Below are 56496 nucleotides of genomic sequence, written 5' to 3'. Positions count from 1 at the left end.
CGCCGTCGACAAGTCGCGCAGCGCCTTCGTAGTAGGTGACGTTGTTGTATTCGGGCAGCAAATCGACGTACTTCGCCTGCCGCAAACCGGAAACAAGGGCGTCCTTCTGCGCTGCCACCCTTGACCAATTCGATACGCGGCCGTGGCTTTCGACGCCGGCAAAGCGCTCGGATGCAATACTCGCCTGGTGCACCGCTTCTGTTGCTCGAATGAGCGCCTTCGACGGTATGCAACCGACATTGACGCATGTTCCGCCGATCGTGCCATGCCCAACGAGTGCGACTTGCGCGCCCTCTTCAGCGGCAGCGATCGCCGCCGAGAACCCGGCCGAGCCAGCGCCTACGACGACGAGGTCGTAGCGGCCATTCGCATTCTTGAGCGGTGGCGCGCAGCAGTCGCTCATGTCGTCGCCTTCCTCATCCTACTGTTCGACGCGCGAAGGATAGCCCGCGTTGGTGGTCGCCGCGATGAGCGCCGCCGTGTCGGCACGGCTGTCGTCGAAGCGCACCCTGGCAATGGCTGCGTCTTCCTTTTGCGTGATCTGGACATCGAGCACGCCGGGCACGCGATTGAGGGCGCGCTTGACGATCGGACCACACAGTTCGCAGGTGGCATTGGCGACGTTGAGCGTGACGGTTCGCTCGGCGGCTGCGGCCATGTTGGTCGACAGCAGGGCTGCGGCGAGCGCGGCAAGCGGTAGAATCTTCATTGACGATCTCCGTGGTTGGTTAGCTATCGAGAAAGAAGCGAGCGGCGTAGGGAAAGCCCACAGCAACGACGACAACGATTGTCGCGATCCATAGGCCGATCCTGGTCAGTCGACGGGAGGACGGCCGAGCGCAGTAGGAGCCCTCGACGCATTTGGCCGTTCTGGGCTTGCGATAGACGAAGTAGAAGCCCGTCCCGAGACAGCCGGCCGCAAGCACGATAAACAGAGGCTGATAAGGCTTGAGCGCCGTGAGGTTGCCGATCCAGGCACCGCTGACGCCAGCGAAGAACAGACCAAACGGCACGACACAGCACGTGGCGGCTCCCAGCGCGGCCAGAATGCCGCCAACCGACAACAGTGTTGTCTTGTCGCCGAATTGCGAGCGCGACGACGTCAGATCGGCGCTTCGCAATTCCCGCTCCTCGGTCTGGATGGCCATTGAACCCTTGTCCTCTTCTGACTAAGTGTGAAGATAGGGTCTGTAGCCACTACAGGCTCAAGGAGGGTACTTTGCACGAAACCGTGAGGCCACCATGAAGGTCGCGGAAGGTCTGTCGATCGGATCGCTGTCGCAGCAGATCGGCGTGAACATCGAGACGATCAGGTACTACGAGAAGATCGGGGTCATGCCAAGACCTGGACGGAGCGCGGGAGGATACCGCGTCTATGGCCCGGAGCATGTGAAGAGACTGCATTTCATACGTCGCGGCCGGGAGCTGGGCTTCAGCCTGGACGAGTTGCGCGGCTTGCTCCGCCTGGTCGACGGCCATTCCTATACCTGCGCAGAAGTGCATGCGCTCACCGTCGAGCATCTCGAGGACATCCGGCAAAAGATCGCGGATCTCAAGAGCTTAAAGCGCGTGATGTCGAATATGGCCGCAAGCTGCACGCGCGATCAGATCCCCGAATGCCCTGTGATCGATGCGCTCTACAAAATGCCGCCCGTTCGACCTCCAGGCTCGCCCGCTCCTGCGCGCCGCGCCCCTTCCGGCTAGCTGCCGCCACGAAGGCCCGCCATCATGGCGCATCCAAGTCACGCCTATTTGACAATTCCTGACCGCTTTGCCGGGGTGCGTCTCTTGAACCTGTAGCTACTCCAGTCACTACGTCATCGGCCTAGTCGCCGGCTTCACGAAATCTTCCCAGGCCCAAGCTAAACTACGCGCCCAAACCTCCCGCGGCTTCAACCCCGCTGCCAGACGTGGCACCGCCGCTTGCGACCGACGACCAGACCAATCCATGCTCCGACCCGGACCATGCCCATTTCCGGTGCTGAGCGACGCCGGAAGGCCGAATATGTTGCGACCACAGGGCTACCACTTCGCAGCGTCGAATTCGTCGATCCGCAAGGCAGCGCGCAAATCGGCGGTCTGCGCCGCCTTCGGCGGCTCGAGCGGAATTCCCGTGGCGTCGGCGATCCTCGTGATCCCGTCAAAGCCGGCAATCACAGCTGCGGCGTCTACCACGGCCTTCTCGCCAAGCGACCGGACGAGCGCTACCCGTGCCGCATTGAGAGGCTTCGTCTCCCGTTCGATCGCGGCTTCGGCAAATGCGACGAGCTCGTGCGCATGCGGAACACCAACGTCGGTCGTTCCATCCATGATTCCGGCGAAGTCATATTGTTGGCTGTTGTGCTCGCCGCTCGCACGGAGCAGGGCCGCATGGCTGGCCGTTCAATAGACGCACTGGTTGAGAGCGGCCACGCGAGCAGCGAGCATCTCCATCTGGGCGTGGGATATGGCTCGATACTCATGGCCAAAGTCGCGCATCGCTGGCGCTGGCAGGTACATGATCTCAAACATGTCCCACCAGTGAATCATGGCGTTGGGAACCAGGCTGAGCGCTCTGTGAACGTTGCCGCCACCGCGTTCGCGCGGCCCCGGGTGCTCGCGATAGAGATCGGGATCCTCTGCGGTGCGGTCCTCGGGGGCCAGCGTCGGCATCCAGGCGAGCCCAGGCTTGACTCCTTGCGGCCTACGGCGCGGCGGCTTTCCTGGCCGCGCTCGCGGCAGCGAAAGAGGCGAAAGACCAACGGCTCGGCGGAAAGTGTCCGTCGCGATGGCGACGGCTACGACTGACAACAGCTCCACATATTGCTCGTCGGAAAGTCCGGCCGCGACCAGCGACCGGTACCAGCCGGCACCCAGGCGACCGGAGTCTGTTCGGATGCGGTGAATCGCCTCGACGACCGGTGGCGGCAGGTCGACGGCATTGTCATGTCGGCCGGACACCATGGCTGGGGAAACCGCATGCTTGCGTGCGCGACAAAGCTCACAATGAATCGCTTGTCGCGTCTCGGCAGCGATCGCGATGCGCTCTTCTCCGGTCCACCAAGTGCCGGCTCCACCGATGTTGTGCCAGGCGGTATCGAGCGCTCGAGCCAGGTCGGGGCGAATCTGAGGACCGATAGCCGTACTCTGCGTCGTTGTCGCCACAATCATTCTCCCTGATCCTGTCGCCGTAAGCTTTTGTTCTCAACAACACCAAGCGCACACTTCCCCGCCATCCTTCGTTCGGCGAAGACCAAAGGTTACAGCGGGTGAGCCTTCTTGAAGTTTTATGCTCACGCTCGCCGTCGGGCTTCAATCACGACTTGAATACTTACGCCGCTCCCGTCAACGATGTCGCCTGACGCTATCCTTTAGGTTCATTGGATAGGTATGCGTTGCGTGACTGTCCGACGAGTTCGGAAACACGACTATCGGCGAGACCGACTTGGGAGCACGACATGGCAAATCGACTGAATGCCGGCGACATCTTTCCGGAGCTCTCTTTGACGCTTGTCGGCGGAAAGTCGATTCGCTTTCCCAGTGAACTGGACGGGCGGTACCGCATTGCCTTGTTCTATCGAGGACATTGGTGACCCTATTGTCGCCGGCAGTTGGCCGACCTGCAACGCAACCTCGATAAGCTGAAGGAACTGGACGCGAGCGTCATAGCTGCCAGCGTGGATTCCGAAGACAAGACACACGAGCTGGCGGCATCGTTGTCCTTGACCTACCCGCTGGCTTGGGGCGTTACGCGGCAGACGGCCGATGCGATCGGTGCCTGGTGGGAACCCACGCGCAACTTCGTCCAGCCGGCGGAATTCATCGTGGGGCCTGACGGCAAGGTGGTTTCCTCGACCTACAGTTCTGGGCCGATCGGCAGAGTTGAGCCCGCGGACATGGTGTCTCTGATCGGCTTCTACGAGCAACGCAGAACGTCCGGCTCTTGACCAGAGTAAGGTCCTCGCTCCCGACGTAATAGGGTCAGGCGTGCCATCGGATCGTGCGTTGGCGCGATCTCTTCAGCCATCTGCAAGGTTCACGTTACATGGGTGAACCTTGCAGAAGCCGCCACCGTGGCCGATTTCGGCGTTCGACTCTTCTACACGACAGACGCAAGGTCGCTGATCGTCGTACGGCAGGTCGGGAGCGTTACGTGCTTATCGCACTGAACGCCATGCCAGGTCGGTGGCTAATGCGATGGCGTCCCTTCGCCGGCTTCATAGGACGGTATGAGAACCGTTCTCGGTCGAAGCGCCTGGCAAGGGCGCGACTTTGGACCGGAGCCTCGGCGTCGCCAGCAGCACAAAGGAACAAGCGCATCGGAGGTAGGCGGACGAGCGAAAAAGATCTTGGTTCGCGTCTGTAACCTTTGCGGACGCTTCGGACGAATAAGGAAAAGGCAGGTGCAATGCTCGTCGGGGAGGAGGCCTTTTGTGAACAAGCGCATACTCGTCGCGCACGGCCAACGGCGGCAAGGCGCTGTAAACGACAACCTCCGCGTTCGCGGTCTGTCTGAGCATCGTCAAAAAGGGCTCTACCCAATGAACATTTTGATAACAATCTTCTATGACTGGTCGAGGCTCGTGGCGAGCTACCTCACGTGGTTAGCACCTCTCGCAGTCCGCATCGTGGTCGGCTGGGTATTCCTGTGGAGCGGCTGGGCGAAGCTGCACATGCTGCCGCGCATGATCGAGAACTTCAGAGGATGGGGCATTCCTCTGCCTGAGGTGCTCACGCCATTCGTCTCCGGGATGGAATTCCTGGGCGGCCTGTTCTTGCTGATTGGGCTACTCACCCGATTCATGTCGGTGCCGATGATGGTGATCATGGTGGTGGCCATCATTTCCGCAAAATGGGCCGACGTCGATTCGCTCGAAACTCTGCTCGGCTTCGAGGAAGTGTCCTACTTCGTGATGTTTGCCTGGCTTGGCATCGCCGGTCCTGGCCCGGTTTCGCTCGACCATCTGATCCTGAAGAAGTTCCGCAGCGATCATCCGCCCTCGAACTATGGCGCGTGAGCACCGCGGCGCGAGAGGTGACGTTACAAAATCGAACAGTGCATAGAAGCCATAGCGTTTAGAGCGGCCCAGAACGTCCCCCCGACCCCACTGGGCCGCCGGCGCCGTCGCGATGGCCCCCCAACCACCTCGACGGCGCCTCCTTTTGGGACACAAGCCGTATGTCCGGTGAGAGGAAGCATCCGCTTAATCTCGACCAGCGATGGGACTCGGAATCGCGTTCCGCCGCCGGCGTTCACTTGCTCGGCAGGGACAATTACCCGTGCCCGAAAAGGGGGCGCGGCGATTATCCGCTCCCTCCCGGAGCGCCTTGCGAACGGCAGCTCGTGCCAGTCTCAGGGAGCTGCCGCGACTCGCTCCGCATATTCCCGCTGACGTGCTCCTTGCGACGCCGGCCCTATTCCGGCCGCGCAATGAGCTGATGATGGGCGTCCACACCGATGCGGCCACGCTCAACTCCATGAGCCTGACTGTCGCTGTGATAGACCAGCAGTACGGCGTTTGCGTGCGTGGGGACATGCGGCGGCATCAGGCTGACTCTGGCGCTGCCGTCGGGTTGAGCAACGAATGAATTGGATTGGCCGGTGCCATCCATTGGTGTGAAGCCTACCGGCTTCTGGTCGAAATGATTCTCGAACAGGCTGTAGGTGCCACCCGGCTTCAGACCGGTGAACGACGCGTCTAGCCGAACCTTTCCGGTCTGTTCGGAAATCGTCACAACGCCCTTCGCAGCAAGCCACGTCTTCAGATCAAAGCCAAGCGGCTTGTTCTCCGCCGTGAATAGAGCAGACGTCGGAGTATCCTGATCGATGAAGGGCGGGCGGACACCGGCGACATGCTTGATCCCTTGCGGACCGACTCCTTCCGGCGCGGCTGAATCACGAACGAAGACATGCGGATCGAGCACCTTGGGCAGCTTCATCTCGCCCGAGAAGAACGTGGCGTGCGTGACGAAGTCCATTTTGAGCGGGGATGCCGCACGCGCGAAGGTGGTTGCACCGGCAAGCGCAGTAGCGAGCGACCAGCCGAGGATCGCCCGACGGGAGGTGAGAGTGCTCATCGTTCTTCCTTTCCAGGTTTGTTCGCGTGCCACAGGCATCAGGCCTAGAAGCGCGTTGTCAGCGCGGTGAGCCATGCGGGCGAAAGATCGACCGCCAGAGCTTCGAGACGCTTGTCGAAGCCGGTAAGTATGAGCGTTCCCAAGGTCGCCAGAACAGCGCCCAGAACGAATTTGGCGCCGGCGCCCGTGGTCATCAGACGGCCACGAACGCGCAACATGGTCTCACGTGAGAGTGTTCCTAGCACCATAAGTGGCAGCGACGCGCCGATGCCGAATACCAGCATAGTGACGGCGACCTGGTCGAGCCTTTCACCTTGGGCGGCCAAAACCGACGCCGCCCCTAATGTCGGCCCGGCACAAGGAGCCCAAACGACACCGAGCAACAGCCCGACGGCGAATTGTCCGGACAGACCGGCTCTGGCCCCGCCGCCGAAATGGCTCTCGGCCCAACTGCCGATGGGTCCTGTCGCCGACGCCAACCTCAACTGGAAGTGCGGCACGAGGAGGATGAGGCCCATACCCAGCATGAGCGCAGCGCATACGCCGCGGAATACGCCACCGTCGAGGCCGATGGCATACCCAACAGTGGCCACGAACAGGCCGATCGCGGTGAACGAGAGGGCAAGGCCTGCTGAAAGGGCGGCCGGCCCCAACCTGTGCTGCGAAAGTGCCGCCCCCAAGACCAGCGGGATCAGGGGCAGAACGCAGGGCGACAAGGTCGAGAGGAGCCCTGCCAGCAGCGCGAGTCCGATAGTCGCCAACACTGGAGCTCCTAGAGAGACTTGTCGAGCTGGGCCTCAATGGCCGCGGTATTTGTGTTGCCGGTCGATCGTTCGACTTCCTTAGCGCCCTTGAATGAGATCAAGGTGCTCTGCATCGAAACACCGAACTTCCTTAGCAAGTCCTTCTGACTGTCGAAGTCGATCTTGAAAACGACCAGATCCTTGAACTTGGGCTTTGCCAAAAGCTCGCCAAGGATCGGCGCCTGAGCCTTACAGGTTGGGCACCACGGTGCCATCACCTCGACGAGGATCGACTTTCCGGCGCCTTGCGCTCCCTCGAACTCCTTGAGGTCGAAGCCTTTTGCGTCGAAGGCTGCTACGGCACTCGACGCCGCCGTCCCCATGAACACGATTGCCGCCCTCAGCAGCCAACGCCGGTCGACCATGCTCCGCTCCCAAATTCGATAGGGCACCATCGCAGGTGCCACAGACGGAAGTTCGGACAGATGTGCGGGAAAGTTACACGGCGCACTGAAAATTCTGTATTTCGATGCACGAGCCCTCCTGCAGCCTGCGAGATGCCATCACAAGGTTGCTGGGAACTCGAAAGTGAATCCGGGATCTTCAGCCTTCCACGGCAAGGCGAGCTATCAGGACTTCGCTCGGGAGTCGTCCGACGAAGTACGGTCGAAAGATTTCGCAATCCTCATCCGAAACGAAACCGCGCCATAGGTCGCGACACAGTAGGGGACGGCGAAGGTCAAAAGCACTTTCGTAAAATCGACTCGGCCCGCCCCGAAGAGCACATCTCCCTGATTGATCAGGTTGAGAATGCTGCCGACAATCGCAGCCACCGCCATCGAGCGGCGCGGAACACCGTCGCTGATACAGCAATGCCAAATCATGGCGACCCGAGACACCCACGAATCGCCTGCGCGCACCGTGCTCAATACGAAAGGCGATGGCGCCAACGCACCAGTCGCCGCCCCAATATGGCGCTGAAGGTGGTCAGCAGGACGACAGTCCCGACCTGCCATACAATTACCATCAGACTTGCATCCTGCTGGTGCGACAGGCGAAGGCCGAAGTCAGCGAGCGCGCTGGCGGCCAGCCCACCCAATCCGACCGAGAGGACCGGCGCCATCGGCGCTCCTCGGCGCAGCATGAGAGCCATCGCAACCCCGGGAACCAAGCCAATCATCACGATGCCTGGCAGGCACGCCCAGTCCGTCTGGAATGCCAAACCTTGTGGGCCTGCCGAAAGAAATTCCTGAAGGCATCCCACGCTGAGCGTTCCAAGCCAGACCAACAAGGGCAGTACCGGCGCGGCACGCTCCCACATCGGTCGCCCAGGCACGCCGGCGCAGAATGCCGCCATCGCCGCGCTCAGCGCCACTGCCAGCGCTGCGCCTTGCTCGACGATCCAGCCTTGCTCCTGGAACTTGGTAGCCAAGTCAGGCCGCAGACCCATCAGTGCCACGACGAGGGCGATCCACGGCAGCGACACCGCGATCCAGACGACCAAACGAACAACTGGCGGCCTGAGGCGCCGGGTCGGCGTTTCGGAGTCCGCAGCCAACGTGCTTATCAGGTTTTCCGTCTTCATGATCATCGTCTGGTCAGTACAGCGCGTAGTGTCCTCATTGCCCGGTGCATCGAAACCTTCAATGCCGCGACCGACATGCCACTGACGTCCGACGCCTCCTTGAGTGACATTTCCTTGATCCGCAATAATTCGACGGCCTTCCGCTGACCGGCCGGCAGTCGCGCCAGCGCCTCGGTCAGGGCTTCCGCGTCCGCCATTCGATCTACCAGTTCCTTCGTTTCCTCCCCGGAAAAGGTTTCAGGAAGAACCTCAACGGCGACCTCGCCTCGCGCGCGCCGCACCTGCCGCCGCTGGACGTCAGCGAGCCTGTTTCGGGTGATTGCCATCAGCCAGGGCAGGAACGGCCGGAGCGGATCGTAAGTGTGGCGCACCTGATGCAGCGACAACAGGACGTCCTGGACTACGTCTTCGGCGTCGTCGGAGCCCGTCCATCGACGGGCAACCACACGCCGGACAAGGGGTGTCACGGCCCGAAGGAGCTGCCCATAGGCGGCAGAATCGCCCTCCTGGGCTGCCCGCATCAGCGCAGCCAATTCCGCTTCGTTTACCTGAACGTCGGCCACAGCCAACGTTTAATGATCGTCGTCAGCTGGCGCCACTCGGAAGAAGAGCCTTGGTGCGGGGAGGCCAGCGAAGCCCCAAAGCGATCACGCGAAATCTGCCGTGCGCGCTGTAACCTTCGGACGGGTCCACCCGAAGAACAGGAAGCGAGCTCGCGCTCGCACAATGCGGAGGATCCTCATGAACAAGCGCACTTTCTTGATCACAGCGGCGTCTGTCTTCGCTGCCGGCACGCTCGCCACGGCGGCACATGCAGAGGGCGTGAAGTGTCTCGGCGCCAATGCCTGCAAAGGCCAGAGCGCGTGCAAGGGCGGCCAGTCGCCTGCCAAGGGCCAGAACGCCTGCAAGGGCCAGGGTTTTGCCGAAGTGAAGGACACCAAGGCCTGCACCGATGCGGGCGGCAAGGTGATGTAAGGACGATCGAGCAAAAAGCGGGCGGGCGTCCCGAGCGACCGGCGACGCCCGCCGGCTTTTGACAGTAGATGGTTGGCCATGAAGAGCGTCGTCGATTTCGGCCTGGGCCTGCGGACGGACCATTACGAGGACATCGTCGCCAATCCCGGCAAGGTGAGCTGGTTCGAGGCGCTCAGCGAGAACTACATGGTGCCGGGCGGCAGCCCGCTCTACTGGCTCGACCGTATCAGGCGTGACTATCCGATGGCGCTGCATGGCGTCTCCCTGTCGATCGGCTCGATCGATCCGCTTGACATGCGCTATCTCGACGATCTCAAGCAGCTGATCGACCGCGTTCAGCCGATGTGGGTGTCCGACCATCTCTGCTTCACCGGCCTGCGCGGGCTGAACATGCACGATCTCCTGCCGCTCCCCTACACCGAGGAAGCGCTCGCCCACGTCGCTGAGCGGGTGATGCGCGTGCAGGACTATCTTGGCCGGCGGCTCGTACTGGAGAACGTATCGAGCTACGTCACGTACGCCGCCTCCGAGTTGACGGAATGGGACTTTATCGCCGAGCTCACCCGGCGCGCCGACTGCGACATCCTGCTCGATGTCAACAACGTCTATGTCAGCGCCTTCAACCACGGGTTCGGTGCCCGCGCTTTCCTGCGTGCCATGCCGCGCGAGCGCGTGCGCCAGTTCCATCTCGCCGGGCACCTGAACAAGGGCACGCACATCATCGACACGCACGATCACCCAATCATCGACGACGTGTGGGATCTCTACGCCGAGGCGGTGCGGTTCTTCCTCGGTGTGCCGACCATGATCGAGCGCGACGCCGACATCCCGCCGTATCTCGAGCTGGTCGCCGAGCTCAACATCGCGCGCCGCATTGCCGCCGAGGCCACGAGGCAGGCCGCATGACCGCGAACGCTGGCTCCCTGGGCGACTTGCAGGGCGCCTTTCAGGACTACCTAGTCCTCGCCAGCGACGCGTTTTCCGGCGCCGTGCGTGATACGCGCAAGGCCGATCGCCTCACTCTGCTCGGCGTCTATCGCGACGCCTACTTCTGGCGCCTGATCGAAGTGCTGACCACCGACTATCCCGGCCTGATGGCAATGTGCGGGCCCGCCGATTTCGACCACATGGCCCGCGCCTATATCGCCGCCAATCCATCGCGCTATCGCTCCGTGCGCTGGTTCGGCCAGTATCTCGCCGATTTCCTGTCGGCCACGGCGCCCTACAAAAGCGTTCCAGCCGCTGCCGAGATGGCCTGCTTCGAATGGGCGCTGGGCGAGGCGTTCGATGCGCCGGATGCCCAGCCTGTCGCGGCGGCAGACGTGATGGCCCTACCGGCGGAGACATGGGGAACGCTTGCCTTCACGCCCCTGCCCTCGCTGCATCGCCTGTCGCTTTCGTTCGAGGTGCCGCAGGCCTGGCAGACGCGCAATGAGGTCGAGCCGGGCGACCTCGAGGTCGCGGCGGCAGCCGGCCCGGTATCCTGGGTGGTCTGGCGGCCCGACCGCACGACCCACTTCCGCTCAATGGAGCCGGACGAGGCGGCCATGGTCGAGGTCATGGTTGAAGGCCGGACGTTCCCTGAGATGTGCGAAGCGCTGTTGCCGTATGTCGGCGAGGGTCGAGCGGCTGCTCGCGCCGCCGGCCTCTTACGTGGCTGGGTCGAAGAGGGAATGATTGCTACGTTCGCATACTAGACGAGCCCTAGCCCAATCGCGTCTCAAGTGCCGGCCTCTCCAGCGTGTGCCAAGCAGTTTCGAGGCGTTTGCCCAGATCGGATCGAAACTCGAGTTCCACCAGCTCGGCCTACCCTGAGAACAGGAAATTCTAGCGGGCGATCGTGCAATGAATGATCGTCTTGCCAGGTGCTGAGAAAAGAGCGCCGCCGATGCGAAGTTCTTTCGCTCCGGCGGCGCAAATCATCGTCGCCTCTCAGAGGCCAACGATGATTGGGGACCCCCGCAGAGAGCGGCGACGTAGCGCCTAGAGCCCCGAGCGTTTAATCGGGGGCATAGCCAGCGTCTTTGAGGTAGTTCCAGCACTCCTGCTCGGAGTAGAGGGCGCAGATGTCACCGATCGCACTCCAGAGCGCGTCGATTATCTGTGCGCCGACGCGCCTGAGATGGGCCTTGAGCTTGGCGAAGGCCATTTCGATTGGATTGAGGTAAGGCGGCAGGAAGAGGAACCAGGCGCCGCGCTGCTTAAGGGCAGCCTCGGCCTTGGCGCTCTTCTGGCTGGGGAGGTTGTCGAGGATCACCACGTCGCCGTGCTGCAGCGTCGGGGCGAGCTGGTCACTGCCATGCGACGCGTCAATCCCGATATCACCCTGCGCGAGATCGGACGCCAGCTCGAGGCCATGGGAGTGCGCTCGCCGCGCGGGCATGCGCGGTGGCCGCCCTCAATGGTTGCGTCACTCTTGAAACCGGCGATCGCCGCTGAAATCCAACCTTGAAGGAAGGGCGTCCGCCCCTTTCGTTCGGTGCTTTCGTTCCACCATGCCGGTCAGCCGCGCGGCGGCAGGTTGAACTTGGCATCCTTCAGCGCCTTCTCGATCACCGGAATCGAGCTCGCGCTGTCGGTCTTGCACTTGATGATCGCGGCGGTGACCGTCGCGTTGCGCTGCACGCCGCGATCCCTCTGGGCATTGTCGCCGACATAGCGCTCGTATTTCTGCCCCAGCGCCGAGCAATAGGCCACGTCGCCCTGCTGCGCCCACGCTGCGGCGGGCAGCACCACGCCCGCGCAAACCATCAGGATCGTGATCGTCCTGGTCATGGCAGACCTCCGTTCGGGGTCGTTCGGCCAGCCAACCGAGGGCGAAGATCGACTTCGCCTTGCCGGCATGCTCTGCCTTCCGCCCGTGTTGTCCTTCGATTCGCAATTCGGTCCGGCGTCGACGCGGGTTACATCACTTGCGCGTGACTCCATCCGCTCGATTGCGTTTCCTCCGCAGGCTGGAACATCTGGGCGATTTCTCCGAGCGCATCGACGCTGGACGCGGCGATGGATCCTTCAGGCGGGAACTCATCGCGACCCTGTTGCTGGGAGCGCTAGTCTAGCGCTGCGGCGGCAAGGCTATCTTGGCGTCTGTCAGTGCCTTCTCGAGGATGGGCGTCGAGGCAGCGCTGTCACCCATATTGCAGCGCGTGATCGCGTAGCTAAGCTGCGGGGCACCCCGCGGCCGCCCCAGGTCGGCGCCGTCGGTGGCGACGTACCGTTGGTACTTCTCTGCAAGAGCCTGGCAATATGGGACTGTCGACGTCTGCGCCAATGCTGATGCCACGCCCATAAGTTCCACGGCTATCCCGGTGACAATCAAGGCCAAAGCTGATCTGGCAAGCATTTGTTCCTCCACTAGCACGGTGTTTCAACACGGCGCGCTGCATCGGAACTTGCGCGTTGTGTCTCGATTCGTACTTCGGCTAGCGGTCGCCTCCGGTTACTTCACTTGCGCGTGACTCCCCGCGCTCAATTTCGGGACGTCGGCTCGCCTTAAACAGAAGCGTGCTCTCGCCCACCTCGATTATAGAGCGCATTACGAGAAGCGCGCTCTGCCGACGCGGCGACGCAGCGGTTGCTTTAGCCTTTGTATCTGACGACGCCGACCCCCAAGGGCTTGCTTCCTCCGCAGGCTGGAACACCTGTACGACTTGTCCGAGCGCACTGACGACAGGCGCGACGGTCGACCCTTCAGCGGTGGCGCCGATGATGCGACGGACCGCGGCGAGACCGTGGACCAGCTCGGGGAGATCGCGACAACCCTTGTCCTGGACGTTCTGATTTCGCTACAGCACGCGTATTACCCCTGGGATCGCAAACGGCGTTCCATCCCCTTGGCTAATGACGAATCGCGTGGCACTCGACCGAACTGCCGTCGCGCCTGCGGCATGTGGTCGAGATGCTGCGAAGGAGATGTTGCTCAAGGAGGCGGCCCGGGCCATCAGCCTCTAACGTGGCGGGGGCGAAGACATGATCGCTACTTCCGCATGCTGAGCAAGCCTCGGCAGCCCGACGCGGCTCAAGCGATATGCTTCCCTGCATTCCAGCCAGTCGGAGCGAGAACCTTGCTGGCGTAATCCATCGGCGCCGCCTCGAGGTCGCTGGCGAAAGTGTCATTCCAGCGATTGAGCCAGCCGAACAGCGAGATGACCGAAACAATTTCGACTATACCCACCTCGGTGAAGTGCGGCCGCAAGTCATCGAAGTGCGCTCGCGTGGCCTCATTTGGCACCCGGCCCGCCGCCAGCGCGAGAGCGACAGCAGCGCGTTCCGCAGGCGAGTAGATCGAACTGGTTTGAAAGGTCATCAGCGCTTCGATCTTCTCCACCGGCAGGCCGACCTTCGCCGAATTCGCCGCGGTGTGCGCCTGGCAGTAGCGGCAGCCCGCCGTGGCGCTCACCGCGTGGGCGACCAGCCACTTGAGGGCCGGCGGCACCTCGCCGGGCTGGCGCATGACGACGGCAAGGAGCCCGCTGAATGCCCGCAGCAATTCGGGCTTACGGGCCATGATGCGCAGGCTTGTCGGTATGTAGCCGCTGAATTGACGCGAAAGACTCACGATGTCCTCGACATCACGGAGTTGATCATCCGTAAGCGGGACGAGGTGCGACGTGCGCGCATCGGTGCCTGTTTGTCTGATGCCGGATTGGGACATGGGGCGTCTCCGCAGTTAGGGTTGGCTGACCGATTGTCACAAGCCGAGGATCGGGATCAGATCCGCCAGCGTGCGCGCCTGCCGGTCGGGCTTTCCGGGCAGGCGCTCGGGCCGCTGCCCATATCGATTACACCACACGACACGCATGCCGAAGGCCGATGCGGCGTAGGCGTCCCAGGCGTTGGACGACTGAAACGCGATCTCCTGCCGCGCCACGCCCAGCCGGTCGACGGCCAGCTGATAGACTTTTGGATCGGTCTTGAAGACCCCGACAGCCTCGACTGAGATGACGTGATCGAAAAGTTCGCCCAGACCAGCATTTGATACAACGGCCTCGAGCATCTGCGGGGTTCCATTGGACAGGATCGCGGTTTTGAGACCGGCAGATTTGAGCCTGCGAAGCGCCTCCGGCACTTCGGGAAAGGCGTTCAGGTTCAGGTAGAGCGACATGAGCCTGTCCGCCAAGGCCGCGTCGCGCAGGTCGAGTGCGTCTAGGGCGTACTCCAGCGCGTCGCGCGTCACGCTCCAGAAGTCGGCATGGGCCCCTGAAGCGTGCGCAGCCAGGTGTACTGGAGTTGCTTGTCGCGCCACAGCACCGTCAGCGCACCCGTCTTCTCACCCAGGACATCTGCGCAACCGGCGGCGGCCGACGCGAAGTCGAAGAGGGTGCCATAGGCGTCGAATACACAGGCGCGGATTCCGGTGAACTTGTCGTTGTGCGTGTCGGTCATGCCAAGGAATCTCCTCTTCTTATGCTGCTAAGCCGGGCATCCAGAAGAAGTAGGCATTGAGCATGTAGAGCCCCATCAGCACGAGGATGATACCACCGGCTGTCTCGAAGGCCCGCCGATAGGCATCCAGGCCACGCATATTCTCAAGCCAACCGATGCTCACTGCGCCGACCGCTACCGGGACAGCCCGTCCCGCGGCGAAGGCGAGCAAGAGCGCGGCCCCAATCCATGGTGATGCGAGTCCCGCGGTCGCCCCAAGGAGTACGACCAGCGCCGGCGTACAGATGGGGCAAATCGCGACCGAAAACACCGCTCCCAGCACGAACGCGCTCCATGCCGCCGATGGTCGCCTCGCTTTCAGCGCAAACGCCGGCAGCGGCAAACGCACCCAACCGGCCCACATGAGGCCGAGCACAATGAGCAACGGCCCGAGTACGAGCCCCCACTCGCGCCCCACCAGGTCCGCCACCCATCCGCCGCCCAAGCCCGCGATAAAGCCCATGGCCGCATGTACGACAAGCATGCCGAGGATGAACATCGTCCCGAACAGGATCGCCTGTCGCTTCTCTCGGGCCTTCGTCACATAGGCGAGCGACACGGGAATGGAGGCCATGGCGACGGGATTGAAGCTAAACAGGAACCCCGCGAGAAATCCGACACCGATCGCCGCCCAGCCGGCATGGGCAACCGCCTGCTGAAGAGCCTCCGGTTCCATCTCAGCTCCTCGCAGTGCGTTGCCGCCGCAGGAGCGCGGCGCGCAACTGTTGCGGACTGGGCAACGCTGAAAATACCAGCTCGCCGTCGATCACAATGGCCGGCAAGAAGAGCACTCCCCGTTCGACGGCATAGTCCATCTCATCGAGCACATTGACCTCGCGCCATTCGACGTCTGCGCGCGCCGCCGTCGCGGCGGCCTTCAGGTCCTCTCGAGCCGCCGCGCATCGGCTGCAGCCTGGCGCATGGAACAGCTCGACCCTCATGGCTCAGTGCGCCGTCTTCGTTGTCTGCTCGAAAGCTGCCAGGATCGTACATTCGGCGACCGGCCGTCCCTTGCGCGTACAATCGGCGATGAGCTGGTCGAGCGCCTTGGACATTGATTTCATGGCCTTGATCTTCTGTTCGAGCTGAAGCTTCTTCTCGATCGCCTGATTGCGCACGTCATCGCAGCAGGCGCGATCGCTGCCGCGCAGCGTCAGGAGGTCCCGGATCTCGGCCAGGGTGAATCCGCAATGCTGCGCCTGTTTGATAAAGCGAATGCGTTTCACGGAGTCCTGGTCGTACAGGCGATAGCCGCTCGCACTCCGGTCGGCAGGCGAGATGAGGCCTTCGTCTTCATAGAACCGCAACGCATCGGCGCTGATTTCCGCCAGCGTCGCGAGCTTGCCAATCGTCAACATTATCGACCTCCGGCGCGAGCCTAGACCTTGGAGCATACACCAAGGTCAAAGGCTCGCTGGTCTCGCCTCGATTCACGCTCCCTGCGGCGAGGCTGCAACAACGGGTCTGCCAACGCTGCGGATCGCATCGAAAAAGAGGCGCGGATTGCCCCAGAGCGAGTTGATGAAGATCGCAGTGACGCTCACCGCCATCGCGACCATGGCCCATATCGGGTGAATGAGGCCGGTTGCGGCGAGCGGGATGCCGCCGCCGTTGAACAGGAAGGCCAGGACGACGTTCTGCACCATCTTGCGATAGCTCCGGCCGCTGATATCCCGCGCCACGGCGAGGGCATTCAGTCGGTTGGACAGAATGATGATGTCCGCCGACTCCAAAGCGATGTCGGTCCCACCGCCCATGGCGATGCCGATGTCGGCCTGCATCAAGGCGGGAGCGTCATTGATGCCGTCGCCGACCATCGCGACTCGGGCATCGGCTTGCAGAGTGCGCACGATCGCCGCCTTGTCCTGCGGCAGTACGTCTGCGTGCACCTCATCGAGGCCAACCTCACGGCCGATGCGCTGTGCCGCGCGCTCGTTGTCGCCCGTCACAAGCACCATCGAGAGCCCCGCCTTGCGCAGGGTCGCGACTGCGGAGACAGCATCCGGCCGAAGGGTGTCGCCCACGGCGACGATGCCCAGAAGACGCCCTTCTTTGGCGACGGCGATGACGGTGCGACCGGCCGCTTCGAGGATGTCGGTTCTTCGCTGAACCGCCCCGACATCGACGTTTCGCTCCGACATGAATCGCGGGCTGCCGACGATGACCTCGGCGTCGCCTGTGTGCGCGACGACGCCTCGCCCGGGAAATGCCTGGAAGGAGGTCACGTCCGGCGGCGTGATCGAGCGCTCAAACGCCGCTTCGACAAGAGCCTGAGCCACCGGATGCTCCGATCGCGCTTCTGCCGCCGCAGCTACCGCGAGGAGCTCGCGCTCCTGTCCTCCCACCGCTTCGATCTCGCGCACCGTGGGACGCCCCTCGGTCAAAGTGCCGGTCTTGTCGAGGACGATCTTCTTGACGAGACGAAAACCTTGGAAGGCCTCGCCGGTCCGCATGAGGATGCCGCGCTCTGCCGCCTGGCCTGCCCCTCGAACAATGGACAGCGGCGCCGAAATGCCGACGGCACACGGATAGCCCATGACCAGAACGCTCAGACCGGCAAAGACGGCGCGTTCTAGATCGGTGTGGCCGGTGCTGAGCCACGAGCCGAGCAGCCAGCCGACCACAGCCAACGCTGCAATGAGCAGAACCGTCGGCGTGTAGATCCGAAGCACGCGATCGACGAGATGGAGGATACCGGGCTTGAGGGCTCGCGCATCCTCGACATGGCGGATCACCTGTTGGAGGAAGCTGCCTTCACCCACGATCGTCGTCTCCACGAGCAGCGTGCCCGTGCCGTTGATCGATCCGCCGATGACCGAATCGCCCTCGCGCTTTTCGACGGGCAGAGACTCGCCCGTCACCAGCGACTGATCGACTCCAGAATGCCCGCTGAAGACGACGCCGTCGGTCGCGATGCGTTCGCCAGGCCGGATCCGAACGTGATCGCCGACCTTCACGTCCTCGATCGGCACTTCCAGTTCCTGGCCGTCGCGGACGACGCGGGCGGTCTCGGGCCGAAGATCGAGCAGGCGCTTCACCGCCTGCGAGCTGCGTGTCTTGACAATCAGCGACAGCCACTCCGAGAAGATGTGGTAGGTGCCGACCATCACCGACACCGAAAAGAACGCCGCAGTCGGATAGTCGGGCCGATCCAGGACCAGCCCAATGACACCGCCGGCGATGCCGGCGAAGGCGCCGATCTCGAGCAGCACATGCTGATTGAGGATGCCGCGTCGCAGCGCCTGGACGGCCATGCGCAGGATGTGACCGCCGACCCAGAAGACGAGAACCAGAGCGAGGGCGCCCGCGGCCCAGGGGGCGGCGGCAGCCAGGTATCCTGCGAGGTTGAGATAGAGCAGCGAGAGGGCCATGACGGTGAGGCCCACCGCGGCGCCCACGGCCGCCCACAGGCCGGTCGATCGCAGGACGATAAACACGAACGCGCCGAGACTGAGGCACACCAAAGCCGGCAGGAAGCCAATCCATCCTACTGTCGGGTCGGCGATGATCGGGATGGTCGCGACGGTGAGGACGACGGCCAGTACGAACCGACGCGCCTCGAGGACGAGATCGCGTTCCTCCTCCTCGAAGGCTCTGAGCTTGCGCGGATCGGAGATCGTATAGCCGATGTCCCTGAGGGTCTGGAGCAATCGTTCAGGGCGGGCGACGGCCGGATCGTACTCCACCAGCGCCTGCTCGTGCGTGAGACTCACAGCAACCTTATCGACACCAGGCATGCGGCCGAGCGCCTTCTCGACCGTGCCGGTACAGAGCGAACAATGAAGACCGCCAATGCGAGCACGGATCTTGCGCCGATCGGGCCGGGTTGCCGGCTCTTCGCTCCAAGGCCGGAATGACGCCGAGACGTTCTCTGCGATGCTCACGTCAGCCTCCTTCGGATGCGCGTCCCACGACGCGGAAACCGGGCTCTTGAACCACGGCAACCAAATGATCTTCGCGAGTAGCGTTCGGGTCATAGAGGACGCGGGCTCGACCGTCATCGAAGGAAACGGAAACGGCGTGTACGCCGGGCTGCTTCTCGACCAGGCCTTTAATAGTGTCGGCGCAGCCGCCGCAGCGCATGCCCTCGATCTTCAAGGTGACAGACTTCATGTGATCGCTCTCCATCCAAGGCCTGACGGCCACATACCGTAGAATGGACTTTAGGGCTTGGTGTTAACCCCAAGGTCAAGCGCGCGACATCCTGTCAGCCCCATCGATTCGACGCCTAGAACAAACTCCCAGCTACTCATTGAAGCTGCTGGGCTCTGGCAACGCGGCGATTCCCGTAAGGTCGTCACCCAAATACTCGCAGATGACCAGCTGGCCGAGCGCTATCTACGCATCCTCTTCTGGTCTGGAGTTTTTATGCTACGTCCCAAAGCGTGATGCCTCGATGGACTTGACGACGCGTAGGAAGGCACCGACCGCATCGAAGATGAAGCGCGCCTCCGCATGATCGATCAGGTCGTTATCGTACGCGAAGGAGCGGTTGTTTCTCGCGTCATTGAGCTGATCGAAAACGCTGATGGCGCTCTTGATGATCCGCCGCGTGATCTCGCGAACGTCGCGTTCGGCCTCCAGCGCCTTTACGTACTTAGCTGTCGCCCATCGCGAAGGCGTCATCGAAGACACGCACTTCAGAGCGTTCCAGGGCGACCATCGATCAATTCCCGTGCAGGCATCATTGTTTCCATACCTTCTACCAGGCTTCGAACTCTGAGGGCCTGATCTGGTAGCGCGCGAAATTGCCCTCGTGCAGACCGAGCAATTCGCCCTCCGCAGTTGCGCGAAACTGCTCGCGGTCCTGCGCGGGAATATGCTCTGTCGTCCATTTGCCGATGTGCCCGGTCGCCTTCTTCTTTTCCCATGCGCGAGCGCACGACACCGCCGACCACTTCGCGCATCTGGTTGCGATATTGCAGGCGAAAAGCGTCGGGCTCGCCGAGCGACTGCCTGACGGCGGCATAGCGCGCGGCAGAGCCGCTCATAGGCCCAGATGAAGACGTCGCGCAGCATCTCGGCGCGCCGCAGTTCATACACGCCGAGGATCGCGTGCAGGTAGGATCGCTGCGGAACATCGGTGAAGGACAGCGGCGCGAAGTTTCCCTTGATGAGGGGAATGTTCGCGGCAAGCCGTGAAACCCGTTTGTTTACATCATCGAAGGGCTGGAGGTAGGGAAGCTGCACCATGACGAAGAAGGCCTGCTCGAAGGGGTCCTTGATCGCGCTCGCCTTCTCAAGCAGTTCCTGAAAGCACTCCTCGATGAGCTGCGGCACCTCAAGCGGGTGGAAGGCGGACTGCTCGATGCCAACGGGAAGGGGCGCGTTACGGGATGCAAACAACCCGCGCCGGTCAGGTTCATGCGCGCCGTCTACGCGATAGAGGACGCGATGGGCTTCGCTTGCAGGTGCGGACTGATCCTCGTCCTGCTCTACGTCGGCATTACCTCTTCGCTAAGCGCAAAAAGGACCCGACGCCGTCGGTAGGGGGCGGACGCGCCCTGCCCGCCTGCATCAGACGCAAGTCGTTCGTGCTATAATAGAGTACTGATTCGCGCCGGGCGCTTTGAATAATCGGGGGACCGAACAGATCAACCTACGACTATGACCGACATTCTGGACATTGCATGCGACGAATCGGGTTTTACGGGCCCGGATCTTCTCGCCAAGGATCAGCGGTATTTTGCCTTCGCTTCTGTCGCGGTAGCCGATGCCGAGGCTGCCAGCCTGATCGCGAAGGCTCGCGCCGATCATTCGATCACCATGCCCGAACTGAAGGCGTCGAAGCTGCTGGGATCGTCACGCGGGCGGAAGGCTGTCGCCGCCCTGATGCAGGCTTGCAAGGGTCGCTACGTTCTGTCCATCCACGACAAGCTGATGTCGCTGTGCGCCAACCTGTTCGAGTTCATCTACGAACCGGTCTTCAAGCACAATCCGTGGCTACTGTATCAGAAGAACATGCACCGGTTCGTCTCGATGTTCACCTACGTGTGGCTGAGCGAGCACGAGAATGAAGCCCGCAGGGCCGTCACCGAATTTCAGAGATACATGCGGTCACTGGACCCGGCCGACGCGCCGTTCCTGTTTGACACACCCCGGCCGCCGCTATCGGACGCAGGAACCGAACATCCGTTTGAGTCAGTCCTGCGCTTTGCCTATGGCTATCGCGACATCATCATTAAGGATAACGCCAATCTCAGGACGATGGTCCCGGCATCAGTCCCCTGGACGCTTGATCTCTCGACTACATGCCTTTGGGCCCATCTCAATCATTGGGGCCGCACCGGCAAGCTACTCTCGGTCCTGTGCGACGACAGCAAGCCGCTCAGGGTCTCTGCGGACAGCATGACCGGCGATGCCGACGACCCTGGCATCAGGCGGGCACGCCAGCAGGGGCATAGGGGGCCGCTTGGCTGGAAACTGCTTCAGCCCGTCGCTTTCGTCGATTCCAAGCAACATCCGTCGATCCAGCTGGCCGATATCATCGCGGGATCAGCCGTAGCCTGCTTCAGCCGCCGGCTTCAGGCGGGCTCCGACGCAATCGTTGAAGGCATCGTCGAACACAGCATGGGCCAGTCTATCCTGCCCGATTATGACCACGTCAATCTCGCCAACCGCGAGGTCGCAGTGAATGCCGTGATTGCCTATGGCCTGGCGACGCGCGCGGAGAGGGGCAAAAATCCGGATGCATTCCTTGCCGAACTCTATCGTCAGGCGGAGATCAGCTGGGTGAAGGGTGAATACAATCCAGTGCGCGAAGCCAGCGATAAGAAACCCTGAAGGGCAATCGTGCCAAGCCTTCCCCAAGCCTGGTGAATGAACCTGCCCGTCGTCGAGCATGCCGTGGCCCAACGGATCACGCCCGAGAAAAGCCCGCCGCTACAGCAGGGGAACAGGCCTGGATCCAGTACCGGGACGCGAACTGTAAATACAGCCCAAGGCACAATCCGGTAGGGTCAGCCAAAGAGATTGTCGGCCTCGGCGGTTACGGCGACACGCTGACCGTCCTGAGCGGTGAAGATCTGCCGATCGATCCAGGCGATGAGGAAGACGAGGAGCGGGATCTCGAAGATCGCTGGACGCCAAGATTCGCCTGCGGACGCTGGCGGAGCGTCCGTCGCATGGGCGCGGCACGTATGCGGTCGTCGTTGCCCTACCAGAGGCTGTGACGATCCTTGGAGAGTGGAACGGCTCGATCGGATGGCTAGAGTTTCATCATCATGATCGACGTCATGGTCGGCGTCGTGTAGTGCGGAAAAGGAAACCTACGGCCGTAGAGGCCCAATTCAGGCCTTTCAGGCTATAGTGAGATCGCAATGGCTAAACGAGACCAGCAAAAGACCGCACGGAACAAAATGATTGAGGCGATGAAGGAGCAGCTGCGCGCGATGCTGCCGCAGGTCCTGAAGGAAACCGGCATTCCGTCCGAGGCGTCTCTCAATGCCAAGATCGGCGGGAAGAGCGATGAGTTTATCGACCTCAAGAACGAGATCATCAGCTCGCCAGAGCATTACGTCCTGCTCTGGATGGACGGTTTCAAACAACACCTGTCCACCACCGGCTATCAGACCGCTTATGATACTCTCTTCGATCAGATTAAGGCTTCATCGGCGTTCAGAGCCTACCTCGACATCTTCCTGCGACGCTCTTACCTGAAGCACTATGAGGAACTGTACCGCAAGAGACCGACGGTCGATGAAGCGGAAGTGTGGATCGGCCAGAACAACGCTGACTGGGGCCTCCTTGTCTCACCGCGTTTTGCCAACGGCCGCTGGGAGAATGACAAAAGCGAGATACGGCACTTCAAGCCCGTGTATTGGTCGATCGGCCATGTGCTGGAGACCGGGCTCGCCGTTCCCGACAAGAACAAGCGGATGCCGTTTGCGACCGTCGACGACTACCTGACATTCTTCGAGCATGTCCTGGTCCGGCAGACCGCGTCTCCGTATCAGAAGGCTATAGCGCTCAAATACTGCGAGCACGTCCGCGCCGCCAAAGACCCGCTCAGGGTGCCTCTTCTCATACCCGAGTATCGATATGAAGGCCGCATAGCCAAGCACAAGTACCGGCTGGATTTCACGATCATCACGCCGGAGACCATGGACACGGTAGGCTTCGAGCTATCGCCCTGGTCAACCCATGGCTTGCTGACGGGCACGAAGGGCAAGACACAAAAGCAGATCAACGCAGAGGCGTCGGGCAATTTTGACAAGGAGATGGCCAAGCACAAGGCCTTCTTCAAGAAACACGGCATCTTCTCTTTGATCTATACCGACGCCGACCTGGCCAATATCGATGCTGTCTTCGCGGATGTGGAGACGTACCTGACCCCACCCAAGCCGAAGAAGCAGCTCAGCTTTCACTACATCAACGATTTTTTCAAATAATCTCCCAAGCGTTCGCTGTCGGCGTTACTACATGAAGCTTCTGAAATCGAACACATCATCGACGATGTTCGGATTCTGCTGGATGATGTCCGCGAACGCCTTCGAGTACACAAGGGTCACGGGCAGCTTCTTGTAAAGAGTGTTGTTGTTCCAATCCATCTTGGTCAGGCCGATGATGCCCGCGCATGTATCGTGCCACCCGCCCTCGCCCGTGAAGCGCCGTATGCGCAGCGGCGACGGCGTCGGCTTCAGCCCGCCTTCCTTGTAGATGCTGTAAGACGGATTGCGCAAATGCACGCCCTCGACACTCCCCTGTGTCCATAACAGGGCCTCGTCCTTCTCGACGGGCAGGTAGGTCCCCCGCTCGACTGGAAACATGAAAGGCTCTGGTGGCTTCCGGCTGTTAAACCGGATGCCCTTCCAGTCAACACTCTTCACGATCTGGACAAGCTCCACTTCTGTTCCTTCCCGGAAGCTATCGAGGGCGCCGAGCGTTTCCTCTTCTGTGAACGCCGTGTTCTTGTGGATCGTAACCTTCTTCGGCAGTCGGCCGAAGTAACCCCGCTGATAGATCTGCAAGCTGCGCGATAGGACCGACTGCATGTCGTAGTACGAGAGGTACGGATTCTTGGCGTAATCCTGTGTGAACTCCCGTGCGTCGTAGGCGACGAAGCGAAATCCGGTGCCATCGGGATCAAAGACCTGGCTACAGCAGGTGCTGTACTCCGCTCCCGAGCGAAGCCTTTTCATCGCGTAGCTGATGCCAATGAAGGCTTCGTCGGCGTTCAGGCCGGTCAGCTTCCAGGGAACGCCTCCTGCCTTCGCATAGAGAGCAACGCTCAGCCCCCACATGACGTTCGACCGGCAGGTCCGTTCGAAGCTTATCCGCCTCAATAGCTGAATCGGGATGTTGGACGGAGCACAGAAGGCCTTTACGTAATCATGAAAATTGAAGCCCTCACCCTCAAAGCAGGCGGCCCATGACGGCGGAAGGTTGATAAGAGCCACATCGAACCGTGCTCGGATGGTCGATAGCTGCGCGATGGCGCCAAACAGACCGCGTGCCAGCTCGATCTTGTTCTGGGCTGTCGCATGGGCGTCAAGCTCTTCGGGAAGCGCGAAGACCAATGCTTCATCGATCGGCGCAATGGGAATGCGAAAGACCTTCTCGAAGCCAGGATAGTCCGGATAGTAGTCCGGCACCTCCCGCGTTTTTGCTGGCGCAGCGAGCTCGGCGACGATGCCGCGCAGCTGCTTTAGATGAGCTGCTGGCGCCAGCAAAGCCAGGCGGACGGCTGGGAGCGTTCCGTATTTAAGGCCGAACGGGCCATGTTCGATCAGGCCGCGAAGGGGATGCCTATCCAGCTTCCCGGAATGAAACATCAGGGACGGTTCGGGAACCCAGCTGTGCGCGGGAAGCCCTCTTGCCACTTCGGTCATGCCCGCCTCCTGGTGTAAGCGGTTCCCATTCCAATCTCGAATGCGGGACATTCGGTCGAGGAGCCGTCACTGAAGGCGCTAAAGCTCTGGCTGGGCTTTCGATCTCCACTGTCGAACAGGATGTCGAGCCACGCCTCAAGAATGGAGTTGTAGAGGCTGTTGTACCGGCCCGCCCGGCGGTCATCCATAAACCGGGTAGCGTCTTTCTTTGCCCTGGGCGGCCAAATCCAAAACTCGGGATCAATAAGCATCCATGACCGCCCGGCGGCGACCTCTATGGATACGCGAACTGCCTCTGCCCAGAAAACCCTTTGCGGTTGAGGATGGTCCTTGTCGATCGCCGTTGTCAGCCCGGCGATCTGCCCAAAGGGCTTTCCCACGGTCTCGTGAAGCTTGCTCAGTGCGCCCTGATCTCTGCTATGCGCATCGGCAATCAGAAAAGAGCCGTACTTCGTGGTCCGCACCAGGATCGGCTTGCCCCGCACCAGCGAACGACAGAGCGCTTCTTCAAGGAACCCCTTCAGATAAAGATGACGCGACATGTCAGCGATCAATGGCCTTATGTCGCGAGGAATGATCGATTCCACGTCCTGAAAATGGCTGCGAACGACAAACTCCCTGCCCCAGCAAAGAACGTTGTCTGCCTTCGTCAGGATCAGATGACCCTGGCTCGCATGGGCGGCCTCGCGCAATTCATTCCACTCCTTCTGCACCTTGAACGAAAGCGCTTGGCATTCACCGGGCAAGCTGACGATGGGAAGTGCATTCATCCTGATGATTGCCCCCTTCCCCGTGGCGGGCACCGGTATGCTGACACCCGCACGCCTAGCTACCTTCACCTTGGCGTCGATCTCAGGCTCCTTGCCCGGCATATTGCGCCATAGGCGGATCATGAACGCGTCGAAGGTCTCGACTTCGACGAATGCCGCCTCCACTCCGGCATTTCGGGCATCTTGAATCAGCTGGGTCACCGAGGGGAGTACCGGCGCTCCCTTCATGCCTGTCCAGAACAGGCCGTGGGGAAAAGGGTTATGGGTCTTCAGCGCCGAGCGCAAAAGCTTCATGACACTGTCATCGCGGCCACTGTAGCCCGCGACGATCAATCCAAATCTGTTGGAGGCATTGAGGAGCGCCTTGGACAGGTCTTCGTTCTGCTGGGTAAGGTCCGCAGACAGATTCTTGATGCTGTCGTAGCGAAAATCCCCGTGTACCTTGCAGTAGAGAGGAAATTCGTCGTTGTTGAGCGCTGCATTGGCCGATGTCGCGCCTTCAAGATGATGGGCCATGAGCGACTTGCCACTCACCTCCGCCACTGCGCGTTCGACCACGGTGTCGAAGTTCGTAGTGAATACGGCGCGACAGCGCCCCGTGGCCAGCAGAGCGCCCAGGACCCTGTTACCGATCGACAGCGTGACCTTGTCTTCAGAGAGGATCCCTTTCAGATACTGCCGCTGCCGTTCGCGATCCTTGCCGAAGATCAGCTCGAAATACGTGGTGTACTCGCCTGGATCGCCTTCCCGCGGAAAACCGCGGCCTGACATGTAGGACTGTATGCGGGCCCGGACGGCCTCGATCTGCACGTCCTGCCGGGAGATGTCTTGGTTCTCTTCCCGGCAGTAGTAGCGGCGCTTGAGATCCCACATGACATCCCAGGCGGTCGGCAGCCCTGCGACGGCTGAAGTACCGGCACCCAGAAGCCAAGCGAACTGACGCGGATTGGCACATATGGTCGTTAATAGCTGGTAATGGTCACGCATCTTGTTCTTGGCGCTTCACACTGCATGATGAGTTGCATAACGATTGCACTACACACGGCATCAGTTCAACACGAACGTTGGAGCCGCGGCGGCGCAACCCAGAACGGCGAATGCGTTGCCGGCCCATCCGGGGCCGGCTGGGGATCCAAGCACGATCCACGGCAACCCGGATCGGGGGCACCAGCATCTTCAACAATGAACTCTAGCCGGCCACCTGCTCTGGGACAGTCTGCGCTACATCAACGCCCCGGAGACAAAATGCGAAAAAGCCGCCCGTTGGGAGCAGCTTTACCGTTGCGCCTACAAAATTGGTTGCGGGGGCGCGATTTGACCCCATTTCGCATAGAGCCACGCCCAACTCACGATCAGTCAGCCGAGAACGACACAGCGCAAAAGAGTGATTTAGCACTGAGTTTCCGTTTCCGGTTTCTCGGCACGTCGTTTCCTCAAATTTTCGCCTCTATCACTAGCGATGCCAAGCGGTGGGCGTTACCCGTATGCTGGGGCCACCCAGGAAGGACCCGTGGCCGGCGACTTCGTCAGCCACAATGTTGGTCGATGCAGCCCGACTCCTGGCCGGTGCGGAAAGTGCCCGCCTCGTCGGCGCAATCTCGTGGGCGAGCAAATGACGCGCGCCAGCCTCGACATCGGTAGCCGGTTCAGAAGTCAGACGTGGGCGCGGACTCTCATGTGGCCCAAATCGGATCGCGCACCGCCTCGACCACTTCCTGGGTGCGGCACCGGCTCTCCACGCGGGGTCGCCCATCGCACGGCCGGGCTGGCGATTGTAACAGCTGGGATCGATTGTTACGCGAGCCGTTACTGGCTCTGTTTCGTCTCTTCCCCCTCTTTTTCTTCCTTATATTGGTTTTTGTAACGACGTAACAGATTGGCTGCGCCCACTCATATCGCGCGCGCGCATATGCGTACTTAAGCTATAGGGACGTTACGTCGTTACAAAGGGTCGATGGAGACCGATTTCGACAGGTCTTTCGCCGTAACGCGGGACGTAACGAGCGCGTAACAGCAACAGCCCGTTACACTACTGGTCAGTCACCCTATCATTGTCGTCCCGATCGTCCACGGTCGGAAGGAAAATCGGCGGCACGAGCCAAGCCCGAGACGGCACGCCACCGAACCGTAGCACTTTTTCGGCCCGCTTGGGCACGTGCGGCACCCCGTTGACCGTCTTCTTGAGCCCCGAAAGAATCTGCGCCCGCTTCGGCGCTCGATACGCTGCGTAGTCGGCGAACAACTTCTCGAGTTTGGCATGCTTGTTCGCAACCGCAAGCCACGCCTCAGACCAGGCCTCGAGCCGGCCGTCCACTTCGGACTGCAAGCGATTGAGGCGAAGGCCCAGGCCGCCCAGGGCGTTACGCATGCGAGCGCCAGTCTCGGGATCACGCGCCTCGGCGATGACTTGTCCGATCGTCATCTCACGCCCTTGCTCGAAGATGCCCGACGACAAGCCGAAGAGCGTGTGCAGGCATTCGCTGGGATCGTCGGTCCCGTCCGCTTCCTCGGCCAAGGTCATGATGTACGGCGTGAACCGCTTGAGCTGCTCTACCTCCACACTGGCGAGCGGTTCGTCCTTAGTCATGGTCGCCCAGCCGGCGATGAGATATCCGAGCTGGTCAGCGTCTCGAGGCGCGCCGCCAAGCTCGAGAATGCGAGCCCTGACCAACGCAAGGTTCTCGCGAAAGAGCGGAAAGCGGTCGAGGATGCGCGCTCGCACGCCAGCCGACATCTCAGTGGCCTCGGCGTAGACCTCGCGCTCAATTTCCTCCTGCGACTTGTCCTCATGCCCTTCGCGATCACGCAGGCGACCAAGCTCGATGTAGGCGATGCGGCTGCGGTCCTGCGGCCGCCAAGCTTCGGCGAGGGTGGCGACCATCGTCACGCTGCCGTGCAAGTTGATCGAACGCGCCTGGCCGCCGCTCGTGCCGCGGCCGCCAGTCGCGCCGTCGTCGGACATCAGTCGGACGAGTTCAAAAACACGGCGCAGCTTCTCGCCGTCCGTGTCCGATTCCATTTCGTCGAGCAGGAGAGCGCATGACGTATTTGAGAACCGCTGCTCAAGCATGGCGCGCGTGAAGTTTCGCTGCACGTCGTGCGCGGCCGAGCCGAGCAGGTAGCGCGTATATTTCAACAGTGTCGACTTGCCGGCACCAGGCATGGCCCGGATGAAACGGTGCGGCTTCCAGTGCAGCGCGTCGCCGTACACGTCGCAACAGATGCCGCCGATGAACAGATCGCGGCCCTCGGGATCGAGCCAGTTCCAACTGCCGATGCGCGCGACGACCTTCAGGCAGTCGGACAAGGGGCCGGGCTTGAGCCTAAAGCCCCTGTTACCGACCCAATCGAGCGATGGCGCCTCGCGGCGCGGACCTAGCACGTAGCGATAGTCGCCGATCGTCTCGCCCGGCTCGAAGACCTCGCCTCGATAGAGGATGGCGTCGCCGCAATGGATGACGGGGTCACCATCCGGGCCGCGCCAAGTGCCGACGCTGCGATGCGGCACCGCATTGTCGTAGTAGCCGACGCGATCGCACGCCTGGATCATCGCACCCATGAGCTGCTGCTTATTCAAGGCACCAGTCAGCTTGTTGTTGATGGGGTCCCAGCGCCGAAAATGGCGGCGGGCCCAATCCAGCTTGCCTCCGAAGAGATCGTTGGGTCCCCCCGTGCTGTGCAGGCCATTGGTCGTGAAGCGGCGCACCAACCGCAAAGCCGTTACAAACACATACTCGCCCGCGTCGGTAATGCCGAGCGCCTTGACGGGGCATGGATCCGGCTTGCGCTGCCAATACCAATCGCCGGTCACCCGGTTCTGCCAACTCGGCCACGGCCACTGGCTGGGTGGCCCGTCCTGACCGTCCTCCGGAGGGAGATACTCCAGAGTCTCCAACCAGTCGTCGTCGGTTCCGTTATGGCTAGGCACGAAGCACTGCCGTTGTCTGCAATCGCAACATCCAACAGCTTATCTCTCGGGCTAATTCCGGAGTCTTTTCCGGAGTCTAAGATTTGCTCCGGGGTTTCCGAGGCCGCTCAGACTCCGGATTCAGCTCGTAGTAAACGTCTGAAAGCTTCTGCCTGAGCCATCCGAGACTTGGTGGATTGGCAGCCTTCTTAGCTTCGTCGCGCTTGAACCTCTTTTCGGCCCACTTAAACAGATGATGGCTCTCAAGAGCCCAGGTTTTGAGACATTCTTTGGGGACGGCCGCCGCTCGTCGTCTCAACTCCTTCTCAATCTCGGGCATAACACTCCAAGGGCCAGGACGGGCGTCACGCAGAGGCTTGCTGTCGTCAGGCAGCACCACTTCGGCAATCGGCAGCCCCGAAACGGTGTCAGGTGCAGGCGCGACTGGTCGATCGGCCGCCAGGTCGATGTGCGACGTCCGCGCCGCCGTCGTGTGCGAGTGGCTTGGCCTTCCCTTTCCGCCTGTTGGCCTCGTATCGCTTGCCTCGGCCTCGCTCTCCAACTGACGGGCGATGATACTCAAGGCCGTTGCAATCTCGAGCCGATGGGACGGGACCATCAATCTAAGGGAGATTACTCGGACCTCCTGGTAGGACCACGAGTTACCCTCCGCGGTTCGTTTGTCCATGTCGAAGGCAACCAGATACCAAAGTCCGGGTGGAATCGGCGTCGGGACGGTCGATGGACGCAGTGGCAGCCGGACTCCGAATGCCAGCAAGTCACCGGCCCGCAGTCGACCGAGGACATGCATATCAAGCTTGAGCTCCAACGACTGGAGCTGGCGAAGCCAACGGTCATGCTCCGGGGTGGTGTCGGCTGGCCATCTCGGCGGCCGAAAAATGACCTCCTGTTCGCCGACGTGCTCCCAGAGATCATACAGGTTGAGATCCCGGGCAGCTGCGAACCGCGAGTTAACGAGGTCCACGGCTTCGCGGTTCAGCCCAGCGAGAAGCTTTACCTGAACGTCGGTCAGGACCGTTTGGTTGGAGCGGCTTTGACTGCCTGCGTCTTCAGCTGGCTTGTTCAAGTCTTCTGTCTCTTGATCGACACCATTTGCGCATGCGGCGGAGCCATACATGCGCCGGCTTAAAAATGAACGTCCCAGCACCGCGGAGCATCGGTTGCTTGAGGTCGCCGAACTCCTGGCCCTCGGCCTGAAGCGAGCCGAGCAGCGCAGTTCTACAAAGGAGCCAAGGCAAAGTTCAACTGGACTGAGCGGGCAAACGGAGCGTGTGTTGACCCCGGAGAACGGTTTGTGACGCACCGCGTGCTTGCTCAGATTGCTGCCTTGGCGAAGGCTTCCCTGCCCGACCTGAAGGCCCAGTACAACGACCTGTTCGGCGCCGAGGCGACCGGCATCAACCGGGCATTCCTGGAACGCCGGATAGCTTACAAGCTCCAGGAGTTGGCCTTTGGCGGTCTGTCCCAGCCGGTAGTGGCGCAGCTCGACGCCTTGGCCAGGGCCGCCGACAAGGGCAGCACGCCGCGTACCAGGATGCGCGCCCAGGACCGCCCCATTGCGGGCACCCGCCTGCTGCGGGTGTGGAACGGCGTCGAGCACAGCGTGACGGTGCTGCAGACCGGCTTCGAATATCAGGGCCGGCCGTTCACCAGCTTGTCGGCGATCGCCAAGCACATTACCGGCACGCCTTGGAACGGACCGGCCTTCTTCGGCCTGCGGGAGAAGCGGTCGTGACCGAGGCGGTGCTGAAGCGCCGCTGCGCGGTCTACACGCGCAAGTCGACCGACGAGGGCCTCGACATGGCCTTCAACTCGCTCGACGCCCAGCGCGAGGCCTGCGAGGCGTACGTGGCCAGCCAGCGCGGCGAGGGCTGGATGCTGGTAGCTGACCACTACGACGACGGCGGCTTCTCCGGCGGCACCCTCGAGCGGCCCGCCCTCAAGCGTCTGCTCGCCGACATCCAGGCCGGCAAGATCGACTGCGTCGTAGTCTATAAGATCGACCGCCTGACCCGCGCCCTGGTGGACTTCTCGAAGCTGGTCGATCTCTTCGAGAAGCACAGCGTGACCTTCGTGTCGGTCACCCAGAGCTTCAACACCACCACCTCGATGGGGCGGCTGACGCTCAACATGCTGCTGTCCTTCGCCCAGTTCGAGCGCGAGCTGGGCTCGGAGCGCGTGCGGGACAAGATTGCCGCCTCCAAGCGGCGCGGCCTGTGGACCGGCGGCGTCGTGCCGCTCGGCTACAAGGTAGAGAACAAGCAGCTCATCATAGAGCCGACCGAGGCCGCCATCGTGCAGCGCATCTTCCAGCGCTATGTGACGCTGCGCTCGATCACCAAGATCCTGCGCGAGCTGGACGGCGATGGTGTCCACCAGCGCTCCGGCCGGCCCTTCGACAAGATCGTGCTGCACAAGATTCTGAAGAACAGGACCTACCGCGGCCTCACCGTCCATAAGAAGGAAGCCTTCCCCGGCAAGCACGAGCCGATCATCGATGAGCACCTTTGGAACGAGGCGCAGTCGATCAGCCAGGAGCCGCCGCGCGCCAGGGCGCGGGCGGCCGCCGCGCGGGAGGTAGCGCTGCTGCGCGGGCTGATCTTCGGACCAGACGGACGGGCAATGACGCCGCAGCATGCCCGCAAGGAGGGCCGCTGCTACCGCTACTACGTCTCGATGGTCACGATTAAGCGCGGAGAGAATGATGGCCCCATTCGCCGCGTCCCGGCCGGCCCCGTCGACCAAGCGGTGATCGAGCAGGTTCGCCGCCTGGTCCGCGCGCCCGAGATCGTTGCCAGGACCATCCGCTCCGCCGGGCTGCCCACCGCCACCGTCCGTGACGCGCTGGCGGACTTCGACCGCATCTGGGACGAGCTGTTCCCCGGCGAGCAGGCCCGCCTCATCCGCCTCCTCGTTGAACGGGTCGACGTGAGTGAGGACGGCATTCGGGTTCGCCTCAAGACCGAAGGATTGCGGGACGTCATTCAGGACCTTCAGGGTCCGCCAGCTGTGGACCAGGCCGCATGACCGCTTCGATAACCCCGTCCTCCGACGGCAAGTACGTCGACGTCTTCGTGCCGATCACCTTCAAGCGGTTCGGGGGACGCAAGACAATCGTGGCGCCAGATGGCACTCAGTTCCTGCCCGGGCGCAGCAAGGCGACCGACAGCACGCTGATCAAGGCGCTGTCCCGCGCCTGGCGATGGCAGAAGCTGCTTGACGCTGGGGCGTACAGCAGCATCGCGGAGATGGCCGACAAGGAAGGCATCAACCGGTCCTACCTCTCGAGGACCATCCGGCTGGCGTTGCTGGCGCCCGACATCGTCGAGGCCATTCTGAACGGCACACAGCCCTCGACGCTCCAGCTTTCAGACCTCGAGCGGCCCTTCCCGATCGACTGGGAAGCACAGCGAACGGCGTTCGGGTTTCGAGCCCCGCCGGCGCGGTAGAGCGCCACTGGCGAGGCGCGGGCTTCGTCACGAGCCGGGGCTGTTGTGGGAGACCTTTCCCTTTGGCCCGCGGTCAGCGCTGCTACCAATCGTGAAGTAAAACGCAAGCATTCTGATGGGGTACCCTGGGCACGAGCCGCTGCAGCCGCCCATTGCCGCTAGCTTTGCTCGCCGATACCCTTTCAACGGCGGAGGGGATTCCATTGGCGCGAGAACAGCGCAGGCTCGTGGCGATTGTTGCAGCGGACGTAGTCGGCTACTCGCGTCTGATGGGACGCGATGAAGCCGGCACGGTTGCTCGTCTCCACCGCGTAAGGGAACAGCATCTCATTCCCCTCCTTGCCCGGCGCGGAGGCCGGATCGTCAAGCTGATGGGCGACGGCGCCATCCTCGAGTTCGGCAGCGCTGTGGAGGCGGTAGGCGCGGCCGTCGAGTTCCAGCAGGCAATGACCGCAGCTGATCCGGACCTGCCACCGGCTGACGCCCTGACGTACCGTCTTGGTGTTCATCTCGGCGACCTGATCGTCGATGGAGACGACCTCTACGGCGATGGCATAAACGTCGCGGCACGGCTGGAGGCCAAGGCGCCTACGGGCGGCATTCTGGTTTCCGGCGCGGTCCACGAGGCTGTCACTGGACGGCTCAAGGTCAGCTTCGAGGATCTCGGCCTTCTGGCGCTTAAAAATATCGATCGGCCGGTGCACGCTTTCTCAGTGAAGTGGGAGCAGGCTGACTGGCAGCAGCTATCTTGTCGATCGCCGGAGCCTTCCGTTCGGAGAGCCAGCGACTCCGCCCCAAGGCCGTCAGCTCCCAAAGAGGGAGCGGAGCAGGTCCATTCCATCCTTGTACTACCCTTCAGCAGTGTCGGTGGAGACCCGGAGCAACAGGACCTCGCGGAGGCGATTACAGATGACCTGACACACGACCTTTCCCGTATTCCCGGTACCTTGGTAATTGCGCAGGGAACGGCAGCTACGCTTAAGGGCCAATCGATCGACGCGCGAGCGGCGGCAAGAGAATTTGGGGTTCGATACGTGATTGATGGTCGCGTGCGAATTAGCGCCGACCGGATTCGAGTAAGTGTCCAACTTGTCGATGCCGAAACCGGTGGTCAGGTCTGGTCCGATCGTATCGACGCAGCCCGGATCGAACTTGCAGAGCTTCAGGACACCATAAGCGGCCGGATTGCTTGGGCACTCGAGCTCGAATTGCCTAGCGTCGAGAGCAAACGCAGTCAGAGCGGCGCCAGTCAGTCTCCAGATGCCTTCGAGCTCAGCATGCTGGGCTGGTCACTGATGAACCGGGCACCTTCGCGAGAGAATGTGCTCGCTGCTCAAGAACACTTCCAGCAGGCGCGCGACCTCGATCCCCGCTCCCTATCGGCAAGGATCGGGTTGAGCTTCGTGTTCGTACGCAAGGTCGTATCCTACTGGAGCGCCGAACCACAGGATGACCTTGCTCGATCGAAGGAGCTTATAGAGCCAGCTCTGATCGAAGCGCCGAAACATGATCGTGGCCATTTCATCAAGGGCCTTATACTTCGCACCGAGGTTCAACCTGAACTGTCGAGTGTCTTCTTCGAACGAGCGATTGAGATCAATCCTAACTATGCCCAGGCCATCGCGTTCCTCGGGTTCAATCAGATACTTGTCGGTCGCCCAGAGCAGACGTTTCGCCTTGTCGAACGCGCTATCAGACTGAGCCCCCGCGACCCGCAACTCGGGGTGTGGCTAGGCTTCGTCAGCACAGCCCACGTTCTACTGCAACAATTTGAACAGGCTGTTGAGGTTGCTGCCCGTGCTGTGGCAGCGAATCCAGAATACGGCATCGCTCATCTTCGGCTTGCAATGGCATGTGCGATGGCCGGACGGCTCGACGATGCCAAGGTCGCGCTCGCAGATGTGATGCGCCTTCTGCCGGACGCCTCGGTGGGCTCCCTGCGAGCACGCAGGATCGTGTCTCGGAATCTCGCATATGTGGCGAGCCAAGAGCGCGCATATGCTGTACTTCAGGCCATCGGCCTTCCGGAGTGAAGGGCGCTGTACGAGCGTCTTGCCCAAGGCATGCGCCTTGCGAGCTTGCCTTGGCCCATAGGGGTAATGCCTTCATCCACGCTCATGTCTGGTTTCAGGGGCCAAGAGGACAATGCCTTGTCCTGCATTAGGCGGGAGCCCGAACGGCGTTCGCGTATGTTGCCGCCGGCTAACAAAGGCGAAGTCCCCTCAGACTTTCGTGTGGAGGTAAACTTCGATCGCGCAAAGGCACCTGTCGGCAAACTCAGGGGTGCTGTTGCTAAGTCGTTGAAAATGACCGCTTTCGCTCAAGCGTACCGAAAGCCCCTCGGTCAACACGACCAGAGAGAAATTCGTTCTCTGCAGAGGAATCCGGCCGAACGACCGCCAACGCGGTCAACAGCGACGCCTGTAAAGTGTTGCCGTGACAGTACCTTTTAATGGCGCTCAACCAAGGCCGAGATTAGTTGAAAGCCAAGCATCTGGCGGAGAGGGTGGGATTCGAACCCACGGTACGCTTGCACGCACAACGGTTTTCGAGACCGTCCCGATCGACCACTCCGGCACCTCTCCTCGGGCGAGGCTTATAGAGGGGTGTCTGGACCCGGGCAACATGCTCTAGCCGGGGCAAAACAAGCACTGCGCCTGCCGTGCCGACCGTTTCGGTCGTCATGGCGACCTACAATCGATCCGAGCTGCTGCCCTATTCCATCGGTTCAATCATGCGACGACAAAGAGTCTCCCGGATTGGGAGTCGATCGTCGTCGGCGATGCCTGCACCGACGACACCGTCCGGGTCGTGGGCGACCTCGCGGCCGAACAATCATGGCGTCGAGTTGGCGCGCGCCGCTACGGCACGGTCCTCATCACGCGCTATGACGGTCGGGCGGATTCGCCTGCGCACGGCCGCAGCTCATCGCCATCCCGCCCGGCGTCTGGCATGCCATCGTGAATATCGGGGCGGCCAACGCCCTTCTGATCAATGCCGCCAGCCTGCCCTGCGATCATTCCCAGCCCGCCCCCTGGCGCCTCGCGCCGGGGAGCGGCGAAATTCCCGTCGAGCCCTAGAAATACGGGCGGTTACGGCGTTGACTTGGAAGGCTTCCTGCGTATATTCCGCGCTCCTTCGGCGGGTCCTCCAGGCCCGCCGTGCTCTTTCATGCCCCTCGGCATCTTGGGCCAGAACCTTGAAGTACCCCTAGGGGTAGTAGGGTGGTTCAGACCGGCGGGCTCTAGTCAGGTGCCGTCATGATCGCCGTTATCCGTACCGGTGGAAAGCAGTACACCGTCGCCCCCGAAGAGACCCACGAGATCGAGCGGATTCCGGGCGAGGCCGGCGCCACCGTCGAGTTCACCGACGTGCTGATGGTCGGCGACAAGGTCGGCAAGCCGACGGTCGAAGGCGCCAAGGTGGTGGCCTCGATCGTCAAGCAGGCCCGCGGCCCGCACCTGATCGTCTTCAAGAAGCGGCGCCGCCAGAACTCGCGCCGCAAGAACGGCCATCGCCAGGACCTGACGGTGGTCAAGATCGAACAGATCGTCGCCTGAGCTAGAGCGACCGGAGAGTAGAGATGGCACACAAAAAGGCAGGCGGCTCCTCGCGCAACGGCCGCGATTCCGACGGCAAGCGCCTGGGCGTCAAGCGCTTCGGCGGCCAGAAGGTCCTCGCCGGCAACATCCTGGTCCGCCAGCGCGGCACCAAGATGGATGCGGGCACCAATGTGGGCATCGGCCGCGACCACACCCTGTTCGCCACGGCGGACGGCGTGGTCGCCTTCCGCACCCGCTCGAAGGGCAAGGTCGAGGTGAACGTGGTCCCGGCGCCGGCATTGGCCGCCGAATAACCGTTCCCATCCGACAGGATTGCGAAGGGGGAACGGTCGCCGTTCCCCCTTTTCGTTTCCGGAACCCAACCCATGAAATTCCTCGACCAGGCCAAAGTCTATATCCGCTCCGGCAACGGCGGGAACGGCTGCGTCGGCTTTCGCCGCGAGAAGTTCATCGAGTTCGGCGGGCCGGACGGCGGTGACGGCGGGCGCGGCGGCGACGTCATCGTCGAATGCGTCGACGGCCTCAACACGCTGATCGACTATCGTTACGCCCAGCACTTCAGGGCCGAGACCGGCCATCAGGGCTCGGGCAGCCAGCGCACGGGCGCCGGCGGCAAGGACATCGTGCTGCGCCTGCCGCGCGGCACGCAGATCTTCGAGGAGGACAATGAGACGCTGCTCGCCGACCTGACCGAGATCGGCCAGCGCATCGTGCTCGCCAAGGGCGGCGACGGCGGCTACGGCAACCTGCACTACAAGAGCTCGACCAACCGCGCGCCGCGCCGCGCCGACAAGGGCTGGCCCGGCGAGGAGCGCTGGATCTGGCTGCGGCTGAAGCTGATCGCCGATATCGGCCTAGTCGGCCTGCCCAACGCCGGCAAGTCGACGTTCCTGTCGGCGACCTCCAACGCCCGGCCCAAGATCGCCGACTATCCTTTCACGACGCTCCATCCCGGCCTCGGCGTGGTGAAGGTCGGCACGCGCGAATTCGTCATGGCCGACATTCCCGGCCTGATCGAAGGCGCGCATGAAGGGGCCGGCCTCGGCACGCGCTTCCTCGGCCATGTCGAACGCTGCCGCGCGCTGCTGCATCTGGTCGACGGCACGCAGGACGATGTCGCCGCCGCCTACAAGACCGTGCGCGCGGAGCTGCGCGCCTACGGCGGCAACCTCGCGCGCAAGAAGGAGCTCGTGGCGCTCAACAAGACCGACGCCATGACGCAAGAGGACATCGAGGCCAAGCGCGCGGCGCTGGCCAAGGCAAGCCGCAAGACCGTGCACATCATCTCCGGCGTGTCGGGCGCAGGCGTGCAGCCCCTGCTGCACGAGCTGATGAAGCTCGTCGACAAGCAGCGCGACACGGCAAAGGAAGCCGCCTGATGTCCCAAGCTGGCATTAAACTCGCCAGCTCCAAGCGGCTGGTCGTGAAGATCGGCTCTTCGATTCTCGTCGATGAAAAGCTGGGACAAATCCGCCGCGACTGGCTGGAGGCGCTGACCGGCGACGTCGCGCGCCTGCATCGCGACGGCTGTGAGGTCGTTCTGGTCTCGTCGGGCGCGATCCGTCTCGGCCGCACCTATCTCAAGCTGCCCTCTGGCCCGCTGAAGCTCGAGGAGAGCCAGGCCGCCGCGGCGACCGGCCAGATCCAGCTCGCGCACGCCTACCAGGAGTCGCTGGCGCGACACGGCATCACCGTGGCGCAGGTGCTGCTGACCTTGGATGATTCGGAGGAGCGCCGCCGCTACCTCAATGCGCGCCAGACCATGGGCACGCTGCTCGGGCTCGGCGCCATCCCGGTGATCAACGAGAACGACACCGTCGCCACCGACGAGATCCGCTTCGGCGACAACGATCGCCTGGGCGCGCGCGTCGCCGAAATGATCTCGGCCGACACGCTGGTGCTGCTGTCGGACATCGACGGGCTCTATACCGGCGATCCCCGCAGCGACTCCTCGGCAAAGCACATCCCCGAAATCCGCGAGATCACGCCGGAGATCGAGGCGATGGCGGGCACCGCCGCGTCCGAGATGTCCAACGGCGGCATGGTGACCAAGCTGATGGCCGGCCGCATCGCCATGGCGGCGGGCTGCCGCATGGTCATCGCCAACGGCCGCACGGTCGGTGCGCTGGGCGCGGTGATCGACGGCAAGGCGCGTTGCTCGTGGTTCCTACCGGAAGCCTCGCCGCTGTCGGCGCGCAAGAAGTGGATCAAGGGCTCGCTCAAAACCGCAGGCTTCCTGGTCGTCGACGACGGCGCGGTGCGCGCCCTGTCGGCCGGCAAGAGCCTGCTGCCCGCCGGCGTCACCGCCATCGACGGCGAGTTCAAGCGCGGCGACGTGGTCGACGTGAAGGACAAGAAGGGCCGCGTGCTGGCGCGCGGGTTGGTGGCCTATGCCGCCGAGGATGCCCGCCGGATCGCAGGCCGGAAAAGCGCCGAAATCGAGAAACTGCTGGGGTTCCGCGGCCGGGACGAGATGGTCCACCGCGACGACCTCGTGGTCGAGTGACATACTGAGGCCGGCATGAACGTCCAGACCAAGCCCGAAGACGCCGCCCAGATCGTGGCCGAGCTCGGCCGTCGCGCGAAGGCCGCCGCCCTGGCGCTGCGCAACGCGACCACGCCAGCGAAGAACAAGGCGCTGACCGACGGCGCGCGCCTGATCCGCAGCGAGAAGGCCGCGATCCTCGCCGCCAACGCCCGCGACCTCTCGGCGGCGAAGGCCGCCGGCATGACGAGCGCCTTGCAGGACCGCCTGCTGCTGAACGACGCCCGCATCGAGGCCATGGCCAAGGGGCTCGACGACATCGCTGCCCTGCCCGATCCGGTCGGCGCCGAGATCGAGCGCTGGCAGCGGCCCAACGGACTCGAGATCAGCCGCGTCCGGGTGCCGATCGGCATCATCGGCGTGATCTACGAAGCGCGCCCCAACGTCACCGCCGACGCTGGCGCCCTCTGCATCAAGTCGGGCAATGTCGTGGTGCTGCGCGGCGGTTCCGACAGCTTCCATTCCTCGCGCGCCATCGTCGAGCTGCTGCGCCGCGCCCTGAAGGACGCCGGCCTGCCCGAGGATTGCGTCGCCCTCGTGCCGACCACCGACCGCGCCGCGGTCGGCGAGATGCTGAAGGCGATGGACTGGCTCGACCTGATCGTGCCGCGCGGCGGCCGCTCGCTGATCGACCGCGTCACGACCGAGAGCCGCGTGCCCGTCCTGCGCCACTACGATGGTATCTGCCACGTCTATGTCGACCGCGATGCCGACGTGGCGATGGCGCGCGACATCGTCGCCAACGCCAAGATGCGCCGGGTCAGCGTCTGCGGCGCCGCCGAGACGCTGCTGATCGACCGCGCCGTGCTCGACACGCACCTGATGCCGGTGGTGGCCAAGCTGCACGAGCTGGGCTGCGAGGTGCGCGGCGACGGCGAGGTGCAGAAGCGCGATCCCAAGGCTCTCGCTGCCAGCGAGAAGGATTGGCGCACCGAGTATCTCGAGCCGATCATCTCGGTTGCCACCGTCGACGGTGTCGACGGCGCGATCCGGCACATAGCGACCTACGGCAGCCAGCACACCGAATCGATCGTGACGAACAACGCCCAGACCGCCGACCGCTTCCTGCGCGAGGTCGACAGCGCGATCGTCATGCACAACGCCTCGACCCAGTTCGCCGACGGCGCTGAGTTCGGGCTGGGCGCCGAGATCGGCATCTCGACCAACCGCATGCATGCGCGCGGGCCGGTCGGGCTGGTCGAGCTCACGACCTACAAGAACATCGTGCGCGGCAAGGGTACGCTGCGACCTTGATCTCCGCGCACCATCCGATGCCGGGCGTGCCGCGCGATACGCGCCGCCGCATCGGCCTGCTCGGGGGCTCGTTCAACCCCGCGCACGACGGCCATCGCCACGTCAGCCTGGAGGCATTGAAACGCCTCGACCTCGACGAGGTGTGGTGGCTGGTCTCGCCCCAGAACCCGCTGAAGAGCGACGACGGCATGGAGCCGCTGGCCACCCGCCTCGCCCGCGCCAAGCAGGTCGCACACCATCCGCACATCCGGGTCGAGGCGCCCGAGCTGCTGATGGGCACGCGCTATACGCTCGACACGGTGCGGGCGCTGAAGCGGCTCTATCCGCATGCCCACTTCGTCTGGCTGATGGGGGCCGACATCCTGCCGCAGCTGGTGCGCTGGGCGGGCTGGCGTGAACTTTTCGCGGCGATCCCGATTGCCGCTTTCGCCCGGCCGGGGTGGAGCTATGCTGCCCTGCAATCGGCAGCCCCGCGCGCCTTCGCCCGCTATCGACTCGATACCGGCCAGGCCCGGCGGCTGGCGACCTCGACGGCGCCGGCCTGGTGCTTCATCCCCAGTCGGCTCGACAGTCATTCCGGCACGGCGATCCGCGCCGTGCGGCCCAAGCGTTCCAGAGCGAAAGGAAAGACCATTTCCGGACAACGTCCGCTTCCCGATCGAAGCAAGCCCACCGCCGACCAGCTCGCGCTGGTGCGCCAGTCGCTGGAGGACGACAAGGCCGAGGACATCGTCGTCATCGACCTCGCCGGCAAGTCCTCGTTCGCCGACTACATGGTGATCGCCACCGGCCGCTCGAACCGCCAGGTCGTCGCCATCGCCGATCATCTCGAGGAGCGCCTCAAGCAGGCCGGCTACCGCCATATCTCGTCCGAGGGCAAGCAGGGCGGCGACTGGGTGCTGGTCGATACCGGCGACATCGTGGTCCACGTCTTCCGCCCCGAGCCGCGCGCCTTCTATGCGCTGGAGAAGATGTGGGCGCTGGAGACCGAGGCGGCCAAGCCCGCCAAGGCGAGCCGCCGCAAGCGCGCTTGACGCTCACGCCTTGAAGCTCACGCCTTGAAGCTGACGGTCGCCTGCATCGGCCGCGCCGGCCGCGGCCCCGAACGCGATCTCTACGAGCACTATGCCGGCCGCATCCGCTGGCCGCTGACCCTGCGCGAACTGGAAGAGAAGAAGAAGCTGCCGCCGGCCGAGCTGATCCGCCGCGAGGGCGAGCTGTTGCTGGGTGCGGTTCCGGATCGCGCCGTGCTGGTCGCGCTCGATCGTCGCGGCAAGATTGTGGACAGCGAAGCCTTCGCCCGACGCCTTGGCCGCTGGCGTGACGATGGCGTTGCAGATCTGGCCTTCCTGATCGGCGGCGCCGATGGCCATGGCGAGCCGCTGCTGCAAAAGGCCTCTTTCGTACTGTCTTTCGGGGCCATGACCTGGCCACACCTGCTCGCCCGGGCAATGCTCGCCGAGCAGATCTACCGGGCGCAGCAACTGCTGGCCGGACACCCCTATCATCGCGCCTGAAAGCGTCGATTTTGCCCCTGTTCTGTCCCAAAACCCGGACTACATTGGGGGCCATGCGGATCCTCTCCCTGCGGCTGGCCGTCTTGGCCGGCCTCGCCCTGGCAGCGCTCGCAGGCGTGGCCGTGGCCCAGACACCCGTGGCCGACAAGCCGGCCGAGAAGCCGGCGGCCAAGCCTGTGCGCAGCATTCCCTATGTCTCGATCCTGGGCGACGACGGCCGCCAGCGGCATTACGAGACCAATGCCATCCCGCTGCTGTTCAACCGCGCCTGCTTCGGCTGGCGCATGTATCTCGGCGGGCCCAACCGCACGGTCACCCTGACCGAGGTGCTGACGACCTCGCAGCCGGCCGAGCAGGTGATCGCCGGCCCCGAGACCGAGGTCAGTGCCGACAAGACCAGGGCCACCACCAAGATGCGCGAAGTGGTCCAGGATGGCGTGCTGCAGCGCTCCTGGTGCATCATCCCGGGCGATCCGCCGGGCATCTATACCTACGACATCTCGATCGACGGCGAGCCCCGCGGCGAGTTCGTGTTCTGCGCCATCGAGATGCCCGACCAGAACACCAACATCGATCCGCGCGACCTGAACTGCCCCAACAAGTTCAACTCGGTCAACGCCCGTCCCTTCGCTCCGCGCAAGGCTTCGTGATGGCTCAGTCGCGTCCGCGTCCTGCCGTTCTGTGCGTCCTCGATGGCTGGGGCCATCGGACCAACCCCAAGGACAACGCCATCCTCGATGCCCGGACGCCCAACTACGACCGGCTGATCGCGACCTGTCCGCAGGGCCTGATCGACGCCTCGGAGACCTTCGTCGGCCTGCCCAAGGGCCAGATGGGCAATTCCGAGGTCGGCCACATGAATCTCGGCGCCGGCCGGGTTGCCGTGCCCGACATGCCGCGCATCGACAACGCGATCGAGGACGGCTCGCTGGCCAGGAAGCCGATCCTGGCCGAGTTGATCGCGACCCTGAAGAAGAACGGCGGCGCCTGCCATCTGATGGGGCTCGCCTCGCCCGGCGGCGTGCATGCCCACCAGGACCACCTGGTCGCGCTCGCCAACCTGATCGCGGGCAGCGGCGTGACGGTGTGGATCCACGCCTTCCTCGACGGCCGCGATACCCCGCCGCGCAGCGCGCACGAGTATCTCGAGCAGATCGCTTCGGGCCTGAAGAAGGACCTGCCGATCAAGTTCGCCACCATCAGCGGCCGCTACTACGCCATGGACCGCGACAAGCGCTGGGACCGGGTCGAGAAGGCCTATGATTGCCTGGTCGACGCCAAGGGCGAGCCGGCCAAGACGCCCAAGGAAGCGGTCGACAAGTCCTATGCCAACGACAAGGACGACGAGTTCGTGCTGCCGACGACGCTCTACGGCTACTCGGGCATGAAGGACGGCGACGGCATCCTGATGTTCAACTACCGCTCGGACCGCGCGCGCGAGATCCTGACGGCGCTGCTCGATCCGATGTTCGACGGCTTCAAGCGCGGCCGCCTGGTGACGTTCGCCGATGCCGTCGGCATGGTCGAATATTCGGCGGCATTGAACGAATTCCTGAAGACGTTGTTCCCGCCGGTGCAGCTCAGGATGGGCCTGGGCGAGACGATCTCCCGCGACGGCCTCAAGCAGCTGCGCATCGCCGAGACCGAGAAGTACGCCCACGTCACCTTCTTCTTCAACGGCGGCGAGGAGCGGCAGTTCGAGGGCGAGGAGCGCATCCTGGTGCCCTCCCCCAAGGTTGCGACCTATGACCTCAAGCCCGAGATGAGCGCGCCGGAAGTCACCGACAAGCTGGTCGAGGCGATCGGCTCGGGCAAATTCGACCTGGTCGTCGTCAACTACGCCAACACCGACATGGTCGGCCATTCCGGCATCCTGCCGGCGGCGATCAAGGCGGTGGAAGCGGTCGACACCTGCCTCGGCCGGCTGATGGAGGCCGTCAGGAAGGCGGGCGGCGTCCTGCTGATCACCGCCGACCACGGCAATGCCGAGCAGATGTACGACGAGGAGACCCATCAAAAACACACCCAGCACACGTTGAACCGGGTGCCGGCGCTGCTGTTCAACGCCCCTGCAAACGTCCATTCCCTGCAGGACGGCAAGCTGGCCGACGTGGCGCCGACCCTGCTGGCCCTGATGGGCCTCGGGCAGCCGGCCGAGATGACCGGCCATTCGCTGCTGTCGGAGGCCCGCCGGCCGGTCGTCCTGGCGGCGCCCAAGCCTGCCGCGGCGGCATCGGCCTGATTGTGAGCCGGCGTGGACCTCGCCGCCTTGATCCCGCCAAAGAGCGCCGAGTATTCTGGTCCTGACGCCTCAAAAATCCCTCAAAGCCGTGGCGGATTCCGCAGCGGTTCCGACCCCGTAAAGGCATGCCAATGACTCGTCTCAGTCTTGCTACCACCGCCGCGATCCTGGCCTTCGGGGCCGGCGTGGCGCTGGCCCCCGTCCTGGCCCAGGACAAGGCCGAGTCCAAGCCCGGGTCGGACAAGAGCGAGCTCTACCAGCAGCTCAACCTGTTCGGCGACGTGCTGGAGCGCATCCGCCGCGACTACGTCGAGCCGGTCGACGAGAAGACCCTGATGGAGAACGCCATCAACGGCATGCTGGCGGCGCTCGACCCGCACTCCAGCTACATGAACCCGAAGATCTACAAGGACATGCAGGTCCAGACCCGGGGCGAGTTCGGCGGGCTCGGCATCGAAGTCACGATGGAGAGCGGCGTCATCAAGGTGGTGTCGCCGATCGACGACACGCCGGCCTCCAAGGCGGGCGTTCAGTCGGGCGACCTGATCTTCGCGCTCGACGGTGAGCCGGTGCAGGGCCTGACCCTGCAGGAGGCGGTCGAGAAGATGCGCGGCAAGGTCGGCACCGCGATCAAGATCTCGATCCGTCGCGCCAACGTGAAGGATCCGATCGACCTCTCGCTGACCCGCGAGACCATCAAGGTGAAGGCGACCCGCTTCCGCCTCGAAGGCGACGTCGGCTACATCCGCGTCACCTCGTTCACCGAGCAGGCGACCTCGGGCGTGCTCGACGCCGTCGAGAAGATCAAGAAGGAGGCCGGGCCGAAGCTGAAGGGTTACGTCCTCGACCTGCGCAACAACCCGGGCGGTCTGCTCGACCAGGCGATCTCCATGGTCGACGCCTTCCTCGACAAGGGCGAGATCGTCTCGGTCAAGGCGCGCAAGGCGGAGGACGTCCAGCGCTGGAACGCCAAGCCCGGCGACGTCACCGGCGGCCTGCCGATCGTGGTGCTGATGAACGGCGGCTCGGCCTCGGCCTCGGAGATCGTGGCCGGCGCGCTGCAGGACCACCGCCGCGCTATCATCCTCGGTACCCGCTCGTTCGGTAAGGGCTCGGTGCAGACCATCATGCAGGTGACTGGCGGCGGCGCGATCCGCCTCACCACGGCGCTGTACTTCACGCCGTCGGGCCGCTCGATCCAGAAGGAAGGCATCAAGCCCGACATCGAGGTCGAGCAGGCCAAGGTCGAGACCATCCAGCAGCGCGCGGGCTTCCGCGAGGAGAACCTGCGGCGGTCGATCACCAATCCCAACGAGAAGCCGACCGACAAGAAGACCGACGACAAGACCTCGCAGCTGAAGCCAGGCGATCCGGGCAAGGCGCCCAACGACAAGAAGGACGACAAGACGACTACCGCAAGCCCGGCCTCGACCGATCCGGACGAGCCGCCGAAGGACGCCGTGGCCGACTATCAGCTGCTGCGCGCCGTCGACCTGATCCGCGGCATCTCGCTCTACACCAGCCGCTCCCACTAGAGGGGGCGGCCCGGCATGGCGACGGCGCCTCGCTGGCCAGCGTTCCTGGCCAGCGGCGTCTTTCACGCCTACGCCCTCGTGCTCGGCCTGACGCTGGCCTGCGCGGCCATCGTCTATGCCAACGAAGAGACGGCCCGCCCGAGCGCCGACACCACCTTCCTGCCGCCGGCCCCTGGCCACCCGGCCGGCTCGCTGCAGCTGCCGCCCTCGTCGCAGCTCAGGGTCGATTTCCGCAAGCTCACGCCGGCCGAGCGCGACGACCTGGTCGAGGTCGTCGACGGCCTGCGCCTGCCCAGGATCTCGAGCTCCGGCTGGATGCCCTGGATCGCCTATTCTCGCCGCTTCGATCCGGACGGTCCGGCCGCCCGGGTCGGCGTGCTGATGGTCAATCTCGGCGCCGACGAGGCGCTGATGAACCGCGCCATCGACGAGCTGCCGCCGGAAGTGAGCCTCGGCTTCCTGGCCGGCACGCCGGATCTGCCGCGCTGGCTGCGGCTCGCTCGCGAGCGTGGGCACGAATGCTACCTGATGCTGCCGGTCGAGGATCCGTCCGGCCCGGCCGAGCGCGGCGTCCGGCCGATCGAAGGCAGCGCCGTGCCGGCCGAGAACCTGCGCCGCCTGCGCACCGCGATGTCGCGCGGCGAGGACTGCCTCGGCTTCGTCGTGCCGGGGCCCAGCGTCGTGTCGCAATCGGACCTGATCGCGCGGCCGTTGGTCAAGGAGATCGCCGACCGCGGCCTGGCATTGGTCGAGATCAGCCCCAACGGCGTCACGGCGACGTACCGCCTCACCGTCGAGCTCGGCGTCGGCTATGCCCGCAGCTCGACCGTGCTCGACTACAAGCTGGGCGGCCAGGGCAGCATCGACGGCAACCTCGAGCGGCTGGTCGACTGGGTGAGCGAGCGACCCGGCGACAAGCCACGCCACGATTTCGGCGTGCTGCAGCCCGACAACGCGGCGATCGACGCCATCGTCGCCTGGCGCAAGCGGCTGGCGCGGCAGAGCGCGGTGGCGCTGGTGCCGATCGTCGGCCATTTCGAATGCCGCGAGGCCTGCATGGCGCGCCTGCGCGCCCAGCCGGCGCAGCTCAAGCCATGAAGACCGATGTCCCCGAATTCTACCGCCCCAATGTCGGGCTGATGCTGATCGGCCCCGGCCGGCGGATATTCGTCGGCCGGCGCTTCAACCAGCCCGATGCCTGGCAGATGCCGCAGGGCGGCGTCGACAAGGGTGAGTCGCCGGTCGAGGCGGCGTGCCGCGAGCTCGGCGAGGAGATCGGCACGGCCAAGGCGCTGCTGCTGCGCGAGAGCCGCGACTGGGTGACCTACGACGTGCCGGCGGCGATGCACCCGCCACACTGGAAGGGACGCTGGCGCGGCCAGGCCCAGAAATGGTTCGCCCTGGGCTTCACCGGCAGCGATGCCGATATCGACCTTGCCGCCCACGACCGGGAATTCGATGCCTGGCGCTGGGCGCCGGCGCGCGAACTCCCTGAGCTGATCGTGCCCTGGAAGCGCCCGGTGTACGAAGCGGTGCTGAAGGAATTCGCCGACCTGGTGCGGCTGGACTAAGCGCCGTTCTCGGCGTACTTGGCGGCGCGGGTGCGCAGGAACCACAGGCCGGCGCGGGTCATCCAGCCGTTGAGGGCGCCGTGCGGCGCGAGCCCGACTGCCTTCAGCACCATCGCCATGGCCCGCTGCACGTGGCCCGGCCGGTACAGCGGATAGGCGCGCCGCGCATAGGCCTGCTGCGCCCCGAGGCGATCGTAGGGCACGTCCAGCGGCAGGTTGGCGGCGTAGTAGGCGTAGGCGAGCTCGTCGTCCTCGCTCTCAGCCAGGCGGCCCCAGCCGATCCACAGCCGGCGCCACTTGCTTAGCTGGTCGCGCTTCAGGCAGCGGCGCATGTGATCGTAGAAGAGCTTGTAGTGGCGGAACTCGTCGGCGGCGATCTTGCCGCAGATCTGCTTGAGGACGGGCTCCTGGGTCGCGTCCTTGAGCGCGCTGTAATAGGAGCTGGTGCCGGTCTCGACGATGCAGCGCGCCATCATCTCGCCGGCCTGGCTGCCGCGCACCGACGTCATGGCGTCGAGCGGCAACTGGTAGCCCTTGCGGAAGCGTTCAAAGGCGGCGTCGAAGTCCCACGACGGATCGGCGAGCTGCGCCCAGCGGCCGAGTGCCATGCCGTGCTGGACCTCCTCGTCGACCCAGCGATGCACGTCCTCGACGAACGCCGGATCGTCGGCGAACACACGACGAAGATAGATGCCGTAGTCGCCCCCGTTGCGCTCCACCAGGGCGGCTGCCTTGATGTTGCGCAGGATCTCGGGATCGACTTTCGACGCATCGAACCGACCCCAATCGATCGTCTCGAGTGTCCAGTTGGCCATCGTCTCTCGGTGCCCTTGGCGACGAACTCTAGCCGCAAAAAGCGACAGTAGCGTATCCGTAATAAAGCGACCCCCGCCGCGGGTTTCAACACCCGGGCGGGGGATCGTTCAGTATCTGATTTCGTACGGACTGAAAATCAACGGCTGGCGTAGTAGGCCTGCGCGCGACGCAAGTCCTTGGCGACAGCGAGGTTTCTCTGCGCGAGCGCCTTTTCCGCATCCGAGGCGGCGTCGGTCAGCTCGTCCTGCGCCTGCCGCTCGCGGTCGGCGAGCTGCTCGGCCGAAACCTGCTCGAACGGCTGGGCCTCGTCGGCCAGCACGGTGCAGCGCTCGGGCGTCACCTCGGCGATGCCGCCGACGACCAGGAAGCGCTGCTCGACCTTGTTGTTCTGGATCACCTCGAGCACGCCCGGGCGCACCGTCGAGATCAGCGGGGCATGGCCGTGCAGGACGCCGAAGTCGCCTTCGGTTCCCGGCACGACGACCATGTCGGCCTCGACGTTGACCAGCTCGCGCTCCGGCATGACCAGCCGGAAGGAGACCTTCGCCATCTTCTTAGGCCGCCTCGCCGGCGAGCTTCTTGCCCTTGGCAATCGCCTCGTCGATCGTGCCGACCATGTAGAACGCCGCTTCCGGCAGATGGTCGTACTCGCCGGCCACGATGCCCTTGAAGGCCTTGATCGTGTCCTCGAGCTTCACGAACACGCCGGGCGTGCCGGTGAACACCTCGGCGACGTGGAACGGCTGGCTGAGGAAGCGCTGGATCTTGCGCGCGCGCGCCACCACCAGCTTGTCCTCTTCCGAGAGCTCGTCCATGCCCAGGATGGCGATGATGTCCTGCAACGACTTGTACTGCTGCAGCACGCGCTGCACCGACAGCGCCGTCTGGTAGTGCTCGTCACCGACGACACGCGGATCGAGCATGCGCGAGGTCGAGTCGAGCGGGTCGACCGCCGGGAAGATCGCCATCTCGGCGATCGAGCGGCTCAGCACGGTCGTGGCGTCCAGATGGGCGAACGAGGTCGCGGGCGCCGGGTCGGTCAAGTCGTCGGCCGGCACGTAGATCGCCTGCACCGAGGTGATCGAGCCCTTCTTGGTCGAGGTGATGCGCTCCTGCAGGGCGCCCATGTCGGTCGACAGGGTGGGCTGATAACCCACCGCCGACGGGATGCGGCCCAGCAGCGCCGACACTTCCGAGCCTGCCTGGGTGAAGCGGAAGATGTTGTCGACGAAGAACAGCACGTCCTGGCCCTCCTCGTCGCGGAAATATTCGGCGACGGTGAGGCCCGACAGGCCGACGCGCGCGCGCGCTCCCGGCGGCTCGTTCATCTGACCATAAACCAGCGCCACCTTCGAGCCCGGACCGTCGAGCTTGATGACGTTGCCTTCGATCATCTCATGATAGAGGTCGTTGCCCTCGCGGGTGCGCTCGCCGACGCCGGCGAACACCGACACGCCGCCATGCGCCTTGGCGACGTTGTTGATCAGCTCCATGATGGTCACGGTCTTGCCGACGCCGGCGCCGCCGAACAGGCCGATCTTGCCGCCCTTGGCATAGGGCGCCAGCAGGTCGATGACCTTGATGCCGGTGACCAGGATCTGCGCTTCCGTCGACTGATCGACGAATTCCGGCGCGCTGCGATGGATCGGCAGGGTCTTCTTATGGCCGACCGGTCCGCGCTCGTCGACCGGCTCGCCGATCACGTTCAGGATGCGTCCGAGCGTTTCGGGGCCGACCGGCATGGCGATCGGCGCGCCGGTGTCGACCGCCTTCTCGCCGCGCACCAGGCCGTCGGTGGTGTCCATGGCGATGGTACGAACCTCGGATTCACCCAGATGCTGGGCGACCTCGAGCACGATCAGGCGATTGTCCGCCTTAACATGCAGAGCGTTCAGGATGTTCGGCAGGTCGGCATCGAAGCGCACGTCGACGACCGCACCCGTGATCTGGGTGATCGTGCCGATGTTGTTAGTGGCCATACGAAGTCCCTTTCCTTGTCTCTAGACGGCTTCTGCGCCGGAGATGATCTCGATGAGTTCCTTGGTGATCGAAGCCTGCCGCGAGCGATTCATCTGCAGGGTCAGCTTCTTGATCACCTCGCCCGCGTTGCGCGAGGCGTTGTCCATCGCCGTCATCTGTGAGCCGAAGAAACTCGCCGCGTTCTCGAGCAGGGCCCGGAAGATCTGGACGGTGAGGTTGCGCGGCAGCAGGTCGGCCAGGATCTCGGCCTCGTCGGGCTCGAACTCGTAGATCGCGCCGCCCACCGTCGCGGGCGCGGCATCCGCCGGCGGAGGCGGCGGCGGGATCAGCTGCTGGACGGTGACGATCTGGGTCATCGCCGACTTGAAGCGGTTGAAGATCACCGTGGCGACGTCGAACTCGCCGGCCTCGAACAGCTCCATCACCCGGGCCGAGACCTTCTGGGCATCGGCGAAGGAGAGCCGCGGGCGGCCGAGATCGGTGATCGTCTCGATGATCATCGGCGCGAAGTCGCGGCGCAGCTGGTCGCGCGCCTTGCGGCCGACGGCCAGGATCTTGACGGTCTTGCCGTCGGCCAGCATCTGGCGGACGACGCGCCGCGCCTCGCGCACGATCGAGCTGTTGAAGGCGCCGCACAGGCCGCGATCGGACGTGGCGACGATCACCAGCTGGACCTTGTCCGAGCCGGTGCCGGCCAGCAGCTTGGGACCGGTGCCCTTGAAGCTTTGGCCGAGGGCCGCGAGCACCTTGTCCATGGCTTCCGCATAGGGGCGGGCCGCCATGGCCTGTTCCTGGGCGCGCCGCAGCTTGGCGGCAGCCACCATCTTCATGGCCTTGGTGATCTTCTGCGTCGACTGGACGCTTCGGATCCGGAGCCGGAAGGTCTTGAGGCTGGGCATTGGACCTTAGGCGAACTTCTTGGTGAAGTCGGTCAGGAAGCCCTTCAGCTTGTCGTCGGTCTCCTTGACGATCTCCCGCTTGTCGCGGATCGAGGCGAGGATCGAGCCCTCGGCACGCAGCGCCTCGAGGTAGCTCGATTCGAATTCGCCGATGCGGCCGACGGGCAGGCCGTCGAGGAAGCCGCGGGTACCGGCGTAGATCGAAGCGACCTGCTCCTCGACCGGCATCGGGCTGTACTGGCCCTGCTTCAGCAGCTCGGTCAGGCGCTGGCCGCGGGCCAGCAGCTTCTGCGTCGTGGCATCGAGGTCGGACGCGAACTGCGCGAAGGCCGCCATCTCGCGATACTGCGCGAGCTCGAGCTTCATGGTGCCGGCGACCTGCTTCATCGCCTTGATCTGGGCGGCCGAGCCGACGCGGCTCACCGAGAGGCCGACGTTGATGGCCGGCTTGATGCCGGCATAGAACAGCTCGGCTTCGAGGAAGATCTGGCCGTCTGTGATCGAGATCACGTTGGTCGGGATGTAGGCCGACACGTCGCCGGCCTGCGTCTCGATGATCGGCAGCGCGGTCAGCGAGCCGAGGCCGTTCTTCTCGTTCAGCTTGGCGGCACGCTCGAGCAGGCGCGAGTGGAGATAGAACACGTCGCCCGGATACGCCTCGCGGCCCGGCGGGCGGCGTAGCAGCAGCGACATCTGGCGGTAGGACACGGCCTGCTTGGAAAGGTCGTCGTACACGATCACGGCGTGCATGCCGTTGTCGCGGAAGTACTCGCCCATGGCGCAGCCGGTATAGGGCGCCAGGAACTGCATCGGCGCCGGATCGGAGGCGGTCGCGGCGACGACGATGGAGTACTCCATCGCGCCGTTGTCCTCGAGCGTCTTGACGATCTGGGCGACGGTCGAGCGCTTCTGACCGATGGCGACGTAGACGCAATAGAGCTTGCGGCTCTCGTCGGTGCCCTGGTTGATCGACTTCTGGTTCAGGAAGGTGTCGATGGCGACGGCGGTCTTGCCGGTCTGGCGATCGCCGATGATCAGCTCGCGCTGGCCGCGGCCGACCGGCACCAGCGAATCGAGCGCCTTGAGGCCGGTCTGCATCGGCTCGCTGACCGACTTGCGCGGGATGATGCCCGGCGCCTTGACCTCGACCAGGCGGCGCTCGGTCGTGGCGATCGGGCCCTTGCCGTCGATCGGGTTGCCGAGACCATCGACCACGCGGCCGAGCAGGCCCTTGCCGACCGGTACGTCGACGATGGTGCCGGTGCGCTTGACCGTGTCGCCCTCGCGGATGGTGCGGTCCTCGCCGAAGATGACGACGCCGACATTGTCCTTCTCGAGGTTCAGCGCCATGCCCTTGATGCCGCCGGGGAACTCGACCATCTCGCCGGCCTTGACGCTGTCGAGGCCGTAGACGCGCGCGATGCCGTCACCGACGGACAGGACCTGGCCGACCTCGGCGACTTCGGCTTCGACGCCGAAGTTGGCGATCTGCTGCTTCAGGATCGCAGAGATCTCGGCGGCACGGATATCCATTAGGCAACTCCCTTCATGGCAAGCTGCAAGCGCTGCAGCTTGCTGCGGATAGACGAATCGAACAGGCGCGAGCCGACCTTCACGACGAGACCGCCGAGAATGTCCGGGTTGACATGCGCATCGAGCGAAACCTTGCCGCCACCCAGCACCTGGCGCAGCGCGTCGGTGAGCTGTTGCATCTGCTGTGGAGTGAGCGGCACGGCCGAGGTGACGACGGCACTGGTCTCGCCGCGGCGGCGCGCCAGCTCGCGGAGATAGGCCGACGTCATCGCCGGCAGCTCGCGGGCGCGGCCGTTGTGGGCGACGGTGCCGATGAAGTTGCGGGTCAGGCCCGTGATGCCGGCGGCATCGAGCACCGCGAGCAGCGCCTTGCCCTGCAGATCGCGGCCGATCACCGGGCTCGCGATCAGGCGCGAGAGATCGGGGCTCTCGGCGAGAAGCTTCCTGAAGGTATCGAGATCCTGCGCGACCTGGTCGAGAGCTTTGGCGTTGTCCGCCAGCTCCAGAAGGGCGCTGGCATAGCGTCCGGCGACGCCGGTCGTGGCGGATGTTGACACGATACGAGCCTCTCCCTGCCCAAGACGCGGGCCGGCAAGTCTTTGAATCCCCGGTGCTTTTTCCGGGAGAACATTGCGGCCCCACCCCGGAAAAGCGCGCGTTGCTACCATGCGTCCCGACCGGGCGCAAGGTTGCTAAAAGCCCGTATTACCTGCCTTTTCCGCGCCTTATGTCACAGGAAGGAATAGGGATCGATGTCGATCTGCAATCGCACTGAACCCGGCAGGCCGATCTGTTCCAGCCAGGCATGCAACAGAGGCTGCACCGCTGTATCGCGGCCGGTCTTGAGAAGAAACCGCCGCCGATGCCGGCCGCGCAGCAGCGACATCGGCGCCACCGAAGGACCGAGCACGGTGACGCCCGGTTGGTGCGGCGCCCGGCGGGCGATGGCGGCACAGACATTGTCCACGGCCGCCGGGTCGGGGCCGGAGACGATCAGCGAGGCCAGCCTTCCGTAGGGCGGCATGCCGGCGCCCGACCGCCCGGCCAGCTCGGCCGAGACGAAGCGGTCGCGGTCGTTGGCGACCAGCGCCTGCATCACCGGATGCTCGGGGGCGTGGGTCTGGATCAGGGCGCGGCCCGGCCGCTCGTGGCGGCCGGCGCGGCCGGCTACTTGATAAAGGAGCTGGAAGGTCCGCTCGGCGGCCCGCAGGTCGCCACCATTGAGGCCGAGATCGGCGTCGACCACCGCCACCAGCGTGAGCTTGGGGAAGTGATGGCCTTTGGCCGCCATCTGGGTGCCGATCAGGATGTCGATGTCGCCATTTTCCATGCGCTCGACCGCGGCAGTGGCTTCCTCACGGTTCATGAGAGAATCGGAAGTGAAGAGCTCGACGCGCGCCTCGGGAAAGAACTCGCGCGCCTCCTCGGCCAGGCGCTCGACGCCGGGGCCGCAGGCGACGAAGTTGTCCTCGACCCCGCAGGACCGGCACTTCAGCGCAGGCGGCTCGGTGTAGCCGCAGTGATGGCAGACCAGCTGGCGGCGGAAGCGGTGCTCGACCAGCCAGGCCGAGCATTGCGGGCATTCGATGCCCTTGCCGCAGGAGCGGCACAGCGTGATCGGCGCATAGCCGCGGCGATTGAGAAACAGCAAGGTCTGCTCACCCGCAGCCAGCGTCTGCTTCATCGCCTCGAGCACCGGCGGCGACAGCCAGCGGTCGCGCGTCGGCGCATGGCGTTTGAGATCGACCGCCGAGATCGCGGCAAGCTGGCTGCCGCCGTGCCGCGCCGGCAGATGCAGGGCGCCGTAGCGGCCCGATGTGACGTTCAGCACGCTTTCCAGCGACGGCGTCGCTGAGGCGAGCACGACCGGCGCACCGACCAGACGGGCGCGCACGACCGCCATGTCGCGCGCGTTGTAGCAGACGCCGTCCTCCTGCTTGAACGAGGTGTCGTGCTCCTCGTCGACCACGATCAGGCCGAGATTCTGGAACGGCAGGAACAGCGCCGAGCGCGCACCGACCACGACGCCGATGCGGCCCTCGGCGATCGCCCGCCAGGTCTCGCGCCGTTCGAGGCTGGTCAGGCCCGAATGCCACGCCGCCGGTGTGCAGCCGAAGCGGTCCTCGAAGCGCTTCAGCCACTGCGCGGTGAGCGCTATTTCGGGCAACAGCACGAGGGCTTGCCGGCCCGCGGCAAGGCACGCGGCGATCGCCTCGAAATAGACCTCGGTCTTGCCGGCGCCCGGCACGCCATCGAGCAGGGTCGCCGAGAAGGCGTGCGCCTGCACCTTGTCGATCAGCCCCTCGGCCGCCGTCTTCTGCTCGGGCGACAGCGTCGGCCCTTCGCGCGCGCCGTCGGGCTGCGGGAAGGTGCGCCGCATCGGCCGCTCGATCGCTTCGAGCAGGCCGGCCGACGCCATGGTCTTGATCACCGACGCGCCGACGCCCGCGAGATGCGCCAGCTCGCTGGCGGACATCGCCGGGCCGTCCTTCAGCGCCGCGAGCACGCGGCGTCGGGCGGCGGTCAGCTTCAGCGTATCGCTGTCGGCCTCTCCGGCGGGGCGATAGACGAGTTCGCTGCGCGGTGCCTCCAGCGCCGACGGCGTGCTCATCGCCATGCGCAGCACGGCGCCAGGCGGCGACAGCGTGTAGGCGGCGACCCAGTCGACGAAGCGGCGCAGCGCATCGGCCATCGGCAGGGCCGGCAGCACCTCGATCACATCGCGCAGCTTGGCTGCGGCGATACAGCCGGTGCCGTCTCCCCACACCACACCCAGGGTTTCCCGCTTGCCCAGCGGTACGATGACGAACTGGCCGGGTGCAACGCTCAGCCCCTCGGGAACGCTGTAATCATAGGCATCGGCCAAGGGCAGCGGCAGCAAGATACGCACCGTGCGTGGTGCAGCTGCTTCTGCTAGACATTGTGCGGCGTGCGCCTGTGAACCACCGGCCATTGGGAAAGCTTATATGAAGTTCTTCGTCGATACTGCCGACGTGGCCGAGATCAAGGACCTCGCGGCCTCCGGGCTGCTCGACGGGGTGACGACCAACCCCTCGCTGATCATGAAGGCCGACCGGCCGATGCTCGAGGTCATCAAGGAGATCTGCGCCGTCGTGCCGGGCCCGGTCAGCGCCGAGACGGTCGCAACCGACCACAAGACGATGCTCGAGGAGGGCAGGAAGCTCGCAAAGATCGCCAAGAATGTGGCGGTCAAGGTGCCGCTGACACCGGATGGGCTGAAGACCTGCAAGGCGCTGCGCTCCGAAGGCATCATGGTCAACGTGACGCTGTGCTTCTCGGCGGCCCAGGCGCTGCTCGCCGCCAAGGCCGACGCGACGTTCATCTCTCCCTTCATCGGCCGCATCGACGACAACGGCCATGACGGCATGGGCCTGATCGCCGAGATCATGACGATCTATCGCCAGTACCCGCACTTCAAGACCGAGGTGCTGGCGGCTTCGATCCGCCACAGCCAGCACGTCATCCAGGCGGCCAAGCTCGGCGCCCATGTCGCGACCCTGCCGCCCAACGTGCTGCGCGGCCTGTTCAAGCACGTGCTGACCGACAACGGGCTCAAGGCCTTCCTCGACGACTGGAAGAAGACCGGGCAGTCGATCCTATGAGGATGGGCCTATGAGCAGCGACGGCACCGTCACCGCCCCCGACGGCTCGGGCCGGCAGGTCAAGCTGATCACGGCCGACGACGTGGTGGCCTACCTCAAGGCCCATCCCGACTTCTTCGAGAAGAACCAGGAGCTCGCGGCCGAGCTGGCGCCGCGCGTCCAGGGCCCGGGCGTCATCGACATGCAGCAGGCGATCCTGAAGCGCCTGCGCAGCGAGATCGACCGGCTGAAGAACGAGCGCACCGAGATCATCGCCAACTCCAAGCAGAACCAGATCGTCCAGAACCGCATCCAGGCGGCGGTGATCAGCATCATCCAGGCGACGACCTTCGAGAAGATGATCCACGTGGTGACGCACGAGCTGCCCGAGCTGCTCGATGTCGACTTCATCACTATGGCGATCGAGGCCAATGCCGATGCGCCCAAGCGCGTGCCGGTGCGCGGCGTCTACGTGCTGGCGCCGGGCGCGATCGACGCGGCGCTCGGCCCCGAGAAGCACGCCCGCCTGCGCAGCCACATCGCGGGCGAGGAGGCGTTCTTCGGCGACGTGGCGCGGTTCGTGAAGTCCGACGTGCTGATGCGGCTGCGCGTCTCGTCGGGCTCGCCCGACGGCGTGATGTGCTTCGGCTCGCGCGACGCCGAGGCCTTCGGCCCGGA

58 protein-coding genes, 1 tRNA gene and 1 pseudogene (2 of these 60 cut by a window edge) are annotated in these 56496 nt (G+C 63.9%); 26 read left to right on the top strand and 34 right to left on the bottom strand.

Annotation, left to right across the window (positions count from 1 at the left end):
* The 3 genes in view from merA to J0J01_RS07505 are tightly spaced (at most 19 nt apart) and all read right to left on the bottom strand, a layout consistent with a single transcriptional unit that may run on beyond the window.
* Positions 1-403, bottom strand: the beginning of a protein-coding gene (gene merA, locus J0J01_RS07515; protein WP_296379642.1) for a mercury(II) reductase. The gene continues 1034 nt to the left of window position 1, outside the view; 403 of the gene's 1437 nt are visible here — the first part of the coding sequence; its start codon is at positions 401-403; the stop codon falls past the left edge of the window.
* An 18-nt stretch (positions 404-421) separates the two neighbouring features.
* Positions 422-709 (bottom strand): cation transporter, encoded by a 288-nt coding sequence (locus tag J0J01_RS07510; protein ID WP_296379641.1) that lies wholly within the window; start codon positions 707-709, stop codon positions 422-424.
* Positions 710-728: 19 nt separating this feature from the next.
* On the bottom strand, positions 729-1148 hold the full coding sequence (locus J0J01_RS07505) for a mercuric transporter MerT family protein (RefSeq protein WP_296379640.1): 420 nt from the start codon (positions 1146-1148) through the stop codon (positions 729-731).
* A gap of 94 nt (positions 1149-1242) precedes the next feature.
* Between J0J01_RS07505 and J0J01_RS07500 the strand changes: the two genes are divergently transcribed.
* Positions 1243-1704, top strand: a complete 462-nt coding sequence (locus J0J01_RS07500) for a helix-turn-helix domain-containing protein (RefSeq protein WP_296379639.1) — start codon at positions 1243-1245, stop codon at positions 1702-1704.
* A 318-nt stretch (positions 1705-2022) separates the two neighbouring features.
* Here the strand turns inward: J0J01_RS07500 and J0J01_RS07495 are convergent, their stop codons facing one another.
* Positions 2023-3150, bottom strand: a complete 1128-nt coding sequence (locus tag J0J01_RS07495) for an alkylhydroperoxidase-related (seleno)protein (RefSeq protein ID WP_263865083.1) — start codon at positions 3148-3150, stop codon at positions 2023-2025.
* A gap of 434 nt (positions 3151-3584) precedes the next feature.
* On the opposite strand from J0J01_RS07495, the pseudogene J0J01_RS07490 reads away from it, so the two are divergent.
* Both J0J01_RS07490 and J0J01_RS07485 read left to right on the top strand, forming a co-directional pair.
* A pseudogene (locus J0J01_RS07490) lies at positions 3585-3926 on the top strand (redoxin domain-containing protein); the annotation flags it as partial.
* A gap of 486 nt (positions 3927-4412) precedes the next feature.
* Positions 4413-4997 (top strand): DoxX family protein, encoded by a 585-nt coding sequence (locus J0J01_RS07485; protein ID WP_296379638.1) that lies wholly within the window; start codon positions 4413-4415, stop codon positions 4995-4997.
* A 397-nt stretch (positions 4998-5394) separates the two neighbouring features.
* Here J0J01_RS07485 and J0J01_RS07480 read toward each other — a convergent pair whose 3' ends face one another.
* The 6 genes from J0J01_RS07480 to J0J01_RS07455 all read right to left on the bottom strand — a co-directional run bounded on the left by J0J01_RS07480 (position 5395) and on the right by J0J01_RS07455 (position 8948).
* Positions 5395-6057 carry a hypothetical protein gene (locus tag J0J01_RS07480; protein ID WP_296379636.1) on the bottom strand — a complete coding sequence of 221 codons (663 nt, stop codon included), beginning with the start codon at positions 6055-6057 and terminating at the stop codon, positions 5395-5397.
* 44 nt (positions 6058-6101) lie between these two features.
* Positions 6102-6821, bottom strand: a complete 720-nt coding sequence (locus tag J0J01_RS07475; RefSeq protein WP_296379635.1) for a cytochrome c biogenesis protein CcdA — start codon at positions 6819-6821, stop codon at positions 6102-6104.
* A gap of 8 nt (positions 6822-6829) precedes the next feature.
* Complete coding sequence (locus J0J01_RS07470) at positions 6830-7225, bottom strand: thioredoxin family protein (protein ID WP_296379633.1); 396 nt, start codon at positions 7223-7225, stop codon at positions 6830-6832.
* 204 nt (positions 7226-7429) lie between these two features.
* Positions 7430-7720: a nitrate/nitrite transporter NrtS gene (gene nrtS / locus J0J01_RS07465; protein WP_296379687.1), complete on the bottom strand. Its 291-nt coding sequence runs from the start codon at positions 7718-7720 to the stop codon at positions 7430-7432.
* 5 nt (positions 7721-7725) lie between these two features.
* Positions 7726-8391 carry a DUF1109 domain-containing protein gene (locus J0J01_RS07460; RefSeq protein ID WP_296379632.1) on the bottom strand — a complete coding sequence of 222 codons (666 nt, stop codon included), beginning with the start codon at positions 8389-8391 and terminating at the stop codon, positions 7726-7728.
* On the bottom strand, positions 8388-8948 hold the full coding sequence (locus tag J0J01_RS07455) for a sigma-70 family RNA polymerase sigma factor (RefSeq protein WP_296379686.1): 561 nt from the start codon (positions 8946-8948) through the stop codon (positions 8388-8390). Before J0J01_RS07455 ends, J0J01_RS07460 begins: the two co-directional genes overlap by 4 nt.
* A gap of 178 nt (positions 8949-9126) precedes the next feature.
* Here J0J01_RS07455 and J0J01_RS07450 point away from each other — a divergent pair, with 178 nt between their 5' ends.
* The 3 genes from J0J01_RS07450 to J0J01_RS07440 all read left to right on the top strand — a co-directional run bounded on the left by J0J01_RS07450 (position 9127) and on the right by J0J01_RS07440 (position 11057).
* Positions 9127-9360 carry a hypothetical protein gene (locus tag J0J01_RS07450; protein ID WP_296379631.1) on the top strand — a complete coding sequence of 78 codons (234 nt, stop codon included), beginning with the start codon at positions 9127-9129 and terminating at the stop codon, positions 9358-9360.
* 78 nt (positions 9361-9438) lie between these two features.
* Positions 9439-10266 (top strand): DUF692 domain-containing protein, encoded by an 828-nt coding sequence (locus tag J0J01_RS07445; protein ID WP_365736236.1) that lies wholly within the window; start codon positions 9439-9441, stop codon positions 10264-10266.
* Entirely contained in the window at positions 10263-11057 is a 795-nt protein-coding gene (locus J0J01_RS07440) for a DNA-binding domain-containing protein (RefSeq protein WP_296379629.1), read from the top strand. The genes J0J01_RS07445 and J0J01_RS07440 overlap by 4 nt, the downstream gene beginning before the upstream one ends.
* Positions 11058-11359: 302 nt before the next feature.
* On the opposite strand, the gene J0J01_RS07435 is transcribed toward J0J01_RS07440, so the two are convergent.
* From J0J01_RS07435 to J0J01_RS07380, 12 genes are all read right to left on the bottom strand, one after another.
* Complete coding sequence (locus J0J01_RS07435; protein ID WP_296379628.1) at positions 11360-11743, bottom strand: transposase; 384 nt, start codon at positions 11741-11743, stop codon at positions 11360-11362.
* Positions 11744-11862: 119 nt separating this feature from the next.
* On the bottom strand, positions 11863-12135 hold the full coding sequence (locus J0J01_RS07430; protein WP_296379627.1) for a hypothetical protein: 273 nt from the start codon (positions 12133-12135) through the stop codon (positions 11863-11865).
* Between the two features lie 280 nt (positions 12136-12415).
* Complete coding sequence (locus tag J0J01_RS07425) at positions 12416-12703, bottom strand: hypothetical protein (RefSeq protein WP_296379626.1); 288 nt, start codon at positions 12701-12703, stop codon at positions 12416-12418.
* Positions 12704-13378: 675 nt separating this feature from the next.
* Positions 13379-14014 carry a carboxymuconolactone decarboxylase family protein gene (locus tag J0J01_RS07420; RefSeq protein WP_296379625.1) on the bottom strand — a complete coding sequence of 212 codons (636 nt, stop codon included), beginning with the start codon at positions 14012-14014 and terminating at the stop codon, positions 13379-13381.
* 36 nt (positions 14015-14050) lie between these two features.
* Positions 14051-14536, bottom strand: a complete 486-nt coding sequence (locus J0J01_RS07415) for a haloacid dehalogenase type II (protein WP_296379624.1) — start codon at positions 14534-14536, stop codon at positions 14051-14053.
* The gene (locus J0J01_RS07410) at positions 14533-14745 is read right to left on the bottom strand and encodes a hypothetical protein (protein WP_296379623.1); all 213 of its coding nucleotides are present in this window, start codon (positions 14743-14745) and stop codon (positions 14533-14535) included. The genes J0J01_RS07415 and J0J01_RS07410 overlap by 4 nt, the downstream gene beginning before the upstream one ends.
* A gap of 19 nt (positions 14746-14764) precedes the next feature.
* Positions 14765-15460 carry a cytochrome c biogenesis protein CcdA gene (locus tag J0J01_RS07405; protein WP_296379621.1) on the bottom strand — a complete coding sequence of 232 codons (696 nt, stop codon included), beginning with the start codon at positions 15458-15460 and terminating at the stop codon, positions 14765-14767.
* Position 15461: 1 nt separating this feature from the next.
* On the bottom strand, positions 15462-15725 hold the full coding sequence (locus tag J0J01_RS07400) for a thioredoxin family protein (RefSeq protein ID WP_296379620.1): 264 nt from the start codon (positions 15723-15725) through the stop codon (positions 15462-15464).
* Positions 15726-15728: 3 nt separating this feature from the next.
* Positions 15729-16142, bottom strand: coding sequence for a heavy metal-responsive transcriptional regulator (locus tag J0J01_RS07395; RefSeq protein ID WP_296379619.1), 414 nt, complete (start codon positions 16140-16142; stop codon positions 15729-15731).
* A 72-nt stretch (positions 16143-16214) separates the two neighbouring features.
* A complete protein-coding gene (locus J0J01_RS07390; protein ID WP_296379618.1) occupies positions 16215-18668 on the bottom strand; it encodes a cation-translocating P-type ATPase in 2454 nt (817 codons plus the stop codon).
* Between the two features lies 1 nt (position 18669).
* Positions 18670-18897, bottom strand: a complete 228-nt coding sequence (locus J0J01_RS07385; RefSeq protein WP_296379617.1) for a heavy-metal-associated domain-containing protein — start codon at positions 18895-18897, stop codon at positions 18670-18672.
* A gap of 258 nt (positions 18898-19155) precedes the next feature.
* Positions 19156-20130 carry an abortive infection family protein gene (locus J0J01_RS07380; RefSeq protein WP_296379616.1) on the bottom strand — a complete coding sequence of 325 codons (975 nt, stop codon included), beginning with the start codon at positions 20128-20130 and terminating at the stop codon, positions 19156-19158.
* Positions 20131-20391: 261 nt separating this feature from the next.
* Between J0J01_RS07380 and J0J01_RS07375 the strand changes: the two genes are divergently transcribed.
* Both J0J01_RS07375 and J0J01_RS07370 read left to right on the top strand, forming a co-directional pair.
* On the top strand, positions 20392-21567 hold the full coding sequence (locus J0J01_RS07375; protein ID WP_296379615.1) for a DUF3800 domain-containing protein: 1176 nt from the start codon (positions 20392-20394) through the stop codon (positions 21565-21567).
* 536 nt (positions 21568-22103) lie between these two features.
* Positions 22104-23174, top strand: a complete 1071-nt coding sequence (locus J0J01_RS07370; RefSeq protein ID WP_296379614.1) for a hypothetical protein — start codon at positions 22104-22106, stop codon at positions 23172-23174.
* Positions 23175-23201: 27 nt separating this feature from the next.
* Here the strand turns inward: J0J01_RS07370 and J0J01_RS07365 are convergent, their stop codons facing one another.
* The 4 genes from J0J01_RS07365 to J0J01_RS07350 all read right to left on the bottom strand — a co-directional run bounded on the left by J0J01_RS07365 (position 23202) and on the right by J0J01_RS07350 (position 30378).
* Complete coding sequence (locus tag J0J01_RS07365; RefSeq protein ID WP_296379613.1) at positions 23202-24614, bottom strand: nuclease PIN; 1413 nt, start codon at positions 24612-24614, stop codon at positions 23202-23204.
* Positions 24611-26371, bottom strand: a complete 1761-nt coding sequence (locus J0J01_RS07360) for an SIR2 family protein (protein ID WP_296379612.1) — start codon at positions 26369-26371, stop codon at positions 24611-24613. The genes J0J01_RS07365 and J0J01_RS07360 overlap by 4 nt, the downstream gene beginning before the upstream one ends.
* A 1042-nt stretch (positions 26372-27413) precedes the next feature.
* Complete coding sequence (locus tag J0J01_RS07355; RefSeq protein WP_296379611.1) at positions 27414-29195, bottom strand: hypothetical protein; 1782 nt, start codon at positions 29193-29195, stop codon at positions 27414-27416.
* 193 nt (positions 29196-29388) lie between these two features.
* Positions 29389-30378, bottom strand: coding sequence for a hypothetical protein (locus J0J01_RS07350; protein ID WP_296379610.1), 990 nt, complete (start codon positions 30376-30378; stop codon positions 29389-29391).
* A gap of 261 nt (positions 30379-30639) precedes the next feature.
* Here J0J01_RS07350 and J0J01_RS07345 point away from each other — a divergent pair, with 261 nt between their 5' ends.
* From J0J01_RS07345 to J0J01_RS07330, 4 genes are all read left to right on the top strand, one after another.
* Positions 30640-31047 (top strand): DUF2924 domain-containing protein, encoded by a 408-nt coding sequence (locus J0J01_RS07345; RefSeq protein WP_296379609.1) that lies wholly within the window; start codon positions 30640-30642, stop codon positions 31045-31047.
* On the top strand, positions 31044-32339 hold the full coding sequence (locus J0J01_RS07340) for a recombinase family protein (RefSeq protein ID WP_296379608.1): 1296 nt from the start codon (positions 31044-31046) through the stop codon (positions 32337-32339). The genes J0J01_RS07345 and J0J01_RS07340 overlap by 4 nt, the downstream gene beginning before the upstream one ends.
* Positions 32336-32761 (top strand): hypothetical protein, encoded by a 426-nt coding sequence (locus J0J01_RS07335; protein ID WP_296379607.1) that lies wholly within the window; start codon positions 32336-32338, stop codon positions 32759-32761. Before J0J01_RS07340 ends, J0J01_RS07335 begins: the two co-directional genes overlap by 4 nt.
* 203 nt (positions 32762-32964) lie before the next feature.
* A complete protein-coding gene (locus J0J01_RS07330; RefSeq protein WP_296379606.1) occupies positions 32965-34794 on the top strand; it encodes a tetratricopeptide repeat protein in 1830 nt (609 codons plus the stop codon).
* A 462-nt stretch (positions 34795-35256) separates the two neighbouring features.
* Here J0J01_RS07330 and J0J01_RS07325 read toward each other — a convergent pair.
* Positions 35257-35346, bottom strand: a tRNA-Ser gene (locus J0J01_RS07325).
* A gap of 675 nt (positions 35347-36021) precedes the next feature.
* On the opposite strand from J0J01_RS07325, the gene rplU reads away from it, so the two are divergent.
* The 12 genes from rplU to J0J01_RS07265 all read left to right on the top strand — a co-directional run bounded on the left by rplU (position 36022) and on the right by J0J01_RS07265 (position 46988).
* On the top strand, positions 36022-36321 hold the full coding sequence (rplU, locus tag J0J01_RS07320; protein ID WP_296379605.1) for a 50S ribosomal protein L21: 300 nt from the start codon (positions 36022-36024) through the stop codon (positions 36319-36321).
* Positions 36322-36344: 23 nt separating this feature from the next.
* The gene (gene rpmA, locus J0J01_RS07315) at positions 36345-36617 is read left to right on the top strand and encodes a 50S ribosomal protein L27 (RefSeq protein ID WP_296379603.1); all 273 of its coding nucleotides are present in this window, start codon (positions 36345-36347) and stop codon (positions 36615-36617) included.
* A gap of 72 nt (positions 36618-36689) precedes the next feature.
* Positions 36690-37703, top strand: coding sequence for a GTPase ObgE (gene obgE / locus J0J01_RS07310; protein WP_296379601.1), 1014 nt, complete (start codon positions 36690-36692; stop codon positions 37701-37703).
* Positions 37703-38830 (top strand): glutamate 5-kinase, encoded by a 1128-nt coding sequence (gene proB / locus J0J01_RS07305; protein ID WP_296379600.1) that lies wholly within the window; start codon positions 37703-37705, stop codon positions 38828-38830. The genes obgE and proB overlap by 1 nt, the downstream gene beginning before the upstream one ends.
* A gap of 15 nt (positions 38831-38845) precedes the next feature.
* Positions 38846-40123, top strand: a complete 1278-nt coding sequence (locus J0J01_RS07300) for a glutamate-5-semialdehyde dehydrogenase (protein WP_296379598.1) — start codon at positions 38846-38848, stop codon at positions 40121-40123.
* Positions 40120-41157, top strand: a complete 1038-nt coding sequence (locus J0J01_RS07295) for a nicotinate-nucleotide adenylyltransferase (protein WP_296379597.1) — start codon at positions 40120-40122, stop codon at positions 41155-41157. Before J0J01_RS07300 ends, J0J01_RS07295 begins: the two co-directional genes overlap by 4 nt.
* Before the next feature lie 24 nt (positions 41158-41181).
* Positions 41182-41640 (top strand): 23S rRNA (pseudouridine(1915)-N(3))-methyltransferase RlmH, encoded by a 459-nt coding sequence (gene rlmH / locus J0J01_RS07290; protein WP_296379596.1) that lies wholly within the window; start codon positions 41182-41184, stop codon positions 41638-41640.
* A 53-nt stretch (positions 41641-41693) separates the two neighbouring features.
* A complete protein-coding gene (locus J0J01_RS07285; RefSeq protein WP_296379595.1) occupies positions 41694-42290 on the top strand; it encodes a hypothetical protein in 597 nt (198 codons plus the stop codon).
* A complete protein-coding gene (gene gpmI / locus J0J01_RS07280) occupies positions 42290-43882 on the top strand; it encodes a 2,3-bisphosphoglycerate-independent phosphoglycerate mutase (RefSeq protein ID WP_296379594.1) in 1593 nt (530 codons plus the stop codon). The genes J0J01_RS07285 and gpmI overlap by 1 nt, the downstream gene beginning before the upstream one ends.
* Before the next feature lie 131 nt (positions 43883-44013).
* Positions 44014-45417, top strand: coding sequence for a S41 family peptidase (locus tag J0J01_RS07275; protein ID WP_296379592.1), 1404 nt, complete (start codon positions 44014-44016; stop codon positions 45415-45417).
* Positions 45418-45432: 15 nt separating this feature from the next.
* Complete coding sequence (locus J0J01_RS07270) at positions 45433-46515, top strand: divergent polysaccharide deacetylase family protein (RefSeq protein ID WP_296379590.1); 1083 nt, start codon at positions 45433-45435, stop codon at positions 46513-46515.
* Entirely contained in the window at positions 46512-46988 is a 477-nt protein-coding gene (locus tag J0J01_RS07265) for an RNA pyrophosphohydrolase (protein WP_296379589.1), read from the top strand. The genes J0J01_RS07270 and J0J01_RS07265 overlap by 4 nt, the downstream gene beginning before the upstream one ends.
* Here the strand turns inward: J0J01_RS07265 and J0J01_RS07260 are convergent.
* From J0J01_RS07260 to J0J01_RS07230, 7 genes are all read right to left on the bottom strand, one after another.
* Complete coding sequence (locus tag J0J01_RS07260) at positions 46985-47803, bottom strand: ferritin-like domain-containing protein (RefSeq protein WP_296379588.1); 819 nt, start codon at positions 47801-47803, stop codon at positions 46985-46987. The genes J0J01_RS07265 and J0J01_RS07260 overlap by 4 nt on opposite strands.
* 137 nt (positions 47804-47940) lie before the next feature.
* A complete protein-coding gene (gene atpC, locus J0J01_RS07255; protein WP_296379587.1) occupies positions 47941-48354 on the bottom strand; it encodes an ATP synthase F1 subunit epsilon in 414 nt (137 codons plus the stop codon).
* Between the two features lie 4 nt (positions 48355-48358).
* Positions 48359-49783: a F0F1 ATP synthase subunit beta gene (atpD, locus tag J0J01_RS07250; RefSeq protein ID WP_296379586.1), complete on the bottom strand. Its 1425-nt coding sequence runs from the start codon at positions 49781-49783 to the stop codon at positions 48359-48361.
* Between the two features lie 21 nt (positions 49784-49804).
* Positions 49805-50683 carry a F0F1 ATP synthase subunit gamma gene (locus J0J01_RS07245; protein WP_296379584.1) on the bottom strand — a complete coding sequence of 293 codons (879 nt, stop codon included), beginning with the start codon at positions 50681-50683 and terminating at the stop codon, positions 49805-49807.
* A 6-nt stretch (positions 50684-50689) separates the two neighbouring features.
* On the bottom strand, positions 50690-52216 hold the full coding sequence (gene atpA / locus J0J01_RS07240) for a F0F1 ATP synthase subunit alpha (protein WP_296379583.1): 1527 nt from the start codon (positions 52214-52216) through the stop codon (positions 50690-50692).
* Positions 52216-52773, bottom strand: a complete 558-nt coding sequence (locus tag J0J01_RS07235; RefSeq protein ID WP_296379581.1) for a F0F1 ATP synthase subunit delta — start codon at positions 52771-52773, stop codon at positions 52216-52218. The genes atpA and J0J01_RS07235 overlap by 1 nt, the downstream gene beginning before the upstream one ends.
* Positions 52774-52946: 173 nt before the next feature.
* The gene (locus J0J01_RS07230; protein WP_296379580.1) at positions 52947-55169 is read right to left on the bottom strand and encodes a primosomal protein N'; all 2223 of its coding nucleotides are present in this window, start codon (positions 55167-55169) and stop codon (positions 52947-52949) included.
* A 13-nt stretch (positions 55170-55182) separates the two neighbouring features.
* Between J0J01_RS07230 and fsa the strand changes: the two genes are divergently transcribed.
* Both fsa and J0J01_RS07220 read left to right on the top strand, forming a co-directional pair.
* Positions 55183-55839 (top strand): fructose-6-phosphate aldolase, encoded by a 657-nt coding sequence (gene fsa, locus J0J01_RS07225; protein WP_296379579.1) that lies wholly within the window; start codon positions 55183-55185, stop codon positions 55837-55839.
* 10 nt (positions 55840-55849) lie between these two features.
* On the top strand, positions 55850-56496 hold the 5' portion of the coding sequence (locus J0J01_RS07220) for a DUF484 family protein (RefSeq protein WP_296379578.1). 79 nt of this gene lie beyond the right edge of the window; only the first 647 of its 726 coding nucleotides appear in the window; it begins with the start codon at positions 55850-55852; the stop codon falls past the right edge of the window.

Source organism: Reyranella sp., from assembly GCF_017305915.1.
Classification (GTDB): Bacteria; Pseudomonadota; Alphaproteobacteria; order Reyranellales; family Reyranellaceae; genus Reyranella.
The sequence above is the reverse complement of the archived record's forward strand: the minus strand, read 5'-3'. Positions and strand labels throughout refer to the sequence as shown.

Coding starts and splice junctions, on each gene's coding strand:
- J0J01_RS07470 (WP_296379633.1), bottom strand. CDS start 7,225: ATGGTCGACCGGCGTTGGCTGCTGAGGGCGGCAATCGTGTTCATGGGG.
- J0J01_RS07360 (WP_296379612.1), bottom strand. CDS start 26,371: ATGCGTGACCATTACCAGCTATTAACGACCATATGTGCCAATCCGCGT.
- J0J01_RS07365 (WP_296379613.1), bottom strand. CDS start 24,614: ATGACCGAAGTGGCAAGAGGGCTTCCCGCGCACAGCTGGGTTCCCGAA.
- J0J01_RS07500 (WP_296379639.1), top strand. CDS start 1,243: ATGAAGGTCGCGGAAGGTCTGTCGATCGGATCGCTGTCGCAGCAGATC.
- J0J01_RS07375 (WP_296379615.1), top strand. CDS start 20,392: ATGACCGACATTCTGGACATTGCATGCGACGAATCGGGTTTTACGGGC.
- J0J01_RS07300 (WP_296379598.1), top strand. CDS start 38,846: ATGAACGTCCAGACCAAGCCCGAAGACGCCGCCCAGATCGTGGCCGAG.
- J0J01_RS07265 (WP_296379589.1), top strand. CDS start 46,512: ATGAAGACCGATGTCCCCGAATTCTACCGCCCCAATGTCGGGCTGATG.
- J0J01_RS07270 (WP_296379590.1), top strand. CDS start 45,433: ATGGCGACGGCGCCTCGCTGGCCAGCGTTCCTGGCCAGCGGCGTCTTT.
- J0J01_RS07430 (WP_296379627.1), bottom strand. CDS start 12,135: ATGACCAGGACGATCACGATCCTGATGGTTTGCGCGGGCGTGGTGCTG.
- atpC (WP_296379587.1), bottom strand. CDS start 48,354: ATGGCGAAGGTCTCCTTCCGGCTGGTCATGCCGGAGCGCGAGCTGGTC.
- atpA (WP_296379583.1), bottom strand. CDS start 52,216: ATGGATATCCGTGCCGCCGAGATCTCTGCGATCCTGAAGCAGCAGATC.
- J0J01_RS07460 (WP_296379632.1), bottom strand. CDS start 8,391: ATGATCATGAAGACGGAAAACCTGATAAGCACGTTGGCTGCGGACTCC.
- J0J01_RS07450 (WP_296379631.1), top strand. CDS start 9,127: ATGAACAAGCGCACTTTCTTGATCACAGCGGCGTCTGTCTTCGCTGCC.
- J0J01_RS07410 (WP_296379623.1), bottom strand. CDS start 14,745: ATGACCGACACGCACAACGACAAGTTCACCGGAATCCGCGCCTGTGTA.
- obgE (WP_296379601.1), top strand. CDS start 36,690: ATGAAATTCCTCGACCAGGCCAAAGTCTATATCCGCTCCGGCAACGGC.
- atpD (WP_296379586.1), bottom strand. CDS start 49,783: ATGGCCACTAACAACATCGGCACGATCACCCAGATCACGGGTGCGGTC.
- J0J01_RS07505 (WP_296379640.1), bottom strand. CDS start 1,148: ATGGCCATCCAGACCGAGGAGCGGGAATTGCGAAGCGCCGATCTGACG.
- J0J01_RS07285 (WP_296379595.1), top strand. CDS start 41,694: ATGCGGATCCTCTCCCTGCGGCTGGCCGTCTTGGCCGGCCTCGCCCTG.
- rpmA (WP_296379603.1), top strand. CDS start 36,345: ATGGCACACAAAAAGGCAGGCGGCTCCTCGCGCAACGGCCGCGATTCC.
- J0J01_RS07230 (WP_296379580.1), bottom strand. CDS start 55,169: ATGGCCGGTGGTTCACAGGCGCACGCCGCACAATGTCTAGCAGAAGCA.
- J0J01_RS07420 (WP_296379625.1), bottom strand. CDS start 14,014: ATGTCCCAATCCGGCATCAGACAAACAGGCACCGATGCGCGCACGTCG.
- proB (WP_296379600.1), top strand. CDS start 37,703: ATGTCCCAAGCTGGCATTAAACTCGCCAGCTCCAAGCGGCTGGTCGTG.
- J0J01_RS07405 (WP_296379621.1), bottom strand. CDS start 15,460: ATGGAACCGGAGGCTCTTCAGCAGGCGGTTGCCCATGCCGGCTGGGCG.
- rplU (WP_296379605.1), top strand. CDS start 36,022: ATGATCGCCGTTATCCGTACCGGTGGAAAGCAGTACACCGTCGCCCCC.
- J0J01_RS07445 (WP_365736236.1), top strand. CDS start 9,439: ATGAAGAGCGTCGTCGATTTCGGCCTGGGCCTGCGGACGGACCATTAC.
- J0J01_RS07510 (WP_296379641.1), bottom strand. CDS start 709: ATGAAGATTCTACCGCTTGCCGCGCTCGCCGCAGCCCTGCTGTCGACC.
- J0J01_RS07400 (WP_296379620.1), bottom strand. CDS start 15,725: ATGAGGGTCGAGCTGTTCCATGCGCCAGGCTGCAGCCGATGCGCGGCG.
- J0J01_RS07425 (WP_296379626.1), bottom strand. CDS start 12,703: ATGCTTGCCAGATCAGCTTTGGCCTTGATTGTCACCGGGATAGCCGTG.
- J0J01_RS07440 (WP_296379629.1), top strand. CDS start 10,263: ATGACCGCGAACGCTGGCTCCCTGGGCGACTTGCAGGGCGCCTTTCAG.
- J0J01_RS07335 (WP_296379607.1), top strand. CDS start 32,336: ATGACCGCTTCGATAACCCCGTCCTCCGACGGCAAGTACGTCGACGTC.
- J0J01_RS07480 (WP_296379636.1), bottom strand. CDS start 6,057: ATGAGCACTCTCACCTCCCGTCGGGCGATCCTCGGCTGGTCGCTCGCT.
- J0J01_RS07395 (WP_296379619.1), bottom strand. CDS start 16,142: ATGTTGACGATTGGCAAGCTCGCGACGCTGGCGGAAATCAGCGCCGAT.
- J0J01_RS07370 (WP_296379614.1), top strand. CDS start 22,104: ATGGCTAAACGAGACCAGCAAAAGACCGCACGGAACAAAATGATTGAG.
- J0J01_RS07260 (WP_296379588.1), bottom strand. CDS start 47,803: ATGGCCAACTGGACACTCGAGACGATCGATTGGGGTCGGTTCGATGCG.
- gpmI (WP_296379594.1), top strand. CDS start 42,290: ATGGCTCAGTCGCGTCCGCGTCCTGCCGTTCTGTGCGTCCTCGATGGC.
- J0J01_RS07435 (WP_296379628.1), bottom strand. CDS start 11,743: ATGCCCGCGCGGCGAGCGCACTCCCATGGCCTCGAGCTGGCGTCCGAT.
- J0J01_RS07275 (WP_296379592.1), top strand. CDS start 44,014: ATGACTCGTCTCAGTCTTGCTACCACCGCCGCGATCCTGGCCTTCGGG.
- fsa (WP_296379579.1), top strand. CDS start 55,183: ATGAAGTTCTTCGTCGATACTGCCGACGTGGCCGAGATCAAGGACCTC.
- J0J01_RS07385 (WP_296379617.1), bottom strand. CDS start 18,897: ATGAAGTCTGTCACCTTGAAGATCGAGGGCATGCGCTGCGGCGGCTGC.
- J0J01_RS07245 (WP_296379584.1), bottom strand. CDS start 50,683: ATGCCCAGCCTCAAGACCTTCCGGCTCCGGATCCGAAGCGTCCAGTCG.